The 57,671-nt window shown below is 39.7% G+C and carries 56 protein-coding genes and 2 CRISPR repeat arrays (1 of these 58 running past the window's edge); of the genes, 19 read left to right on the top strand and 37 right to left on the bottom strand.

What is annotated here, in order from left to right; genetic code table 11:
- The 9 genes from A374_RS15890 to A374_RS15850 all read right to left on the bottom strand — a co-directional run.
- On the bottom strand, nucleotides 1-387 hold the 5' portion of the coding sequence (locus A374_RS15890) for a YdhK family protein (RefSeq protein ID WP_007203256.1). 207 nt of this gene lie to the left of the window's left edge; 387 of the gene's 594 nt are visible here — the first part of the coding sequence; its start codon is at nucleotides 385-387; its stop codon lies beyond the left edge, outside the window.
- Between the two features lie 53 nt (nucleotides 388-440).
- Nucleotides 441-1,640, bottom strand: coding sequence for an aminopeptidase (locus A374_RS15885; RefSeq protein ID WP_007203255.1), 1,200 nt, complete (start codon nucleotides 1,638-1,640; stop codon nucleotides 441-443).
- 200 nt (nucleotides 1,641-1,840) lie between these two features.
- Entirely contained in the window at nucleotides 1,841-2,662 is an 822-nt protein-coding gene (locus tag A374_RS19640; protein WP_007203254.1) for a DUF1672 family protein, read from the bottom strand.
- A gap of 264 nt (nucleotides 2,663-2,926) precedes the next feature.
- Nucleotides 2,927-3,793 (bottom strand): DUF1672 family protein, encoded by an 867-nt coding sequence (locus tag A374_RS15875; protein WP_007203253.1) that lies wholly within the window; start codon nucleotides 3,791-3,793, stop codon nucleotides 2,927-2,929.
- A 139-nt stretch (nucleotides 3,794-3,932) separates the two neighbouring features.
- Nucleotides 3,933-4,799 (bottom strand): DUF1672 family protein, encoded by an 867-nt coding sequence (locus A374_RS15870; RefSeq protein ID WP_007203252.1) that lies wholly within the window; start codon nucleotides 4,797-4,799, stop codon nucleotides 3,933-3,935.
- Between the two features lie 211 nt (nucleotides 4,800-5,010).
- Nucleotides 5,011-5,448: a VanZ family protein gene (locus A374_RS15865; protein WP_007203251.1), complete on the bottom strand. Its 438-nt coding sequence runs from the start codon at nucleotides 5,446-5,448 to the stop codon at nucleotides 5,011-5,013.
- A gap of 126 nt (nucleotides 5,449-5,574) precedes the next feature.
- Complete coding sequence (locus A374_RS15860; RefSeq protein ID WP_007203250.1) at nucleotides 5,575-6,081, bottom strand: hypothetical protein; 507 nt, start codon at nucleotides 6,079-6,081, stop codon at nucleotides 5,575-5,577.
- 94 nt (nucleotides 6,082-6,175) lie between these two features.
- Nucleotides 6,176-6,889 (bottom strand): DUF4261 domain-containing protein, encoded by a 714-nt coding sequence (locus A374_RS15855; RefSeq protein WP_007203249.1) that lies wholly within the window; start codon nucleotides 6,887-6,889, stop codon nucleotides 6,176-6,178.
- A gap of 120 nt (nucleotides 6,890-7,009) precedes the next feature.
- Nucleotides 7,010-7,678, bottom strand: a complete 669-nt coding sequence (locus A374_RS15850; RefSeq protein WP_007203248.1) for a CPBP family intramembrane glutamic endopeptidase — start codon at nucleotides 7,676-7,678, stop codon at nucleotides 7,010-7,012.
- An 86-nt stretch (nucleotides 7,679-7,764) separates the two neighbouring features.
- Between A374_RS15850 and A374_RS15845 the strand changes: the two genes are divergently transcribed.
- The 8 genes from A374_RS15845 (at nucleotide 7,765) to A374_RS15810 (ending at nucleotide 16,216) form a co-directional block, all read left to right on the top strand.
- Nucleotides 7,765-8,496: a MerR family transcriptional regulator gene (locus tag A374_RS15845; protein WP_007203247.1), complete on the top strand. Its 732-nt coding sequence runs from the start codon at nucleotides 7,765-7,767 to the stop codon at nucleotides 8,494-8,496.
- Between the two features lie 78 nt (nucleotides 8,497-8,574).
- The gene (locus A374_RS15840; protein ID WP_007203246.1) at nucleotides 8,575-8,841 is read left to right on the top strand and encodes a hypothetical protein; all 267 of its coding nucleotides are present in this window, start codon (nucleotides 8,575-8,577) and stop codon (nucleotides 8,839-8,841) included.
- A gap of 218 nt (nucleotides 8,842-9,059) precedes the next feature.
- Nucleotides 9,060-9,938 (top strand): hypothetical protein, encoded by an 879-nt coding sequence (locus A374_RS15835; RefSeq protein WP_007203245.1) that lies wholly within the window; start codon nucleotides 9,060-9,062, stop codon nucleotides 9,936-9,938.
- A gap of 73 nt (nucleotides 9,939-10,011) precedes the next feature.
- Nucleotides 10,012-10,881 carry a hypothetical protein gene (locus tag A374_RS15830; protein ID WP_007203244.1) on the top strand — a complete coding sequence of 290 codons (870 nt, stop codon included), beginning with the start codon at nucleotides 10,012-10,014 and terminating at the stop codon, nucleotides 10,879-10,881.
- Nucleotides 10,882-11,203: 322 nt separating this feature from the next.
- Nucleotides 11,204-11,689 (top strand): zinc ribbon domain-containing protein, encoded by a 486-nt coding sequence (locus tag A374_RS15825; protein ID WP_007203243.1) that lies wholly within the window; start codon nucleotides 11,204-11,206, stop codon nucleotides 11,687-11,689.
- A 13-nt stretch (nucleotides 11,690-11,702) separates the two neighbouring features.
- Nucleotides 11,703-13,280, top strand: a complete 1,578-nt coding sequence (locus A374_RS15820; protein WP_007203242.1) for a zinc ribbon domain-containing protein — start codon at nucleotides 11,703-11,705, stop codon at nucleotides 13,278-13,280.
- Nucleotides 13,281-13,304: 24 nt separating this feature from the next.
- Nucleotides 13,305-14,702 (top strand): zinc ribbon domain-containing protein, encoded by a 1,398-nt coding sequence (locus tag A374_RS15815; RefSeq protein WP_007203241.1) that lies wholly within the window; start codon nucleotides 13,305-13,307, stop codon nucleotides 14,700-14,702.
- A gap of 182 nt (nucleotides 14,703-14,884) precedes the next feature.
- On the top strand, nucleotides 14,885-16,216 hold the full coding sequence (locus A374_RS15810; protein WP_007203240.1) for a zinc ribbon domain-containing protein: 1,332 nt from the start codon (nucleotides 14,885-14,887) through the stop codon (nucleotides 16,214-16,216).
- A gap of 44 nt (nucleotides 16,217-16,260) precedes the next feature.
- Here A374_RS15810 and A374_RS15805 read toward each other — a convergent pair whose 3' ends face one another.
- From A374_RS15805 to A374_RS15780, 6 genes are all read right to left on the bottom strand, one after another.
- Nucleotides 16,261-16,659, bottom strand: coding sequence for a DUF2178 domain-containing protein (locus A374_RS15805; protein WP_007203239.1), 399 nt, complete (start codon nucleotides 16,657-16,659; stop codon nucleotides 16,261-16,263).
- Between the two features lie 284 nt (nucleotides 16,660-16,943).
- The gene (locus A374_RS15800; RefSeq protein ID WP_156793247.1) at nucleotides 16,944-18,662 is read right to left on the bottom strand and encodes an ABC transporter ATP-binding protein; all 1,719 of its coding nucleotides are present in this window, start codon (nucleotides 18,660-18,662) and stop codon (nucleotides 16,944-16,946) included.
- 109 nt (nucleotides 18,663-18,771) lie between these two features.
- The gene (locus A374_RS15795) at nucleotides 18,772-19,614 is read right to left on the bottom strand and encodes a phospholipase C (protein ID WP_007203237.1); all 843 of its coding nucleotides are present in this window, start codon (nucleotides 19,612-19,614) and stop codon (nucleotides 18,772-18,774) included.
- Nucleotides 19,615-19,832: 218 nt separating this feature from the next.
- Nucleotides 19,833-20,474 carry a hypothetical protein gene (locus tag A374_RS15790; RefSeq protein WP_007203236.1) on the bottom strand — a complete coding sequence of 214 codons (642 nt, stop codon included), beginning with the start codon at nucleotides 20,472-20,474 and terminating at the stop codon, nucleotides 19,833-19,835.
- 14 nt (nucleotides 20,475-20,488) lie between these two features.
- The gene (locus tag A374_RS15785) at nucleotides 20,489-20,893 is read right to left on the bottom strand and encodes a hypothetical protein (RefSeq protein WP_007203235.1); all 405 of its coding nucleotides are present in this window, start codon (nucleotides 20,891-20,893) and stop codon (nucleotides 20,489-20,491) included.
- Between the two features lie 186 nt (nucleotides 20,894-21,079).
- Nucleotides 21,080-21,823, bottom strand: a complete 744-nt coding sequence (locus A374_RS15780) for a hypothetical protein (protein ID WP_007203234.1) — start codon at nucleotides 21,821-21,823, stop codon at nucleotides 21,080-21,082.
- A 289-nt stretch (nucleotides 21,824-22,112) separates the two neighbouring features.
- On the opposite strand from A374_RS15780, the gene A374_RS15775 reads away from it, so the two are divergent.
- The 3 genes from A374_RS15775 (at nucleotide 22,113) to A374_RS15765 (ending at nucleotide 24,479) form a co-directional block, all read left to right on the top strand.
- Nucleotides 22,113-22,688, top strand: coding sequence for a hypothetical protein (locus A374_RS15775; protein ID WP_007203233.1), 576 nt, complete (start codon nucleotides 22,113-22,115; stop codon nucleotides 22,686-22,688).
- Between the two features lie 75 nt (nucleotides 22,689-22,763).
- A complete protein-coding gene (locus tag A374_RS15770; RefSeq protein ID WP_007203232.1) occupies nucleotides 22,764-23,474 on the top strand; it encodes an MBL fold metallo-hydrolase in 711 nt (236 codons plus the stop codon).
- A gap of 102 nt (nucleotides 23,475-23,576) precedes the next feature.
- Entirely contained in the window at nucleotides 23,577-24,479 is a 903-nt protein-coding gene (locus A374_RS15765; RefSeq protein ID WP_007203231.1) for a hypothetical protein, read from the top strand.
- 60 nt (nucleotides 24,480-24,539) lie between these two features.
- On the opposite strand, the gene A374_RS15760 is transcribed toward A374_RS15765, so the two are convergent.
- The 3 genes from A374_RS15760 to A374_RS15750 are packed head-to-tail and all read right to left on the bottom strand — an operon-like array spanning nucleotide 24,540 to nucleotide 28,368.
- Nucleotides 24,540-26,168 carry an ABC transporter ATP-binding protein gene (locus A374_RS15760; RefSeq protein WP_007203230.1) on the bottom strand — a complete coding sequence of 543 codons (1,629 nt, stop codon included), beginning with the start codon at nucleotides 26,166-26,168 and terminating at the stop codon, nucleotides 24,540-24,542.
- 1 nt (nucleotide 26,169) lies between these two features.
- Nucleotides 26,170-27,888, bottom strand: coding sequence for an ABC transporter ATP-binding protein (locus A374_RS15755; protein ID WP_007203229.1), 1,719 nt, complete (start codon nucleotides 27,886-27,888; stop codon nucleotides 26,170-26,172).
- On the bottom strand, nucleotides 27,889-28,368 hold the full coding sequence (locus tag A374_RS15750; RefSeq protein WP_007203228.1) for a DinB family protein: 480 nt from the start codon (nucleotides 28,366-28,368) through the stop codon (nucleotides 27,889-27,891).
- A gap of 144 nt (nucleotides 28,369-28,512) precedes the next feature.
- Here A374_RS15750 and A374_RS15745 point away from each other — a divergent pair, with 144 nt between their 5' ends.
- The 3 genes from A374_RS15745 to A374_RS15735 are packed head-to-tail and all read left to right on the top strand — an operon-like array spanning nucleotide 28,513 to nucleotide 30,360.
- Nucleotides 28,513-29,472 carry a D-2-hydroxyacid dehydrogenase family protein gene (locus A374_RS15745; protein WP_007203227.1) on the top strand — a complete coding sequence of 320 codons (960 nt, stop codon included), beginning with the start codon at nucleotides 28,513-28,515 and terminating at the stop codon, nucleotides 29,470-29,472.
- Nucleotides 29,473-29,491: 19 nt separating this feature from the next.
- Nucleotides 29,492-29,854, top strand: coding sequence for a hypothetical protein (locus A374_RS15740; RefSeq protein ID WP_007203226.1), 363 nt, complete (start codon nucleotides 29,492-29,494; stop codon nucleotides 29,852-29,854).
- Complete coding sequence (locus A374_RS15735) at nucleotides 29,851-30,360, top strand: hypothetical protein (RefSeq protein ID WP_007203225.1); 510 nt, start codon at nucleotides 29,851-29,853, stop codon at nucleotides 30,358-30,360. Before A374_RS15740 ends, A374_RS15735 begins: the two co-directional genes overlap by 4 nt.
- Before the next feature lie 846 nt (nucleotides 30,361-31,206).
- A CRISPR array of direct repeats spans nucleotides 31,207-31,896; the repeat unit is 32 nt; unit sequence ATTTCAATCCACGCACCTATGTAAGGTGCGAC.
- Nucleotides 31,897-32,064: 168 nt separating this feature from the next.
- Here the strand turns inward: A374_RS15735 and cas2 are convergent.
- From cas2 to A374_RS15670, 13 genes are all read right to left on the bottom strand, one after another.
- Entirely contained in the window at nucleotides 32,065-32,355 is a 291-nt protein-coding gene (gene cas2, locus A374_RS15730; protein WP_007203224.1) for a CRISPR-associated endonuclease Cas2, read from the bottom strand.
- A gap of 9 nt (nucleotides 32,356-32,364) precedes the next feature.
- Nucleotides 32,365-33,396 carry a type I-C CRISPR-associated endonuclease Cas1c gene (gene cas1c, locus A374_RS15725; RefSeq protein WP_007203223.1) on the bottom strand — a complete coding sequence of 344 codons (1,032 nt, stop codon included), beginning with the start codon at nucleotides 33,394-33,396 and terminating at the stop codon, nucleotides 32,365-32,367.
- Nucleotides 33,393-34,052, bottom strand: a complete 660-nt coding sequence (gene cas4, locus A374_RS15720; RefSeq protein WP_007203222.1) for a CRISPR-associated protein Cas4 — start codon at nucleotides 34,050-34,052, stop codon at nucleotides 33,393-33,395. Before cas4 ends, cas1c begins: the two co-directional genes overlap by 4 nt.
- A complete protein-coding gene (gene cas7c, locus A374_RS15715) occupies nucleotides 34,042-34,905 on the bottom strand; it encodes a type I-C CRISPR-associated protein Cas7/Csd2 (protein ID WP_007203221.1) in 864 nt (287 codons plus the stop codon). The genes cas4 and cas7c overlap by 11 nt, the downstream gene beginning before the upstream one ends.
- 15 nt (nucleotides 34,906-34,920) lie before the next feature.
- Nucleotides 34,921-36,813 carry a type I-C CRISPR-associated protein Cas8c/Csd1 gene (cas8c, locus tag A374_RS15710; RefSeq protein WP_040340674.1) on the bottom strand — a complete coding sequence of 631 codons (1,893 nt, stop codon included), beginning with the start codon at nucleotides 36,811-36,813 and terminating at the stop codon, nucleotides 34,921-34,923.
- A complete protein-coding gene (cas5c, locus tag A374_RS15705) occupies nucleotides 36,810-37,529 on the bottom strand; it encodes a type I-C CRISPR-associated protein Cas5c (RefSeq protein WP_007203219.1) in 720 nt (239 codons plus the stop codon). Before cas5c ends, cas8c begins: the two co-directional genes overlap by 4 nt.
- Before the next feature lie 200 nt (nucleotides 37,530-37,729).
- Nucleotides 37,730-40,138: a CRISPR-associated helicase/endonuclease Cas3 gene (locus A374_RS15700; RefSeq protein ID WP_007203218.1), complete on the bottom strand. Its 2,409-nt coding sequence runs from the start codon at nucleotides 40,136-40,138 to the stop codon at nucleotides 37,730-37,732.
- A gap of 151 nt (nucleotides 40,139-40,289) precedes the next feature.
- Nucleotides 40,290-42,036: direct repeats of the CRISPR family, unit length 32 nt; unit sequence ATTTCAATCCACGCACCTAAGTAAGGTGCGAC.
- A gap of 317 nt (nucleotides 42,037-42,353) precedes the next feature.
- Nucleotides 42,354-43,175 (bottom strand): methyl-accepting chemotaxis protein, encoded by an 822-nt coding sequence (locus A374_RS15695; RefSeq protein ID WP_007203217.1) that lies wholly within the window; start codon nucleotides 43,173-43,175, stop codon nucleotides 42,354-42,356.
- 136 nt (nucleotides 43,176-43,311) lie between these two features.
- Entirely contained in the window at nucleotides 43,312-44,385 is a 1,074-nt protein-coding gene (locus tag A374_RS15690; RefSeq protein ID WP_007203216.1) for a beta-propeller fold lactonase family protein, read from the bottom strand.
- 297 nt (nucleotides 44,386-44,682) lie between these two features.
- A complete protein-coding gene (locus A374_RS15685; RefSeq protein WP_007203215.1) occupies nucleotides 44,683-44,916 on the bottom strand; it encodes a hypothetical protein in 234 nt (77 codons plus the stop codon).
- 112 nt (nucleotides 44,917-45,028) lie between these two features.
- Nucleotides 45,029-46,432, bottom strand: a complete 1,404-nt coding sequence (locus A374_RS15680; protein WP_007203214.1) for a hypothetical protein — start codon at nucleotides 46,430-46,432, stop codon at nucleotides 45,029-45,031.
- On the bottom strand, nucleotides 46,401-47,000 hold the full coding sequence (locus A374_RS15675; RefSeq protein WP_420794952.1) for an RNA polymerase sigma factor: 600 nt from the start codon (nucleotides 46,998-47,000) through the stop codon (nucleotides 46,401-46,403). The genes A374_RS15680 and A374_RS15675 overlap by 32 nt, the downstream gene beginning before the upstream one ends.
- A gap of 240 nt (nucleotides 47,001-47,240) precedes the next feature.
- Nucleotides 47,241-47,822, bottom strand: coding sequence for an HAD family hydrolase (locus tag A374_RS15670; RefSeq protein WP_007203212.1), 582 nt, complete (start codon nucleotides 47,820-47,822; stop codon nucleotides 47,241-47,243).
- Between the two features lie 250 nt (nucleotides 47,823-48,072).
- Here A374_RS15670 and A374_RS15665 point away from each other — a divergent pair, with 250 nt between their 5' ends.
- Nucleotides 48,073-48,648 (top strand): hypothetical protein, encoded by a 576-nt coding sequence (locus A374_RS15665; protein ID WP_007203211.1) that lies wholly within the window; start codon nucleotides 48,073-48,075, stop codon nucleotides 48,646-48,648.
- Nucleotides 48,649-48,997: 349 nt separating this feature from the next.
- Here A374_RS15665 and A374_RS15660 read toward each other — a convergent pair whose 3' ends face one another.
- On the bottom strand, nucleotides 48,998-49,528 hold the full coding sequence (locus tag A374_RS15660) for an SMI1/KNR4 family protein (RefSeq protein ID WP_007203210.1): 531 nt from the start codon (nucleotides 49,526-49,528) through the stop codon (nucleotides 48,998-49,000).
- A gap of 261 nt (nucleotides 49,529-49,789) precedes the next feature.
- On the opposite strand from A374_RS15660, the gene A374_RS15655 reads away from it, so the two are divergent.
- Together A374_RS15655 and A374_RS15650 are read left to right on the top strand one after the other, a co-directional pair.
- The gene (locus tag A374_RS15655) at nucleotides 49,790-50,968 is read left to right on the top strand and encodes a hypothetical protein (protein WP_007203209.1); all 1,179 of its coding nucleotides are present in this window, start codon (nucleotides 49,790-49,792) and stop codon (nucleotides 50,966-50,968) included.
- A gap of 98 nt (nucleotides 50,969-51,066) precedes the next feature.
- A complete protein-coding gene (locus tag A374_RS15650; RefSeq protein WP_007203208.1) occupies nucleotides 51,067-51,480 on the top strand; it encodes a hypothetical protein in 414 nt (137 codons plus the stop codon).
- A gap of 188 nt (nucleotides 51,481-51,668) precedes the next feature.
- On the opposite strand, the gene A374_RS15645 is transcribed toward A374_RS15650, so the two are convergent.
- The 4 genes from A374_RS15645 to A374_RS15630 all read right to left on the bottom strand — a co-directional run bounded on the left by A374_RS15645 (nucleotide 51,669) and on the right by A374_RS15630 (nucleotide 54,033).
- Nucleotides 51,669-52,418 (bottom strand): ABC transporter permease, encoded by a 750-nt coding sequence (locus tag A374_RS15645; protein ID WP_007203207.1) that lies wholly within the window; start codon nucleotides 52,416-52,418, stop codon nucleotides 51,669-51,671.
- Nucleotides 52,419-53,177: an ABC transporter ATP-binding protein gene (locus tag A374_RS15640; RefSeq protein WP_007203206.1), complete on the bottom strand. Its 759-nt coding sequence runs from the start codon at nucleotides 53,175-53,177 to the stop codon at nucleotides 52,419-52,421.
- 154 nt (nucleotides 53,178-53,331) lie between these two features.
- Nucleotides 53,332-53,673 carry a DUF1048 domain-containing protein gene (locus A374_RS15635; protein ID WP_007203205.1) on the bottom strand — a complete coding sequence of 114 codons (342 nt, stop codon included), beginning with the start codon at nucleotides 53,671-53,673 and terminating at the stop codon, nucleotides 53,332-53,334.
- A 39-nt stretch (nucleotides 53,674-53,712) separates the two neighbouring features.
- Entirely contained in the window at nucleotides 53,713-54,033 is a 321-nt protein-coding gene (locus A374_RS15630) for a PadR family transcriptional regulator (protein WP_040340665.1), read from the bottom strand.
- A 356-nt stretch (nucleotides 54,034-54,389) separates the two neighbouring features.
- On the opposite strand from A374_RS15630, the gene A374_RS15625 reads away from it, so the two are divergent.
- A complete protein-coding gene (locus tag A374_RS15625; protein WP_007203203.1) occupies nucleotides 54,390-55,838 on the top strand; it encodes a DEAD/DEAH box helicase in 1,449 nt (482 codons plus the stop codon).
- 639 nt (nucleotides 55,839-56,477) lie between these two features.
- Complete coding sequence (locus A374_RS15620; RefSeq protein ID WP_007203202.1) at nucleotides 56,478-56,687, top strand: hypothetical protein; 210 nt, start codon at nucleotides 56,478-56,480, stop codon at nucleotides 56,685-56,687.
- 96 nt (nucleotides 56,688-56,783) lie between these two features.
- Here A374_RS15620 and A374_RS15615 read toward each other — a convergent pair whose 3' ends face one another.
- On the bottom strand, nucleotides 56,784-57,284 hold the full coding sequence (locus tag A374_RS15615) for an SMI1/KNR4 family protein (protein ID WP_007203201.1): 501 nt from the start codon (nucleotides 57,282-57,284) through the stop codon (nucleotides 56,784-56,786).
- Between the last annotated feature and the right edge of the window lie 387 nt (nucleotides 57,285-57,671).

Genomic DNA, 57,671 nt, shown 5'->3' with positions numbered 1-57,671 from the left:
CTCTTCTTGAACGACCCATTTATGATTTTTCACCGGTTTCCCGCCATTTGTTGGCTCATATGAAACTTCATATGTGTACGTATCATACGCACCTTTGACCGTTCCTTTTGCATTTTTCATGCCTGCCATATGATCATTCATTAAGGTGATTTTGCTGCCCTCTTTAAATTGTGGATGCTGCGCTTTTACTAATCCTTTTGGTAGTTCGCTTGATTCTTTATGATTCATACCTTCCATGCCGTCCATGTTCTCATGATTCATGGCTGGCTTTTTCGCCTCTTGCTTTGGCTCTTCTTTCTTCGAGCTACTAGAATCATTAGAGCATGCGCTTAACGTTAAAGCAGACGCTAGAGCAGCTGTTACTAACAAAGATGCTTTTACCTTCATATAATCCCTCTCCTTTTACGTTTTTTCTAGTATAAAGAAGAGTTGTGTAGAAGTTATGAAGAAACCCAACGCCCTTGTTTAAGAATCGTTTCCACTTCTCCTGTTAGTCTCGTTCCCGTAACCGACAGCTCATCTGAACCGATCATAAAATCAACGTGAGCACTGCTCGTATTAAGTGCCTCTTTTCCCTGTGTTACGCACGTTGGATACGCCCCACCAAGTGCCAGATGACACGACGCATTTTCATCAAAAAGCGTTTGATAGAATAGTAGATTGCGCTGCGCAAGCGGTGAAGCTTGATCCACAAGCGCTACTTCGCCAAAATAAGCAGCACCTTCATCAATGCGTAATAGCTCTTCTAAGATCGTGCGACCTTCCGCTGCTTCTACAGTGATGACGCGACCTTCTTGAATGTGTAATGTAAAAGAGGGTATGACTACTCCGCCATAAACAAGCGGCTTCGTACTCGTAACCACACCGTTAACGCCGAACTTTTCAGGCGCCGTATACAGCTCTTCTACCGGTAGATTCGACACGAATGTATGGCCATCTTGGCGCGTATTCTCAGCACCAATCCAGCGGTGTGTCGCTGGTAGCTTTACCGTGAGATCGGTTCCTGGTCCTTTAAAATGCAACGATCGAAAATTGCGCTGATTCAAGTGTTCACATCGCGCTGTTAGCGTGGCAATATGCTCTCCCCATGCACGAACTGGATCACTACAGTTCAAGCGCACCGCCGCAAAAATTGCCTCCCACAGAGCTTGTACCTGCTGCTCACTCGGTAATTGCGGGAAAACCGCTGCCGCCCAAGCCGGTGTTGCCGCCGCCGCGACACACCAGCTTACCTGATCTTGTTGAATATACTGACTATACCGAAACAAAGCTTGGGCCTTCGCCTGATGAAAAAGCATCAGACGCTCATGGCTCACCTGCTCAAGCGGCAGCGGCCCATCCGATACAAGCGACAAAAAAGCACATCCCATACCAGCGAGCGCCTCGCGTTCTTGCACATCATATGGTGAAAACGTAGCGAGCCGTTCCCGGTCAGCATAGCTTACATACAGCTGATGAATCGTTTCATCATTCCAACGAACAATCACATCACGTGCTCCACGTTCATACGCCTTCGCTACAAGTAAGCGGACAAACGGCACCGTCTCAACCGATGCTTTAATGAACAACAGCTGCCCCTTTTGTAGCGAAATACCGACGTGTAAAATGACATTTGCATAGCTTTCTAGAGATTGATTCATGAAGATCACCTCGTAAGAATGTAGTATTGAAAGTGGACAGAAGCAAACCATAATACCTTTTTTCACAACACTTCATTATTGAACAATTATTGCATCTTCTAGAGGATGGTTGTGCCTTCATAACTTTTCTCAAAGGCTGATGCTGTTTGTATCTCATTACTTTTTATAACGATGGCATAATTCCCTGCTGGAAATCTGTATTATTTAATAATAAGATCGTCTTCACCTATATTGTTACTTTTATTGCTTTTTCCTATAGCCGTTGCCTTCTGAATATCATTGCTATTAATAACAATGCCATAACTTCCTGGAGGAAATCCTTTTGTTTGTTTAAATTCTTTAATAACCATTTTTAATAATTTTTCATCCGGACGACTATGTTGTTTTTTCATATAAAAAGTTAAAGCAATGCTTGGAAGTTCATCATGTTTTTTATTACGTACAAATTTGACTACTTCATCGTTCGTCAATTTACCATTCTTTTTATAGAGTTGATACACTTCTGGAAAAGTACTAATTGTATCGCTAACAAAATAGTATGGTTTGTGTAACCCGATCGACGTTGTCTTATTGATTGCCGTTTGAGACATTCCAACGACTGGATACTTAGCAACGATCTTACTACAAAAATCATCAAGTACGGTAAACTTCTGTTTGTAGGCTACACCATAATAACTCGAAACAATAGAGCTGCTGACTAAATCAACATCTTCAACGACTTTTCCCGTTACATGATTTGACTGCGAATCAATTGGCACTATAACAGATGTATGGTATTTGGGCTCTTCCACCGCTTCCACTTTCGCCACCACCGCATCTTGCGCACCAACCACATTATGTACGATCACATCGCTTCTATATTTATTGCGAAAATGCGCCTTTACCAACTTTTCAACTTCCGCCCAGTGCTCCTTCGCAAACTCAACATATTCTTCTCCATTATGGAGCTCGTAGCCTTGACCGGTATAATCCTGAACCGAAATGTATCGTGACTCTCCATTCTCTTTTGCTTGATTATTCATACCTCTACACCCTCCTAGTAATAAACTAAATAGTAGAAAAGGTACTAAAATTATCCTTTTTGTTATATTCACACCGATCCTCCATATTTTCCCTTAAAATAGTTTGCAAAAAAATTAAGGTGGTATTAGACAAAAGAGCGATCTCCTAGTCTGTATATTTTTCGCACTGTAAATGCGTAGTAAAATTTATCTACTAATCCTATTCTTACTGCTAATGTATTACCATTCATATAGTAACGTTCTGCTTAGATGCTTGCTCATAGATTATTGAATAACCATCACATCTTCAGACAGTGGATTGCTTGATTCGTAGCTTTTTTCTATTGCCGTTGCCTTTTGGATCTCGTTACTATTTAAAAAGATGGTGTAATTGCCGGGCGGAAACCCTTTCTTTTGCTTAAATTCTTTATAAATTTTCTTTAACATGTTGGCATCTGGAGCCGCATGACGTTGTTTCATATAAAAGCCAAGAGTGATACTCACATACTTTTTATCTACTTTTTTATGCCGTATGTATCGGTCCAATTCTTTGCTTGTAACTTTGGAATGTGTTCTGTATAGTTTAAAAATTTCAGGATAGTACATATCCAAAAGACTAACACGATAAAATGGCTTGTATATCCCAAACGATTTGGTGTTATCGATTGCCGCTTGAGAAATTCCAATAACCGGATACTTATTAGAAACTTCTTTACAAAAGGTATCAAGCACCTGAAATTCCTTTTGATATGCCTGACCATACAGACTCGTCACAATGGCTCCTTCTAATTCTCCCTCCTCTCCCACTACCTTTCCAGTAAGTTGATCAGAAACAATTGGCAAAATAACGTACGTATGATAGTTTACAGAACCAATCGCTTCTACTTGAGCTACAACAGCATCTTGCGCACCAACCACATTATGTACGGTCACATCGCTTTTATATTTATTACGAAAATGCGCCTTTACCAACTTTTCAACTTCCGCACGGTGTTCCTTCGCAAACTCAACATACTTCTCACCGTTATGAAGCTCATATCCTTGGCCGGTGTAATCTTGGACAGGGATGTACGGTGACTCTGTTTGTTCGCTCTTACCTCCACAGCCGGCAAGCACAAGAACGATACTCATTATTAGGAACGCATACTTCATCTCACACCTCCATATTTTCCCTTACCGCTAGTTTACAGAAAAAAACAGGAAGTTGTTATACGAAAAAAGGGCTATCTCTTTTCAGAAGAATGCCCTCGTTAGGTTCAAAACTCGTTAACTTCCCCACTCGCATGATACATCAAGAAATAACAATCTCATTTCCCAGAGTATCATTTGTGCTTTTTGTACTTTTTTCAGATGTAGTAGCTTTCTGTATCTCATTACTATTAATAAAAATGTTGTAATTACCCGGTGGAAATCCCTTTGTTTGCTTGAATTCCTTAATAACCTCTTTTAGTATTGTAGCATCAGGATTTCCAAAACGTTTCTTCATATAAAAGGTGAGAGCAATACTAATACTCTCTTTCTCTTTCTTTTTATGACGAATATAAGTATCTAATTCCTTATTTGTTACCTTGCCGTTTTTTCTGTATAACTTATACGCCTCTGGAAAAAAGACATCTAACGTACTTACGTAATAAAAGGGTGTATTTATGCCAAGTGAGGTTGTGTTATTAATGGCTTTCTGTGACATACCAATGACTGGATACTTTTTACCGATTTTCTCACAAAAATCATCAAGCACCTTAAATTCTTTGTGATACGCTTGCCCATACAAGCTCGTTGTAATGGCCCCATCTACAACCCCTTGATCTTCCATAACTTTACCTGTAAGTGCATTAGAATCAATGGGTAAAATGACAAACGTATGATACTTTGGTTCTTCCACAGCCTCTACTTTCGCTACCACCGCATCCTGTGCACCAACTACATTATGAACAATGACATCGGTTTTGTACTTTGTACGAAAATGCGCCTTTACCAGCTTTTCCACTTCCGCACGATGTTCCTTCGCAAACTCAACATACTCCTCACCGTTATGAAGCTCATATCCTTGGCCGGTGTAATCTTGCACAGGGATGTACGGTGACACGGTTTGTTCGCTCTTACCCCCACATCCTGCAAGCACAAGAACGATGCTCATCATTAGGAATGCATACTTCATCTCACACCTCCATATTTTCCCTTACCGCTAGTTTACAGAAAAAAACAGGAAGTTGTTATCCGAAAAAAGTAGCATGTTGTTTTCTCTTGTGATCGCTCTCTACGACATTAACTGCCTACTCATAACATGAACGTCGCAACAAAAATGACTCCCTACAGGTTTTTAAAACCAAACATAAAAAAAAGAGCGATCTCCTTCTAGAAGATTGCCCTTACGTTGTTCGATGCTGTTCTTTAGCTGTATTGCGGAGAAAGCTTATTCCTTTTACAAAAATGATCATTGCAACAATGCCAAACGTATCAATCGCCACATCATACAGGCGACCATCTCTGCCCATAAAGAGCTGCAGGATTTCTGAAGTAACAGCAAAGCTAAAGGAAAAAATAAAAGCGGTACGATGATTACGGAACGAAAGCAATAAGCATAAATCTAAAATCGCAAAGCCTAAAAAGTGACCGAGTTTAACGACGACAAAGTACGGGTGAATGTCGGTCAGATCATTCATGTTAAAAAACGATAGCCAAACAGGCGTGCCTTGCCAAGAAAAATGAACGCCTTGACCATTTGCTAATGCTTCTAAATTGGTTGTAAATAACGGCACCGATAATGCTGTAATCCATAAAATTACGATTAATTTTTTTGTGTTCATACGCTCGGTATGCCCCATTTCATAAAAGAATATAACACTTCTTTTATCATCGGCCGCTTTAAACAATTGTTTAAAAAAACGTAAAAAATCCCGACTGATTGCTGCATCAGTCGGGATTTTACTGGTTTAACTATGTTTTATGACTTGAGTAAAGATTTTCTCTGCCTTCGTTCCTGTGTCATTCACTTCGTAGGAGCCATACACAAAGAGCGCGGCAAAATATAAAATGATCACGCCCGAAAACAAGCGAATGCTAGAAATTTTCCGAAGTAATACTTTATGATAAAGAAGAACCATGACGCCGACTAGTAAACCAAGGGCACCCGCGATATTAATAAATTTATCAAATGATTCTGTATCCTTAACGATACGCTTGAACGCTTTAATATGGGCTGTGTTCGCAGCATTTTCTTTCGTTGAAAAATACTCTTTATTCACCGAAATCTCCCACTCATTAGGAAGTGACTTTCGTTTCACTTGAGTATAACCGACCTTATTCCAATCTTCTCGCAATTGATAAATTTTTGCGCCATGTTTACGATGCTTCACCGTTGCATCACTACTCGACACCGTAACAATAGCAAAGGCAATAAAAAGGATGATGGCACATCCTGCTATGAGCGCTCTTTTCAAAACGAAACCCCTCTCCAAACTCTCTCTATGTAACAACACAATGATTTCTACAATAATTTCCTTTTTCCTTCTTGAAAAATGTGAACATTCCGTGTCAGTTAGCAGTGGGATAAAAGGTCCACCACCCATACGGATGATCTACTTCATCGATCACAGCCGCCTGTTCCCTCAGCTTATAGATTGGCGCATCTCGCTGAATGCTAAAAGAATGACCATCGTGTAGATCAGGTTGTTCTTCCAAAACATAAGAAGCAAACGAGCGAAAAAGAGTGGACGCTTCTTGAGGGGAGAGTTTCTCTTCAACCGCCAAATCTCGCAAACCAAATACATGCATGCCTGTCGTATAGTAATAGCCTTTACTGCGATGCATTTGGACGAAACATAGAAAGAGTGCCTCTGCCTTACTACTGCGAGCAGCTTGACTCCACCCTTCTTTTGTCATGGCCCGTCCCGTTGACTCCACATACACCGCCAGCCCACCTGAGCGTAGCACTGCATTCACCGCTTTCAGTAAATGCGCGACCTCCGTATAAGACGCACACTCACTCATCACATAAATAATGCTCTGATGAAGCTTCATCGCTTGCAACGTTTGTTCTGAAAAAAGACGGCCTCCTCCAGCTCGCAGCGCCTCAATCAGAGAGGGTGTTGCTCCTCTCATATCTATTGAAAAACTTTCATTCGAATCATTGAGATTGCTCATAACCCGTTCTGTCGCTATGTATCCACTATTGCTTTTAGCTAAACTTTTCATAAATTCCCGTCGACTGCCCCACATTCCCGGAATTGCGATCACTACTTTTTTCATGATGGTCACCCTACTCTCACTTTGTATATCCACATTTTACCTTATTTTAAGAAGAATTTAACTGCGACAATCTTCCTAAAATTAGAAATTTTTAAGGGTGACCTTTTCTTAAACAACTGTTTAAGAAAGAAGCGTCAGGAGTAAACAAAGCGCATTAAAGATAGCGTGGATCAGAATACTCGGCCAAACCGAACCACTCTTTTCATACACATAAGCAAACACGACTCCACATATAAAATTAGCTGGCATCGCATTCCAAACCGGTGTATGAGCGAGCGTAAAAATACTCGCACTAATGAACACACTTGCCCCTATGCCTTGCTTTTGCCGTAAATAACGATACATGAAGCCACGATAAAAAATTTCCTCATACAGTGGGGAAAGGATGACCGCACTAACAAAAGCAAGCGACATATCGAGAGGAGAAACATGTGCTTGTAAACTATCTCCCTTCCAATTATGAACAGAACTCCCGATCCACTGCGTGATGCTCATCGCCAGAATGCTTCCAACAATCGTTACGAGTGTCCATAAGAAAATACGCCCAATGAAGTCACGTCGAAACGGTGCAAGACCAACAGCACGCCATGATTTTCCATAGGGTCGCAGCGCAACGACGTACACAGCTGTCATTAAGACAATCGCAATGATTGCTCCTACTAACAGACCACTATACAAATCATGATGAAGCCACTTCCGAATGAGCGGCAAAAGCAATAACTTTAACCCAACGACAATCCCTATAAATTCTACAGCTAACAATGAAAGAAACGTGCGTACTGACCACATATCTCTGCCTCCTCGTTTTTGTTATACTCACTATATAGAGTGACGTAACGTAACCTGCAAGCTAAAAATAGAAAGGAGCTGTAGACATGCATTGGACGACAGGCGAAGTCGCAAAAACCCGAGGCATTTCTGTACGCACCCTCCGTTATTACGATCAAATTGGTTTACTCACCCCAAGCTTAAAAAATGACTATGGAAAGCGCTATTACTCACAGGAAGATTTATTTACCTTAGAAAAAATTTTATTGCTAAAGTCACTTGCTCTGCCTCTTAAAGACATCAGGCGATTATTAAACACGCTTTCCTACCCTGAACTTTTAGCTGCTCATCATAAAGCGCTTCAAGAAGACTTACAAGCAACGCAAAAGCGCATTAGAGAAACGTCCTCACTACTAGCGATGTTTAAAATGGAAGGTGAGGTACCGTGGGAGACCGTTATTTCCTTAAGCCAGCAACCTCCTGAACAAACAAAAAAATGGCAGCATTTCTTCCAACAAGACGAACTTCAACAGCTAACTACCTCGATCCCTAACACCGGTAACCTCACAGACACAACGAATCAGTACATTGTGCTTCTTCAAAGAATCAACATTTGTTTAAAAGAGAACCAGTCTCCTCGCTCAAAGGAAGGCTACACCATCGGACAAGCGCTCACTGAACTAGCTCAAGCAACATTTGGCGATAATCAAGCACTCGCAGAAAAATTTTGGGAAGTGCGGCAAAAGCCGTCAGAGGAAACAGGCCTTTATCCACTGTCTCAAGAAGTACTCGCCTTTGTTGAGAGCTGTACAGCGTATTATGCTGAAACGTGTGATTAGTCCTATGAGGTGTGCACTATAGCCACCTCTTTTGTTTTTTACTATACTAGTAGCAATAAATCGTAAGGAGTGTGACCGATGCAAGTCATTGAAAATTTACTCATGGACTCTTTTACAAATGTGGATGTTAGTCAGCTTAACATTCCGATGATTGTCATCTACAATAGCCCGAAAGATATTCCGGGAAAATATGTTGCACGACTTTATGATGTGGATCAACCGACGAATATTACGATGATTAAAGAAACATTGGCTGAACTACATGAAGCACTGCCACCGAATGTCCATCACGTTCCTCGCAATGCCAATGACCATCCTACTATCGTGGAAACGTGGCTATACTAAGTTCCATGCAATCCGAGCACATGCTCGGATTTTTTTATTTAAATAGGATAAGTACTTTTCTACCCTATCTTATGACTTAATAATATGGTGCAAATATGAAAAAATTTGTCATTTTTTGTAGAATAAACGTAGTCTTTTAGACCCTTTTTACTAGTTGTCACTTGTATTACCCGTACTTCCTACTATAATGAAGAGATACATATAGGAGGAAGACCACAATGAAAAAAACAATCGCATTATCTTTAGCATTAACAACAAGTTTAGCTATGTTTACTACAGCACAGGCGGCTACGCCAACTACGACAAAAGCAGCTGTAGCGGCACCATCTTCAGCAGCGACTAAGCTAGAAAATCAACTTAAAGCAGCGAATAGCTACTTAAAAAGCTACAGCAAAGAGGAAGTAGCTAACGTATTTGCAAAAGAAAGCACAAAGCGTTTTGTTGCGACAATTACAGCAGCAAAAACTGCATTAAAAAAAGACCCAGCCAACCATGAGGGTAAATTAGGTACGGTGCTTCGTGAACTTGAAAATCGCACACTACGTTTCACGCGCGATATGTCTGCTAGCCAACAATTAACCGCTACGCTAAAAGAAATAAATGCAGGTCTTAAGAAAAAAAGCTATTCTAAACGCACAACAACGGAACTTAAAGCCCTTGTAAAAAAAGCAGAGCAATTGCTTAAAAGTGACGCAACATTTTACACAGACTTAAATGATGTGAGAAATCAGCTTACGGAAGTAGCTCATCCTCATAAAAACGTTGCGCAAATCGTCTCAAGCAAAAAACCCGCTCTAAAAAAACAAGAGATCACGGCAATTTCCACACATTACACGTTTAAATCTGTAGATTACGGAACCTCTTTTACAAAGCTTGCTCTTCCAAAAACCGTCTGGATTGTTTTAAAAAACAAAAAAGAAGTACCTGCAACGGTCGTATGGAACAAAAAAGAGTATGATCCAAAGGTAGTGGGTTTTCAAACAATTGAAGGTGAAGTAACGTTACCAGCTTCCCTAAAAGATAAAGTAACCGTTCCTAAAGCAATGAAAGCAAAAAACGGCAAGCTACGTGCTGTCTTTTTAGTACAAGTCGGCTAAACGACTGCTTACACCGTTCATACAAATCACCCCCCTGGCCTATCTAGGGGGGTTTTACAGGAGGATTCATATTATGAAAAAAGCGATCGCACTCTCTGTCGCTCTAACGACAAGCCTTACCCTGCTTCCTACAGCTCATGCAGCTTCACCACACGTACAAGCAGTCGTAACTTCTCAAGGAAAAGAATTGACCAACCAAATTAAAGCCTCAGAAAACTACTTAAAACAATACAAAAAAGACGAAACAGCGAATGCCTACACAAAATTCCGCACAAAACGTTTTGTATCTGTGATCGAATCAGCAAAAGCTATTTTAGTGAAAGACCCATCCAATAAAAAAAGCACATTCGGCAATGTCCTAGCAGAACTACAAACACGCACGCTTCATTTTATGAGCGAAATGGATGCTAGTCATACGCTCACTGCCAAAATAAAAGAAATGAAAGCAGCGATTGCTAAAAAGAAATTCTCTAGCAAGCAAACGAAACAAATCAATGCGCTTATTAAAAAAGGCGAAAGTATGCTAGCAAGTGCAGATACGATTTATTTTGACTTAAATGATCTTACAGCGAAGCTAAATGAATTCACGACTCCACGCAAGGAATTGATTACGGCAGCTACCAAAAAAGCATCCTTAAAAAAACAGACATTAACCTCGATCACCACTCACTATACGTACATGTCTGTTGATTATGGTACATCCTTTAAAGGATTAGCACTTCCTACTACCGTCGATCTTGTCTTAGATAACAAAAAGGAAGTACCTGCAACTGTCGTCTGGAACAAAAAAGACTACAATGCAAAAGAATTAGGCTTTCAAATCATTACAGGCGAAGTAACATTGCCCGCTTCCCTAAAAGATAAGGTAACCATTCCGAAAGTATTCAAATTGAAAAACGGTAAATTAAGAGCTGTCTTTCAAGTACAAGTACGCGTAGGTTAATGACGCTCCAAAAAAAGAGCAACCTCACAAACAGCGTTGCTCTTTTTATTTTTCACTACTAGAAACCCTCTAATGAAGGCGTTCATCTTCAGTATTTCAAATAATGAGTGGACTCTCCACATCCAACTTTTTCACGATAACGTTACGCCTACCTTCTCTTCTCACCTCTAAAACTTCCTGATCTACATGCCCCATCATCCCATGAGTATAACCCTACTTTTCTACTAAAAATCAGCTCATTTTATACAAAATATGTAATATCTGCTGTGCTTGTTGCTATAATGAGTGTGGAACATATTTACTGAAAAAGGGGCGATAAGATATGTCTGACTTACAATCAAAAGTTGGAGATGGGTTAACGAAGCTTCAAGATCGTGTTCAACAAGGAAAACAAATGCTTGTAACGGCACAAGAAATGGGACAGCTTCGGAAACAAAGTACCGATGCCGCTTCTAAACGTATGGAGCTCATCGTTTCACTTGGTGAAGAAGCCTATACGCTTTATCGAAAAGGTGTGCTTGCTCTGCCGCATATGCAAGCAACGATTGAGCAACTTACGCAAAGCGACACACTCATTTTTGAGGTGAATCAAGCGCTAGCGCTTCATGCGCAAAATCAAAACACTGAAAACAAATGTGAGTGTGGCGCCTCCCTTCAAGCCTCCGATAAATTTTGTGGCTCCTGTGGAAAAGCTGTTATTAAACCTGAAGCACCGACCCAACATAATACATTACAATGTCCAACATGCGAAATGATGATCCGAAGTGACGCTACTTATTGTGGTTGCTGTGGAAATAAAGTAGGGTAAGGGGAGATAAAGCATGTATTGTAGCCACTGTGGTCAAAGCCAAGATCCACTTTTCAACTATTGTCAATACGACGGCACCGCACTTCAGCCAAAAAAAGAGGGGCTGACGTTCAAGCAACGCGAATCTCAGTACTGCTCAGCTTGTGGTGAAAAGAATAACACGAGCGCCAATTACTGCGCACACTGTGCCCAAAGCTTACTTACTCCGACAAAAACGGCAGCGCTCCTAGAAACAGCAAATTCACGAATGAAGCAGCATGTTCAAAGTGACAGCGTTCGCAATCTACAAAAAAGCATGCTACAACCGCATCGATTACTCACTGCTGCTATTACAACCGTTGCATCATTTATCGTCGTCATTTTGCTCGCTCTCGTCTTACATACGACGATCGATTCTTCAAAAGAATTATCACCAACAGACGCACTATTTAGTCCGCAAGTCGCTATTGGAAATGTAAAATCTTCTACTTCAACAGAACAAGAATCCTATAAAGGGATTACCGACTGGGTCATGGGATTACACAGTGTGAGTAGCACCTTAGATGCCTCCAAAACGAGAATACGCGATAGCGGATCAGAAGATGTACAATACGCGTATAACACCTCTTTCTCAGGTGGGTTCTTCGTGCTCCTCTTACTTCCAATCCTTCTTTTTACGGTAGCAGGCTATGTATATGCCCGTTTTCGTTCGAGTGACTCACTCCTTGAACGATTTACAATGTCTCTTGCCATCGGCTTTCTTTATAGTGTGATAATTGGCATAACAAGTTTCATTGCCGGCTTCTCTTTTGATAAAGAAATAAAATTAGACTCGAGCTCCACGCTTCAAGAAATCACTTTAGACTATTCGTTTTGGAGTGCCTTTTACCACGCTTTTTTACTGGCTACACTCTTCTCCTTTCTTGGAATGCTTCTACAATACGGATCATTCCGTACCACAAAGCATTTAGTCAGTCGAATGAAATACGGTATGGCCTTTCACCAGGCTTTTGCGACGCTATGGCGCGGTACTCTTATTAGTATGTTATTCGTTTTTATCATGATTACAATTCAATGGATTGATTCTAGCAGTAGCAAGGACTCCTATTTTACATTGCTTCTGACGGTCGGTAGTCAGGTTGGAATTTTTTTATGGAGCATTTTAAATGGAAGTAATCTTCATTTTGATTTCATCGAAAAAGGTGGAGAAACGACGACCTTTTCTATTTTCGGTGGTTTTTCAGAGGATAAGCCACCGTTATTTATGAGTGGTGTAAAAAAGATGCTTGAACAAGAAGTTCACATCTATTGGTTGGCTTATGGCGGTATTCTTCTGTCACTCGCACTTTTTATTTACGCAGGCTATAAAATGTACCAGCATAATCGACAAGTACTACTTCAACAAATCGGAGTCTTTGCTTGTACGTATGCGGTATTAGCAAGTCTGTTCATTTCATGGATGAGCTTTTCTGCTGAAATGTCGTCTAAAGAGACGTCTTCCGTAGCATTTTTTGGCTTTTCATTCTGGTCTACGCTATTCATCACGCTCATTGTCTCAGCCCTTCTAACCTATGCTGGTAGCTTCATAGCAAAACTTCGCCTTAAATCCTAATGAAGTCGAGAAGGAAGTGATTGTATGCATTTCTGTAAAACGTGTGGTCAGCCATTAGCTGATCACACGAAATTTTGCAAACATTGTGGAGCTACCCAAACGATAGAGACTACTACCCCTACCACACGACAGCAGCAAAACAAACGTTCAAAAAAGCCTCTTCTTATAACACTTGGTGCGCTCGTTGGCTTGCTTGTTGCTTCTGTAACATTTTATATCGTCATGCAGAAAAAATTCGGACCTGAAGCTACGATTGCAACGTTTCAACAAGCGATTAAGAGCGATGATATTGCTACAGTTAAAGAGATGCTTATCCAAGGTCAACCTGATCTTACGGTAAGTGATGAGATGATTCGTAATTTTATAAACTATGCTAAAAAAGAAAACGGCGTAAAGGCATCTCTTGCTTCCCTAGAAAAACAAGCGCAGCAAAAAAATGATGCAGACGTCATTATTCCTGTGCTCGGCTCCAATGAACCGAAATGGTTTGAACTGAAGCGTGATGGCACACGGTGGCTTTTTTTTAGCAACTATCAACTTGTTGTTAAACCACTAACCGTTGACGTTTCCTCTAATTATGATCATACCAATGTTTATTGTGATGGTACGAAAAAAGCCACGATTACAAAGAAAGATCAACCCGTCACCTTACGCTCCCTTTTACCTGGTGACCATAAACTTAAAGTCGTCTATCACGGCGAGTACACAACACTACAAGCAGAGAAAACATTGCCAATGAATGAAGCGAACGACGCAAAGCTGAAAATAGACGTACCAGTCGAAGGAGAATTTGTGACCCTCACCTCTAACTATGACGATGCACGCCTATTTATTAACGGCAAAGACTCTGGAAAAACCGTGGCCGAACTGCATGAACTCGGTCCCATTGCGACCGACGGATCACTCTCACTCTATGCTGAAAAGAAATTTGACGTTGGCACGGTAAAAAGTGAAACCGTCACCGTCCGCTCTAGCGGACCAGTCGCTTTACCAATCGATTACAAAAAGCCAACATCCGGTGACTCTCCACCTTCTGATGCTGTTAAACCAACGAGCGATGAAGCAATCGAGCAATTTATGCTCTCGTATACAACTGCTTCAGTCGCATCTTTAAATGAAACCAACTTTTCACTCGCCGAGCCGTATATCGATCCTAAAGGTCCTCATTACAATGAAGCTATGCGCTACGTTCAACATGTGGAAAAAGAAGGATTTAAAGAACAACTCGATGATTTCAAAGTGACAAAAATTGATCGCTCCAAACCAAACCAACTGCTCGTATCTACAAAAGAAGCGTATACCATTACACGAAAAAATGGCTCCAAAGTTCAATTAAAGTTTCTATCAGACTACGTTCTCTCACTCTCATCAACCGGAAACGTCCTCGTCTATAAAATGTATGAACCAAAACCTATTAAATAATGGACGAAAGGTTCTCTTCGGGGAACCTTTTTTGTATGATTTTCCTAAAAAAGTAGTCATTTTTTACCTGAATATTTGTTATAATGAAACGCGAATCTAGGAATAAGGTCTTGCGTAAGAAAGGCAGGGATGCGTTCAATCTAATCTAGCAATCTCAAGAGAAAAGAAAAAGGGGTACACGTATGAACACTAATGAACACGCTTCCACAAGCAGTCGTTTTACACAAAAGAATAAACAACCGAAGAAAACCGCTCTCATTTCTATTATAACCATTGCTCTCCTACTTATTGGAGGCGTTACATTCTATTTCATTATGAATGCAAAAACAGGGCCAGAGGCAACGATTCAAGCATTCAAGCAAGCGATTCTTAACGAAGATACGGAAAAAGTGAAAACATTTCTTGAGCAAGGTCAATCTAACGTAACGATTGATGCGCAAACGGTTCAGAGTTTCATTTCTTATGCTAAAAAAGACCGAAATCTATTGGCCACAATGGATTCTTTAGAAAAACAGGCACAAGCTCATGGCGACATGGAAGTGATCGCCCCGGTAACGAGCACCAATGATCAAAAATGGCTTCAACTAAAACGTAACGGCACAGAGTGGCTCTTTTTTGATCGTTATATCGTAGCCATTCAACCGATTGCCGTTAAGGTAGCCTCTTCATTTAAAAATACAGAAATCTATGTGGATCGCCAAAAAAAGGGGAACCTCGAGGAAAATGACGGCACAATCAATGCGGGCTATGTCTTACCAGGTGAGCATAAAGTAAAGGCCATTTATAAGGGCACATATACGACGTTAAAAGATGAAGCAACCCTTGAAATGAATGATGTAAAAGACAACAAAGCATCCATTGATTTGCCACTAAAAGGTGAATATATTAACCTTACGTCCAACTATAGTGACGCCCACCTATTCATTAATGGAAAAGATACAGGAAAAACGATCGCCCAAGTGCAACAAATCGGGCCAATTGCAACCGATGGTTCCATTACGCTGCATGCTGAAAAGAAGTTTGACGTTGGTCACTTAAAAAGTGAAACCGTCGTCGTCCGCAACAGCGGTTCAATCTCATTGCCGATTGATTACAACAAGCCAAAAGTTCAAGCTGCCAAACCAAATGAGACACTCCCACGCATGACAGCGGACGAAGTGAAGAACTTTATGCTAGACTATACGACTGCTTCTGTTGAATCATTAAACGTTGGTAACTTCGGACTCGCCGAGGCATATATCGATCCAAAAGGACCCGCTTACAATGAAGCACGTAAATACGTTGACTATATTCAAAAGAAAGGCATTCAAGAATATCTTGATGATTTTGAAGTAACCAATGTGGATTTTTCTAAACCAACCATGATTACGGTATCCACTAATGAAGCCTATACCATTACATATGCTGATGGCTCTAGTAAGCATAAGAAATTCCGCTCCAAATATTATTTATCACGCTCTGATGCCGGTAGTTTACAAGTCTATAAGCTAGCAGAACCCGTTTTAGTCAACTAGCTAAAAAAGCATGAGCCATCCTGTCGAATGGTTCATGCTTTTTTTTAGCGATATTTTTTCGATACAAGCCACTCTGTGAACGGCATCGTTACCCAGGCTAAACAGATAGCAATGACAAGTGGGATATTTTTTAGATCCTGCATGGCGGTCGCTTTTTCTGAAATGACTAGTATAAGAATCATTACTACTAACAAGATATAATAGCTGTACTTTGAACTCTTTAGAGAAATGTGCTGTTCTAATTCATCTTTTTCATGCTCGTGTTTGCCCTTCATATTCCCCCATGTAAGAGTATGAAACAAAAAGCCAAGCCCTAATGAAAAATAAACAAGTGTCATCGCATTGACGACGCCAGCGGTGAACCAAGTATACAAGCCATGACCACCAATGGCAATGATGATGATCCACGAGCCAATCATACTAACCTTTTTAATCGCTGTCATCACGGATTTATCCTTTCAAGTGTGCTGTTTTATGTTAGACAAGATAAGATAAACTAAAATTTGTAGAACCCCAATCGCACGTAAAGAGATGATAGTAGAGCCGATTTGATTTGTCAGAATGAGATCTTAAGACATTTAACATGCTTCTTTCTCTTATTGCTCTCGTTCTTTAACGATTCCATGTAAAACACCCTTTACATTTTTTAGTATAAGTGACATCTAAGCGGTATGTCAAAGACATTTTACATTCTAAAAAAAGACGCAAGCTTTCGCTCGCGCCTTTACTATACGGTTTGTGTTTGTAGAAGCTGATAATAGTGACCTTCTTCGTTCATTAACCGTTCATGACTACCTTCTTCTTCAATGTGACCATCACGGACGACAATAATTTTATCCGCATTGCGAATTGTAGAAAGGCGATGCGCAATAATGAAGGTGGTGCGATCTTTCGTCAGTTGATCTAGGGCCACTTGGATGGCACGTTCGGTTTTCGTATCCAGTGCTGACGTCGCCTCATCTAGAATGAGGATGGCGGGGTCTTTTAGGAACATCCGCGCAATGGAAATGCGTTGTTTCTGACCTCCGGATAGCTTCACGCCTCGCTCACCAATCATCGTTTGCAAGCCTTCTGGTAAAGAGGCAACTAGCTCTTCAAGCTGCGCATTGCGCACCGCATCCCACACTTGTTCTTCAGTCGCTTCAAAATTACCATAGCGAATATTATCAGCGATGCTGCCATCAAATAAATACAAATCTTGTTGCACCACGCCAATTTGACTGCGTAACGATGCTAGTGTCATATCACGAAGATCAATATCATCAATTGTAATACTGCCAGACGTGACGTCATAAAAACGTGGAATTAAACTACAGATCGTTGTTTTCCCTCCACCAGATGGTCCAACAAGCGCTAACGTCTCCCCTGGTTTTACTGAAAACGACAGCTGCTGTAACACTTCTTGAGACGCTTCGTACTGAAAATGAACGTCAGAAAAAGTGACTGCTCCACGCATGCGTGGCATCTCAATGGCATCTTTTGCATCTTGAATGTCTGGCTCTAAGTCCATCATCTCTAAGTAGCGCTTAAAGCCCGCATAGCCTTTTGGCAACAATTCTAAAATTTGATTAATATGTTTTACGGGCGCAATGAACACCGTTGATAGCATAACAAAGGCAACAAACTCTCCGTAGCTCATTTCTTTTTGAATAACAAACCATGAACCACAGCCAAGAACGAGCAACAAAATAACCTTCATCAGCGCAAAGTTAATAGAGCTGCTGCGTGCCATAATTTTATAAGCGCCTAGTTTTGCGGACCGAAATTTTGCATTCGTATCTTGAAACAAGGCAATCTCATGATCTTCTTTCGTAAACGATTGCACGATGCGAATGCCGCCAATGTTATTTTCAATGCGTGCATTATACCCGGCAATTTTTCCATACATATTATGAAATGCATTAGACATTTTCTTACTATAATACAAGGAAACAACGATAATAATCGGTACCGCCACCGCTAAAATAAGCGCGAGTTTCCAATTGATACTAAACATAATGGAAAAGGAACCTATGATCGTCATAAAGGCAATAAATAAATCTTCAGGACCATGATGCGCGACTTCACCAATGTCCATTAAGTCATTTGTTAAACGCGAAACAAGGTGTCCTGTCTTATGATTATCAAAAAATGAAAACGAATGGCGCTGCAACCGTGCAAATAAATCACGACGCATATCGGTTTCTATATTTACCCCAAGACAATGACCAAAGTAGGCTACCACATAATTCATCACGGTTCCGATTAAAAAGACAGCTAACAATGCAATACAAGCAAACGTAATCCAACGCCAATTGTTCGTTGGCAGCAAATCATCAATCACGTGATTCATCGCCACTGGAAACGCTAGCTCTAATATGGCTACAAAAACAGCACAGCCAAAATCAAGTAAAAATAAGCCCCGATACGGCTTATAGTAAGCCGCAAATCTTCTGATTGTATCGATGGTGTTCCCCTCACTTCCCTTTCTTTGTTCTTATTTAGTGTACAATAAGCACCCTGTTATTTCCATGCGCAAAAAAAGCATCTACAGGCGCAGATGCTTTTTAGATTTTTTACTTATTCACGTACGTATCAAACCATAGCTGCATGTAACCAGCTAAAATTCGTTGCGCTTCTGTTAAGCGTTTACCCGTCGCCGGCACGACGGCAGCCCGCCACTTAGCAGCATAGCTATTCGACACAGCCGCTTTTACAAACCAAGCTTTCGTAGTGTCATTCACAATATCAGGATAATCCTTTTTCGCTGCAACCGCTGTTCCATGCAACCAATCTTCCGGATTTGTTCCCTTCCAGTGCCAATAGCCTTCTCCATCTTTCACAGCATAGTCTTCTTTAAAGCTATCCACATAATTTTCATATTTAGAGTGAAAGCCTTGTGGATAAGATAGATTCGTAAAGTTCGCTGCATGCATCGGTTGGTTCAGATCGCCAATATAATGTAATGCCAACCCTAAGTTATAAAAAGCTTGCTTATGATCTCCCTTTTGATACGCTTCTCCCGCTCGTTTAAAATATTTCACGCTCGTCGTCTTCGCATGAGCGGCAAGTGGAATGTAGGACTTGCCCGTGTCAGGATCATAGAAATGCGAAGCAAACGTGGCGTTGTCGTAGTAAGGATTAGCATGGTCCGCATCATAAATACCTTGCTCTAAATCGGATTGCCACTGTTTTAATTGCTCTACCTCACCCGGCTTTACAACGTCTTTATTGTTCGCCATAATTTCCATCGCATGACGAACAATCCATAAATGCGTATTCGTATCCTCGTGGTGCGGATCTTCAGCTGACCATTTAGCTGTAATCGGTGGTTGTGCATCATCTTCGGCACTCGCATTTCCTTGAAATCCAGTTACGAGTAAGGCAGCTGTTGCTACCGCTACAAACGTTTTTTTCATGATTCTCTCCCCTTTACCTTTACGTTCCTCATTTTATTTTACAATAGCAATCCAAAAAAATAGTCCGCCTATTTTACTGAATTTTCTAGTAATAGAGAATGAGTTTACCTTATAGGTAAAGTATACGAGAGAAGTATGTGGGTCGTTTTAAGCTATTGTAAAAAAGAGATAAAGAACGAGCTACGCTGCTTTACAAAGCCACTTGTTGAGTCGATATACTAAAGAGACCCATTGCGCGCCTCATTATAATAAGAGGTAAGCTGCTTCATAATATCCGCTTGATTTTTACCACGAATGGCACCTACATGATTGTATAGCGCATACTTTCCTTTTGAGGCAATTTTTTTACCAAAACATAAAATCCCGCTTTCTTTTAGCGCGTGCAACCAGTTATTTTTCACCGCGGCTGTTCGTCGCCAACTCGATCGATGGACCGTACCCCATGATACGATAAGCCACGGATGACGTCGAAGTTCTTCAGCTGTTGGTAATGGACTAGACATTGACGTTTCAGACGCTATAAATTCAAAGTATTCCGCAGGCACACCAGGACGCACACATTGTAAAGGAAGTACACTATAAATATGTAATCGACCATTCAATTTTTGATTATGATGCAAATGAGTGAGAAACGCGGCTAATTGACGCATGGTAGCATCCAGTGGAATTTGTTTTGTTTCGTAGGTTTGACGAGGTGAAAGGGCACGGCGATCTACTGCTTCTTTTTCACTAATCGTTGGAGCATGGAGAATTAAACAACTGCCAAGTGATACTTCACTTTTCCCCCATTGAAGATAGGCGTGATCGCGAAAGCATTCATTGTTGCGAACAGAAAAGATGCCATAAGCTTTAGGTGCCATCTACAAGTCTCCTCTCACGACATTTGAAGACTGCGTCGTTTTCGGAAAGATTTGCGGTTCATCACGCCCCAATAGCTGCTTTTTAAGCGCTCGGCGTCTTCTTCTTCAATCATTTGAAATGCTGTAATGCGCTGACGAATAGGAGATAATCGATGGAGTTGAACAATTAAATACTCTGGAAGGATATGACGAAGATGTGGAAGCTGACGAAACATATCAAGCATTTCTTCATACGTAGTCGCCTGAAAGGATTTTGCTTCTTTATGGGAGTTAAATGACCCTTGCACCCACTTTTCCCACTCTTTTCCGAATAAGACTTCGGATTGTTCTTGCACGAACTTACGAAGTAAATTTTCAATAGAATACATCCACTCATAATTCTTAGCAACGAACTTTACATCTTTCTTCGTAACCACCATCTTCACCTCACTTAGAAATACAGTCTTCTATGCTGAAAGTTCTTGGTGGGTAACTGCTTAGGAATAATTTACTATTAAATTCGCAACATTTCAACATTTTTTTCAGAATTTTTTAAATCTTTTATATCTTTTTACCTACTTTTAAATAAAAAAGAGTGCTACAGTGTTTCATAGCACCCTTACACGCTAGCGTTTATAGTGACGATACAGCACAATGATCCACACATTAAAATACGTAGTTAACACGAGATACAAGACAAAGCCAACGCTTGCTAGAACGAAGGAATATAAAAAGAGAAATTCTACGAGCGCATTGAAGACGCCCATGACAACAAACATTCCTAGTCCAAGCACATATCCTTGCCATTTCACGCGAAAGCCCCTCTTGCATACTTCGATGAGTGATACATCTTCAGAAACGACGCCAATGACCGCCATGATTAACAGCAGCAACAGCACACTAACAACAAGCACCATGAGCACAAGCATCACAGGAATGTAGGCTATTAATCCGTAGAACAATCCATAAAGAGCTGCGCCTGATAAGAGGAAAAAGGTTATTACTAAGAAACTTATTCTACTAAAGTAATACACTCCCCCAGAAAAGTAGCGCCAAAGCACACCACGGTTATGATCGATTGCCTGTTGAGCCATCGCTAGCATCCCGCTAATTGAAAACACTGTAATGCCAATCCACAAGAGAAGAAACACGATCAGCAGCATATTTTCAATTCCGGATTGTTCAAGAAAAGTTTCCCAATCCATCGTTACTGAGAAATCAATGAGGTTATTCTCTAATCCTTGTAAATCTAGAAAAACCGTTAGGCCTAGTAATAAACAAACCCCTGTAATCATTAACACAAAGATTGGTCCCCATACTAATCGTTTATTATGTTTTAATACGTTCCAAGCTTCTACAAACGTCCTCATAGGTACCCCCTATTTCATACGTGCCACTCCCTATTGTAGCGCACTTCCTCACAACCGTCTTATTGCATTTTGATCCTACTTTATGTAACGTACCCTCGGTCCCCACTAACAGTAGTCGATGACTGCATTTTTTACCATTAAATAAATATTAATTTCAGATCATACAGGGTATTACTTACCAGTTCGTTCGTTTCCTTCTAGGTGTTTCGCTGCATTTTATTCTAATATAAGGAAATCACATTATACTTATGTCATAATGGGAATTAAATGGATATAAGGAGTGATCATCATGAAAAAGGGAATTTTCGTAAGCTTTGTATTAGTTGGGACACTTGCGCTTTCTGCTTGTAATATGAGCTCAACAACATCATCTTCTTCAAAAGGGAATGGGCAAGAGCAGAAGAAAGTTAGCGAGAAAGAAGAGCTTACTACGTATGTTAATAAAACAGTGCCAGGTTATCGTGATGAAGAAGTAAGCATTATGCAAAAATACACAAAAGCAGTAAGTGAGGATTATAAAGATGATCAGCAATTAAAAGACACGTTGAAAAATGATATTATTCCTCCTTACGAAAAATTTTATAAGAAAGTATCTTCTATACAGTTACAATCTCCTGAGTTAAAAAAAGCGCATCAAAAATATTTGGATGGAATCAACAATCAGCTAACCGGTTATAAATCAATGGTTAAACTAAAGAATCTAACAGGTCCTAATGCAGAAAAAACAAAAGAAGGTCAAGAAATTGCGCAACATTTTAAACAAACGATAGAGGATTTCTCTGAGTATAAAAAAGCTGTTAAAGACTTAGCCGACAAACATAACATTAAACTAACAACGCCGGAAATGCCTTCAACCACTAACTAAATCCCTTTTTAAGCAGCGACTTTCGCTGCTTTTCTCTTTATACTTAAACTACTTTAATAAAGAAAGGGTGATCCTATGATTAACTTTATTGGCTGCGGCAGTGCCTTTCATACCGAACTAGGCAACAACGGCGCATACATGAAACATAACAACCATCTTTTTCTTATCGATTGTGGTAGCGCGACATTTGAGCGCTTACAACGTTTTCGCCTGTTAGACGATGTAGACCACATTACGGTGCTGCTGACACATACCCACCCCGATCATGTCGGCTCACTTGGCGATTTAATCTTTTACAGCTATTATGTGATCGGTTCGCTATCTCCACGGGTAACGGTCCTCTCACCACCTGACTTACACGTGCAAGACTTGCTTACGCATATGGGCGTAACACCGACCTTTTACACCGCTCAAGAACTAACTGAAACAGCTGTACTCAAAGCCTTTTCTCTAACAATCGAAGCCATTCCAACGATTCACGCCCCAGAGCTTGCGTGCTACGGCTACTTACTTTCACAAGAGGGCACGACCATCTATTATAGCGGCGATAGCCAAATCATTCCTGCTCGCATTCAAACCATGCTAGCACAAAACGAGCTACACGCCCTCTATCAAGACACATGCAGCTTCGATACTCCAGGAAACGTTCACTTATCGCTCGCAAAGCTACAAGCGCTCATCCCACCCGAACGGCGCTCCCGTGTATGGTGCATGCACCTCGACGCACAATTTTCTAGTAATGATGCAAAGGCGCTCGGTTTTGGGGTGGTTGAAGTCAAGATATGATATCTTGACTTTTTTTTCATGTCCATGCTACTTTTTCGTAACTTTTCTCTATTTACAAAGTGAGGATGTTTCTTCACTTTATGATAGAGAGGACGATTGGTTATGAACCCTGGGCACATTTCTACATTTCAAAACTACAGTGAATTTCAAAGTGTACAAGAATTTAATAGTTCAAATGCCCGCTTTTTGAAAGATTATGGCCACCGCTTTACGAAAGGCGAGCGCCTGGCGTTTCAACAGTTAACACGCTACAGTGTCAAAGTAATTGGTGTTTGTAACGCACGCATCTGTAAACTTGTGGCAGCTTGCTATAAAAACGGCGGAATCTCGCGTTCAACGGTCGAACGCATGTTACGTAAAGCACGCAAACTTGGGATTCTTTCAACTCTTCACACGATCCGCAAGAGTGGTGGCTATGCACATAATATTTTTATTTTTCACTACTATGACGGAACGACCCCACCGTATTTGACAGAACGCAAGGAGCGTGACATCCCTACAGAACAAAGGGAAGAAGCGCCTTTAGCGCCCCCTGAAACGTTAAGACCTGAAACAAAAGAATTAAACACCAAAACCATACGTAAGGAGACCATCGTCCCGTCAACGGTTCTTGACTATTCGTATCTTCCCACTTACATTCCACGTGATTTTATTAATGCCGTACGCTCTTTTTTCACAAGCGCATCTGAAATTTGTAGTCTATGGCAAACGGCACGTATGGCGTATAAAAAGCTAGACTTCCGCTCCACACCAATTGAACACCTCGTACCAAGCATTATTCAAAGTTTCAAAGTGACTGTCTATCAATACAAACGAGGTAAAATCCGCCAAAGCTTTACGCAATATTTGTACGGTGCGCTCTATGGCGTCTTGATCGTAGACAAGCGTCATGAAGTGGCAAATGAGAACCAAAGCTATAACTGGTTAGAAGCGACTTCCTCTTCAGCATCCCTAGTAGAGTGGGTCATGCAACAAAGCGACTATGACTGGTTAGAAGACGAATAAAAAAAAGAAGCTGTTCTGTTTATAGAAGCAGCTTCGCAATTCATCGAGAACAAACTTTACCTATTGCGTTGTCTCTTTACACAATGATAAAACACCGTCTACCTCAATGAGATGATTGACTCTATGGGTGATGATAATGATTGTCGTATTCGGCAGCTTTTCTCTAAGATTTCTTAAGACTTGATGCTCGGTTCTATAATCTAATGCGCTCGTTGCTTCATCTAAAATAAGGACAGCAGGTCGACGCAAGACCGCCCTTGCGATCTCAATTCGTTGTAGCTCGCCACCAGAGATTTTGGAACCCAATTCCCCAATGTCTGTATCCAGTCCATTGGGCAATGATTGCATCCAATCATGTAAAGCTACCACAGCCAAACTTTCCTCAATCTCTTGTAGTGAACTCTGGTCATTGGCATAGCGCAAATTATCATAAATACTTCCGCTCTGCAACTGAATATTTTGACTTACACCATACAAAAGTTTTTTGACATAGTCTTGTTGTAAATGCTCGTACGGTTCACCATTGTACAGCACTGTCCCTTGTGAGGGGATCAGTAATCCTAGTAAACAATGAGCAAATGTAGATTTCCCCGTCCCACTTTCGCCAATAATGGCATAGCTTTTATGAGCTTCAAATTCATAGTTAATGTCTCTTAATAGGGTCTTGCCGTCATCGTCAATGACTGCTAGATTTTGTACACGTATAGGGGTAATACGTGCCTTCGTGTGCCGTGCTAGTGTAGCAGCTAGTGGTGGATTATATAGTGCTTGAATTCGTTTGAGTAACAGCTTTATTTCCTTCATGTCAATGAGTAGCTGTTGATATGCTGTTAATGCGGGGGTAATCCAAAGAAAGATGGCAACAACAGCTACTAATTGGCCTACCGTTAGCGCTTGTACCATAACAAGAGATCCACCATAGTAATAGAGAAAGGCCACGGATAGACTGCTAAAAAAGACACGTAGGAGCATCGCCCGATATTTAATCTGTAGCGTCTGTTTGTACGTTTGCATATACGCTGTCACCTTTGCTTGATCACGCTGCTGAAGTACGGAAAAATGATGCATGCTTTTAACAACTTCAATTCCTGTGATCATTTCGCGAATCGAATCACCAAGAATTGCTTGCGATTCAACAACCTTTTGATAATGTCGTTGATAACGGGCTGTTATTTTCGTCAAAATAAACAACTGACAAATCATAAGTAGCAGTAAGCCGAAAGCCATTCCATAACTTTGATAAAATATATACGCCATTCCTAAAATAATCGTTACGCTCAACCAAATTACATTGCCAATGCCTTGATAAAAAAAGAGCGTTACCTTTTCCGTTTCATCTAAATACCGCTGAAGAATATCATTCATTTTCATGCTGTGAAACCAAGAAAGTGCACGCTGTTGGATCGCACTATATATGTGCGTCCGTGCACTCACTGCTACAGCTAACACAAAAGAACATACCCGCAAATCCCACATGTATAGACTTCCTGAAACAACAGGTATTAAAAAAATACATAGCGCAACACCTATTAATAAAGATTGATTCTGATGAGGTAAAACGACATCAATAAGATAACTCGTTAAAAGAGGTGGAAGAAGTAGTAGGAGCGCACGACTCGTAATGAGTACGATGGCTAGGACAATTGAGTAACCATGAGTTACGAGTACTTGACGAATAGCTGATTTCATCTTAATGATTCACTCCTTGCTCAACGCTAGCATGCTCCCATAACATGCGGTAATGACCGTCCCTCTCCACTAATTGCTCATGGGTGCCCTCCTCCACTAGCTCTCCCTCGTGAAAGACTAAAATGCGCTGAGCATACACAACGGTCTCTAGCTTATGTGCAATAAAAAGCATCGTTTTATGTTGAAAAGCACGCGTCAACGCATTCATAACGTTGACTTCATTGGTCCGATCTAGAGAAGACGTCACTTCATCTAAAAGCACGAAATCTGGCTGACTTAAAATCGTACGAGCCACCGCAATTCGCTGTTTTTGTCCACCAGATAATAAGGAGCCATTCTCACCTACCTCATTCTGTAGCATTATATCTTTGCTAACATTCAGGTCGCGCAAAAGAGTCTCTCTTTCATCTATAGAAGTACGGTACATCCACTTCAAGTTGTCATCTATCGTGCCGTTAAAAAGAAATGGTGATTGTGTAACAAATCCAATGTTCGTTGAACGGTATGTATACTGTTTCAGATCGAAGCTGTCGATTGTAATTTCTCCGCTATAACGTTCAAAAAGCTTTGCTAGTAAGCGCAGCACTGTACTTTTCCCCGAGCCTGATAAGCCAACAATAGCTACATGCTCTCCTGCATGAATCGTAAATGAAACGTTTTTTAAAATTGGCTTTTGCTCAACTTCATACCACACGTTTCGAAATTCGATGTTACCACGCAGGGGCGGAAAGAGCCTGTCATCTTCTTTATTTTTACCAGCTAGCCAACGAGCAATGTTCACTAATCGTTTTTCAATATCTTTCATACCGAGAAATGTCGCTGAGTAGGAACGCAGTGGTGCATTTAACGTTGTTACGTACCCTGTCACAATAACAAGATCCCCAATCGTTAACTCACCCGCAAAAACTTGCCAACCCCCTACTGCAAAGAGAAGAGCGGGTGCTAAAGCATCCAGTACCCGCGGGAAATTTTTAAAACGATTCATTGTTTGATAACGTGCTTGTAGTAATTTAGCCCATTGCGTATGTAATTGTTCCACTCCTTCTCTTTCTTTCTCTTCTGTTCCAAGCAATTTAATTTGCTTCATTGCCTCAAAGTTCTGCAACGACTTTTGACGCAGCATCGCCTTATGATGGCTTAACTTTGCAGACGTTTTTCGCTGAATCGAACCAAAATAATGTAACGGCCCTATGTACATTACATAAATGGCAACTACAATAAACAAAAATGGCCAGTAAATGTATGCAATGATACACAGCCCACCAATGGCAAGAACCGTTTCATACAAAAATTGCGGTACCGTTTCCAAGCTAAATCGTTGTACTTCTTGTAGATCATCAGTAAACCATTGTAAAATTTCGCCTCGGGGAGTCGTACTATAAAAGGCTAAATCCTTCCTTGGTAGCACTTCCAACATATCTGTTCGCAGCTTGCTTACGATGTCCAACGATAACACCGCAGCAAAGTATTGACGGCTTACGCTAACTAGCTCGCATAAAATAATGATAAAAAAAAGCGAGACACATAATTGGCTTAATGAAAAGGAATGCGTCTCACCTGAAAGTTCGTCAACAATCGTACCAATTAGTAGGGGCGGAACGGTCGCTAGGCCTGCTCCTATGGTTGTTAAAAGACATAAAAGGAGCATTTTTCCTCTAAACGCTTTGAAACGCGGAATTAGTTCCACCCTCCACAGCACTGGTTTATCTTTGCTTTTCATTTACGATGAAACGCCCTCTCTCGTCGGCCCATAAACCCCAAATGGCACTACTCCTGCCTGGCGCATCAGAACTGTAACTTGCCCTCTATGATGAACAATATGCTTAATAAGTCCGAAGAAAATCGTCGCGTTTGTTTCTTGGCGTCCGAACGCATTTTGGACTTCCTGCAAGGACACATCATTCCACTGCTCAGCAATGGCCTCACTCGCTCCTTGGCTAATTTCTGTAAACACATGCGCGATTTCTTTTGCTGAAGCAGGTACCTTTTTGCCCAAATAATCGGCACTCATCCTTACCCCAAAATGCTGAAGATACTCAGGAATATTAGTTGTAAAATGCCAAGCAATCTCCCCTAACGTGCGGCCCTCATGGTCGACGCGTTGTGTGAGAGACTCATCCGTTAAACGATCAAGTACAGCTTGTGTTAATGATGCTTCGCGGTTCCACTCTTGTATAAAATCTGAAATCGTACAATACATGTGTAACACTTCCTTTCTTATTTTCTAGATAAAGAATTCTTGTTCTTTTGGATATTCCCTGCAAACGTTAAAAGAGCTAGACATGCAAAAAGGTAAAGGTTTACAATTAAAGTGAAATTCTTACATAACGGAGGGTTTTTACAAATGAGATTAAAATGTGCGATTTTAGATGATTACCAACGCGTTGCGCTCGAGATGGCAGATTGGTCTGTACTACACGACACTGTAGAGATCACAACATTTCATGAGCATATGAACGAAGAAATAGAGCTTGTTAAGGCACTGCAAGATTTTGATATGATTGTCATCATGCGCGAGCGCACGCCGTTTCCGAAGTCATTATTGGAAAAACTTCCTCGTTTAAAGCTACTCATTACTTCAGGCATGCGCAATGCGTCCATTGACATTGAGGCAGCCGCTGCCCAAGGTGTGGTCGTATGTGGAACAGCTAGTCACTCAGAGCCCCCGGTAGAATTAACTTGGGCACTCCTACTGAGCTTAGCTCGTAATATCCATGTAGAAACTACTGCTTTTCAAGAAGGCGGTCCTTGGCAATCAACAGTTGGTAGCGACTTATCCGGTCGTACCCTTGGCTTGCTAGGCCTGGGGAAAACAGGCCAAAAAATGGCGCACATTGCTCAAGCATTTGGCATGAAGGTCATTGCTTGGAGTCAGAACCTGACACAAGCACGCGCCGATGAAGTTGGCGTACAGCTAGCTCAGTCTAAGGAAGAATTGCTTACTACGAGCGATTTTGTCTCCATTCACCTCGTCCTAAGTGAACGAACGCGCCACCTAATTAGCAAGCACGAATTAGCGTTAATGCGACCTACCGCTTATCTCATTAACACCTCTCGATCACGCATTATTGATACGTCAGCACTCATTGCTGCACTACAAACGAATGAAATAGCAGGCGCAGCCATTGATGTATTTGACACAGAACCACTTCCCGCTACAGATTTATTACGCACATTGCCTACGTTACTAGCTACTCCACACCTTGGTTACGTAACAAGACGCAACTATGAAACGTATTTCACACAAGCCATTGAAGATATACAAGCCTTTGTTAAAAACGAGCCCATCCGAACGTTATATTAAATGGATAAGGAGCGATTATATGCTAAAAAGAGTCTTGCTCATCTTACTAACGCTAGTTCTTGCTATAGCCTCGTTATTGCTTGCAGCCAAGCACCCTACAGGCCCCAATACGATAGCGTTTGATGAACCGCTGGTATTCATGATTGCAATAGGCATCGTTGTATTTCTTTTTATTCCACCGTTTGTCATGTCCTTTTTTAGCAACTCGGTAGTACGCATCAACATTGTCTATCAATTTTTTATCGTACTATCCTTTCTTGGCTTAGTGCCATTAGGCTTTATGGTTGCCAATGGGGCACTAATTGCTGTTGTTTCGATCATTGGACTTCTCGTCAGTGTAGCAAGCATCGTAGTTTTGATAAGAGAGGCAAGCGTGGCATGAGTTTACTTCATACGGCTATAGTCATGTATGTATGTTTTCTTATCATATTTTTTGTATTCATATTTCGCGGCGAAAAGAAAGAGAATCCAAATGAAAAAGCAGTATTCTCCTCATTGATCGCAGCAATCGCCCTCGCTCTCATTCCGACGATCGTCATCATGGGGGTCATTTTTGTTACAACCGGTTCAACTTCGCTGCTTGTAGATTTTTTCTCTTTAAAGATTGATTACCAACAGATTATCGTTGTGAGCATCAGTATGGTCGTGTACGCCTTTACCATTGACTATCTTTTTGTAGCCATCGGCAAGCGCTTGCTAGGCGATCGCGGATTAATCGTTGCCTTTGCTTCTGTATTTCGGTTCTTATGCGGTTATATCGCCTGTATGATTTGTGACATTGGAACGTATGATACGATTAAACTTTCTCTCGGGTTAGTATTGTTTTGGTTCGTACTAGAAAGTGTGTTTGCTAAAAAAGAGCGGCGTGATCAGGGAATGAAATTATAAATAAACGCAGCAGATGCGTAATCTGCTGCGTTATTTATTATGTAGATATCGATGGAAGTTTCGAGGAACTAGTGAATCTGCCAACCAAAAGGCAAACGCTGTAAGAGTAATAACATACAAAAAGCCCTGAAAATTATTGATATATTCTCACGACCGCGTTCCTTACACTCATGCCTTTCATCTAAATGCTTAGTATTTTTGATAAAACAATCCACGAACTATAAAGAGTAATAATGTTAGAGACACTAAGATACTCATAGTCTCAAATGCTGATAAAGATACAATTTTAAAGTAGGCACCATATAACACGATTACAACGCTACAATAGAATATTGCATACCTTTTTGTTTAATAAAATTTGCTCGTTCGTCTTTTGCTTGGGATTATGGAAAAATATACCTTACTACAAAACAGATAAAAGTAAATGTGCAATAGGACAATACTTCGATTAACAAATAGTGATCTAGTTGAAATACCTATATACGTACGTATGCCTAAAATGATTAAAAACAAAACTCTAAGTGCCAGAAAATTTCTTCGAGAAGTCATAATTCCCCTATAGGAATAACAGCACTTTTTTAAATATGATTCAGATATGTCTTAGCGCTATTTACTTTTTTAGTAATAAATTATAAATTTAGACAATTCGGTAAAAGCTTATAAAATAGCCTGTAAGCTTTTACCATAGTATTTAAGCTGTCAAAATTTATTCGAAAACACGATTACACTATTTTCTTTTTTCTTCCTAGAACATAATCCTTCAGTACGATAACCAAAAGTAAAGAACCAAAGATTGTTCCTGCCACAAGCGATAGTGCGAATGCAGTATGCCACGTCGAACTTTGCATTTCAATTCACACACCTATGTAAGGTGCGACGAAGACGGAGCAAAAAGCTCTCGCCTTTATCGAATTTCAATCCACGCACCTATGTAAGGTGCGACGTGGAGAAAATTCCATTGAAAGTGATTGATGATAAATTTCAATCCACGCATCTATGTAAGGTGCGACACACCAACACAGCGCTACTGACGCGCACCCTTCCATTTCAATCCACGCACCTATGTAAGGTGCGACGCATAAATTGACGGAACCACTCATGAATAACAAGATTTCAATCCACGCACCTATGTAAGGTGCGACATAAACTATGCCCGTGATCTTACACAAGTAAAAAATTTCAATCCACGCACCTATGTAAGGTGCGACCATAGTGAGAGGTGATAGGTGATTGCAGAGTGTCATTTCAATCCACGCACCTATGTAAGGTGCGACATTATACTCTCCACAATGATAAAAAAGAGACGATTTCAATCCACGCACCTATGTAAGGTGCGACTGCGGATCATTGCGGGAAAGGCGTTTCAATGCAATTTCAATCCACGCACCTATGTAAGGTGCGACAAAGGGGGCTTAAGCCCCCCGTTATTAAAAATTTATTTCAATCCACGCACCTATGTAAGGTGCGACGTGGATACCTTTCAAGCTATTCAGAACTCATTTTTATTTCAATCCACGCACCTATGTAAGGTGCGACAGCGATTTTGAGCAATAAAACTCCTATTAGTTTACATAACACTCAAAATCAGCTTTATTCTTTTCTTTTTGCAATGAAAAATACAATTTTTAAATCTTATTTCGACAAAAACAAACAAAAAATGAGGTGCGAATCCCCCAGTAAAATCATGGGAGCTTCCTATTCGCACTAAAAAATTAATGGTTGATCTAAGTCAATGGACTCTTTAATTCCTAAGTGCTCTACTTTCGTCTTGTAATTATTACCAAGTCGATAAAATCGCAGACTATCTTGTTCTTTGTCAATAAGATCGCCCAGTTCTATTTTTAAAGAAGCAAATTGCGTAGAATCTACTAAACACTCAAACACGGAATTTTGAACGCGTTGTCCGTAGTTTTGACAAACCTTAGCCACTTTACGTAGTCTTTTTTGGCCACCTAAACTACTTGTACTAACATCATACGTAATCAGGATAAGCATAGCTACTACCTACTTCCACAAAAATGGTGGGTACTCATCTAAATCTCCTCGGAGAAAGCGAGCCAGTAGAAGAGCTTGTGCATGAGGAACAAGGCCCCATGCTATTTTTTCTCCCAAGTAAGGGTGAGTAATCTTCTCTTGTTTCTTATTTTGCCAAGCTGTTAGAAATTTTTTTCTTGCTTCTTCACTCATGAGTACTGCACCGTTTTCTTTTTTAAAAAAATCACTTTTGTTCATGACTTTTTTATTAATTAAAGAAAGAACAAATTTGTCTGCAAAAATGCCTCGCAATTCTTCCATTACATCAAGTGCTAGAGATATTCTACCTGGTCGATCTCTATGTAGAAACCCTACATAAGCATCAAGTCCCACTCCTTCTAATGCAGAAGCCATGTCATTCGCCAGAAGTGTATAGGCAAATGACAACATGGCATTAACATTATCAAGTGGTGGTCTCCTTGTACGGTTATAAAAAGAAAAATCATCTTTTTGCTGAAGAATCATCTTATTAAATAACTTATTGTACGTAATAGCAGCCTGACCTTCTAAGCCACGTAGTACTTCCAAATCACTACATGCTCTAATTTCATGCATAATGATCGTAAGGTGTTGCGATGCTTGTTTGAACTTCTCTACATCAATCCGTAAAGGATAATCTCTCGTCATTCGTTCAAGAATCCATTTCGCGTTAAAAACTTTACCTGTAATAAAATTTCTAGCAATCAATGCTGATTCTGTTTCATTCTCCGAAAGATTATATTGCTTTTTACGAAGATGAACGTTCCCTCTGCTACGACCAATTACACGATTAAGGAAACGACCACTTTTTGTATAAAAGACTAGGGAAATATTTCTTTCAGAGCAATAGCCCATAAGTGCCGGACTAGCTCCGGTATAACCGAAAGAAGCAATAGATTCTAAGTTATGCAGCGGAACTCTACCTAACTTTTCCTGATTCTTTAATAGAACGACGTTATCACCATCTAACGATAGATAAACGTCAGGTTGGGTAACAAACAATGTATTTAATAGTTTCCTCACATTGTTAACTTCCCTTCAATATAGCTTTTAACAGACCGCTTCTTCATTAAATCAGGTAAACAAAGATGCTGTAGGGAACAACTCTCACAAAAGGATCCTGTTTTTACTTTAGGTGTATGTTTTTTATCATAATATTGATGCATCTGTGACGAAATCTCCCTTACCTTACCTTTAAGCTCAGGCGTGATTGGAACTTCTATTCGATGCTTAATCTCATTATAGAAAAGAAAGCCTGAGTGAATTTCGCAGAGAAACATTTCTTCTAAACAAATAGCTTGGGCGACTAATTGTAAAATATCAGCTTCATTCTGTTTCGGCTTGCCCCGCTTATACTCTACTGGATAAACAGCAAATCTTCCCTCTGCTCCAACTATATTCACGCCATCAGGATTTTCAATAAACTCTACAACATCGCAAATGCCAGTAATCTGCAACTCATGAGAGTTAACATGCAGCCCTCGAACTACAAGTTTGTCGCCACGTTTTTCTCTAATCATAGGTTGATCTGCCTTACGGTGAAGGTATTGGCCTTCTATCGTTTTCACATTTTCTTCCCACTGTTGTTCAATATGAATTAATGCCCATTGCCGCTTACAAAACTGAAAATGCTGAATGCCTGACAGCATGAGATAACTGTCTTCATCCTTATAGTCCACTTACAACCTCAGCTTGCAACCCTTCTAATTCGTTAACAACAATTGTATAATCTTCTATACTTTTCGGCTCATCTACTTCTGCTTTTACTTCTAGTAACCGATGTACTTTAGCAGAAGAATATTGCCCAAGCTTGGAGTTATGCGTCCACCAACAAACTTTTTGTACTTCCATACTGCCATCAGGACGTGCAGAGGATACGTCATTTTCAAACAATGTAATCAGTGCACTTTTTATTTTTTGTGCATCTTCATGTGTGAAGCCTGTTTTTTCCGCCAGTTGGGTGTTAATGCTTCCCTTAAAAACATAGAGCCCGAAATCAACGCGATGTTTCATACCCATTGTGTCCGAACCACGTTCGCTACCTGATTCCGAATTTACACTCTTCGTAATCTGCATGCTTGTAATATCAATAGGACTTACACTAGTAGCCGTATGAATGGATACAGGTCCCCGGATCCCTACTGAAACACCTTTCGATTTTCCAGCTCCTTTAAATGCTAATACTTGTCCAAAGCTACGTACATCAATCCATTCTTGACAAGCAACTTCTGCAAGTTTTTCCGCTTGATTATTTTTTTCTTTCAGTGCTTGTGCGTATAGATCACTACCTTCTGCTCGCTCTCGCAAACTATTAAAAGGATCCGTTGTACGATCCGCTGATTGAACAAACACAGACTCTTCCATATCTTGAAGGCGGTTTCTTATTTTTCGTTTAATGGCAACATCTGATACTTCACCGTGACCATCATAATTCTGACGTGGACGATTTCCATTAAGTGGATCACCGTTTGGATTTGCTTTTGTTACAGAAAATACTACGGCAAAATCAATTTTATGATCTAACACTGTCATTTTCATTTCCTCCTTTTATTGTGCTACTGTTACTTCTGGTTCTGTTGTAGTCTCTTTTTTCTGATACAATGCATGTCTTTGACTATAAAATCCTAACAAATACTTACCAGATAACGGTTTATTGTTAAACTCTTCTATACTGATAGAAGAGGCTACTTCATCAAGTAAACTATTTAAATAGATTGCTTTTGCGCCCAATTTAGCTTGATAAGGTTGTAATGCTGCTTGAATGGTAGACCAAGTTCTCTCGGGATGTCTTGAAAATGCATTCATATAACGAATGGCATTCGTTGCTCGTGATTCCCCTGGGTTTAATGCTCTGCGCTCTAACACATCAGCAATTGCCAACAATCTTCCGAATAAATAACTTCGATCTTGTATTTCGGTATCTAACGCCACACCCAATCCCTCCTCATTACTATTAATAAGTGCACAAGTTACGCTTAATGTTTTCTCCCATTCCCATGTTTCCATACCTACAGGACTAGAAGCTCGTTGAATCGCACTTCTTACAATATCCACAGGAATTTTCCTGCCGTCGATAATACACGGAAGCATACGCTCCATCAATCCTTTGACTACTTTTTCATTAGCGCGTGAACCATAAGCCGCAAATGCAATATCCTTCGTCGCTGGTGCTCCATAAAACCATTTATGTTCCGCATCTTTTCGATACGCATGGCGCCATACACACGTTTCATGCCATTTTTTCAATTTGTCTAAATATAGCTCTTTGTTTAAATTCCGGTAATAATTAACTGCTAATCTACCAGTAGTTGCTGAATCTAGTACAAGAATAGAGACGTTTGAACAGGAGTCTAAATTACCTCTATAGCCATCAACCGTTTTAGAAAATTCTTGCGCAAAATGCTCATCTGTATAAGACTTAATTTCTACTTTAGGTGCCGCACTTAATTGCATTAAGGAAAACGTGTCTTCCATGGGATCAAGCATCTCTGTTGTATCGTTTGCCCAAATAAGAAAAACACGTTGATCAATGATCTTCCCTTGCTTATTGATAAGCCATTTCAGTGCATTATGTGCTTTTTGTGAAACCTCATAACTAATACTTGCTGCCTCGTCACTCGAATGAAATCTCCCTCTAAAAGTAAAACCACTTTTATCATTTGCAGATATTAGCTTTGCCTTATCTGCCGCATTACGTATTTTGTTTGCATGCTTGTCCGTACTCGGTTTTTCTTCCCCGGTGACAAAACAGTAATCTTCCCCACCTAAACGCTCATTATAAAAATTTTGAAATGACCGATGCATGTCAGGATCTTTCCAGACATCTGTTAAAATAGCCTCTTGCGAATAGACATTAAAGCGAACAAAAGCGCTTTCTTGTCCGGTGACACTAGTTGAAAACAACTCAGGTTTTTTATCTATATGTTCTTCTAACTTTTTATCCCACGCATCAAAAAGCTGTTGATGTTCATCAAGAAAAAGCACGCGCTCTGCTACTAAATCTTTAATTAATTCCCCTTTGCTTACATAGCGATATATACTTTTCAGCTTGGGTACGCTATGTGGTGATTCCGCCCACTCCTGAAGCTGTTTTATATACGCATGGTACGGATTTTCATTTTTAATTGTCCCACCGTACGCAACAAAATCCCCAGCTACATACGGTAATTTATCATGAAGAGGATACGGAGCTACCTTTGCACCCGCTCTGCTTGATGAGCCTTCTGTGCAAGGTATGAGTGTTGTGGCCTCTGTCTTATCAATGACAGTTGCGGAGTGAAATTCGCCTTCTTCTGTTACTGATACTTCAATATGTGCATTTTGGGTAGTATGAGAAATAGGTAGGAGCGTATATTCCTGACCGTTACTTTTAAGCTGAATTTCTCCAACGCGATCTAAATTCGACTGATACGTTTCATAGAGATTCAGTAACCAACTCACCATTCACTCCCCCTCTCTAAAAGTTCAAGTAATTCATCTGCTGATTGCGTGTTAGATGTATCAAATGTCTTTGCTTCCATACTGGATATGCTGCGAACTTTATCACACTCTTCAGGAGTAATAAACGATACGACACCATTTTTCATCACAGGATTCCACAGTCGAATTTCTAATGTGTCTCTGCCGGTTTCATCAGGATAATTAAAACCATGAACCATCGTTCCAAGCGGAATCTCAGGATAATGATCATAAAATCCTTGTCCACTTCCAAACTCACAAGGTTCCACATATCCTTGGCACTCACGAGTTCCTAAAAAGATGTCTCTTCTGCCCCCAGCTTTTAAAGACCTTTTCATAATATTATGATGTTTATGTTCGTTGCGATCAAAGGCCATCTCTGGACGATTCATATTAAAAATAAAATGTGCTTTCACTTGATAGTGCACGTCTCTTAAATAGGTGTAGTTAGCAAGTGTATTACCACCACCGTACTCGATTGGACGTACGCCCTTTGACTCCATCATGATGGGTTTCATAATTCGCACTTCATCTACTATCATAATGAGCGTCGGCTTCCAATAAATAGATTCGACTATCCCCTTTAAGGCTTGATAAGTAGGCACACTATACGATAACTTTTCTCCACCTAATTTCGTTAAAGGATCTGTAAACAAGGCATAATCACCAAACACTTCAAATTCAATAGCATTTCTCACTTACCATTCACCTCCTTTTTATTCATATAGTACCAATATTTTCAATTTATCATATGCTAATCTTCCTGTCTATAATTAATTACATATTATATGAAAAACAATTCCAAACTTTTATCATGTTATAATAAAATGTCGCTCTCATAGCGTGGATTGAAAAATATACTATGTGATTAAAAAACCTATCCTAGTCGATAGGTTTTTTAAAACATTTGAAACTCGAGTTTACTTTCATTTTTCACATCAACTCCATATGTCTCGTTGTACGCACTCTCTTTTAAAACAAGAACTTTTCCATCTAAGTAGGATACAAGACCACCTTGCTTTGAAAGCTCTTCTTTTTCATGGGCAAATACATTCACCGTATATTGCTGCGCCTTACGAAGTAATTTGGAGAGTTGTTGAATGGAAAATTGTCCATTAAGTTCAGCAATTATGTCTCTTCCCTCTCCATATGGAACAATAACAGGTGTAGCAACATCATCAATTACTTTAAAATATTTTGCTGCTGTGCCATAGCTATTTCGGATGCATAATCCTAATTGTTTTTTATGACGTTGTACATATGCTTGATGATAAGAGCTATTGGAAGCAGAAAGTAAGTCAGTCATGTTTTGTTTTGCTTTGGGAACAAAATAGTCTAATTGACTTTCAAAATGGTCATAGAATTCCTTAAAGTATTTATTCATGGCCTGGGTGGATAAAAGGTGACCCCCATATGCCGTACAGTCACGTTTTAAATCAAGTAGTATGCGCTTTGATAATTGCTTACCGTATGATATTTCCTTTAATTTTGATAACTCCTCTGACCCGTGATCAATTACATACACTTGTCGCAGTTCAGCTTCTCCATGACGATTACACCGCCCAGCGGCTTGCGCAATAGAATCTAAACCTGCTAAAGAACGAATGACACAGTCAAAACTTACGTCTACGCCAGCCTCAATGAGTTGCGTACTCACACAAATAACGCGCTTCTTTTCTTGTAACAACCTTGTTATTTCCTTCAGCATTTCTTTTCGGTGACTCGCACACATGGAAGTGCTCAAATGAAATATGGAAGCATTTAGCTCCTTTTCTTCAAGCTTACTAAATAAATCTTTTACAACAGCTTTCGTATTTAAGATCACTAACAGACTTGAAACACTTTCCATCTGCTGCTTTATTCTTTGAACAAGCTGGTCATTCTTTATCGTCTGATTCGTCGCTTCATCTATTACTTCCACTCGTTTAAACGCATCTATTACCTCATCTAAATTCTCAATAATTTCTGGATGCTCATTAATCGCTAATCGCTTTTCTACATAATCGAGTGCAGGCTGTGTTGCTGTACATAGAAGCATACTAGAATTCCCATAGAATTTTAAAAAATTTAACGCATCATTAAACAGAGAAACACAATTTACAGGCACCTTTTGAACCTCATCAAAAATAATGACAGCTTCACTTAAATTGTGCAGTCTTCTAATATTGCGACTTCCTTTGGCATAAAATACATTTAAAAATTGAACCATCGTTGTCATTATGATGGGTTGATCCCAATTATCTTTAGCTAACCTTAATTTTTGTTCGATTGTCCCAGTATCTATAGCCGAATCATACCTCTCTTCTTCAAGAGTGACGTTAGAATGGTGCTCCAGTAAATTTTCATCATCCTTAATAATTCCCCTAATAATTTCAGCGTTTTGTTCAATGATTGTCGTGTAAGGTACTACATAAATAATATGTTTCTTATTATGTAAATTTGCATGCTTTAAAGCATAGCGTAAGCTGGCTAACGTCTTACCACCGCCCGTAGGGATACTTAAGGTATAAATACCAGAAGGCTTCTCAGCAAACTTATCGCACTGTTCTGACATTTTAACTCTCAATTGATTAATAGGATGATGCGCTAAAGGAGATTGATCATACAATTGTAGCTGCTTTAGCAACTTCGCATAGTAATCTTCAAAAGGTGTGTTTTCCGTACTGACGTCAACGTTATTGCCTTCTTCAAATAAACGCGTATTTGTTCGATCTGCATCAATTAAGGCACTAAATATATATTTGGTAAGCAACATTAACTTAACTTCCATCTTGCAAGGAGAATCTCTATTCAAAAACGTTTCTAACTCATCTAACGCCAAACCTACATAAGCTTTAAACGACTCTTGATTCATAACATCCTTATAGAATCGCTCTTTTACCATTGAAAACTCATCTAACTCTTTATCTCTGACTCTTTTTAAATAATTAGATTCCAAATCAGGATTAATAAAGTCTTGAAGATATGAATGATGCGACAAAATGGCATTTCCCACCACTTCTGCAAGAATGGCTGGATATAGTCCACTATGATGAAACTCTTCATATAAGAATTTCCCACCTGCAGTAGAATGATCCACACTTCCTTTTTTCGGGGGATTATCAGGATTATTTACCGCTTCTACTAAATAATTCTTAAAGGCATCTGTGTATTTCCCCATGTCATGTAACAAGCCCGCAAGCCCTGCTAAATGCTTCACACCAAGCTTCTCTCCAAAAGACTCTGCCAACTGTTTCACTTCTAGTAAATGCTCTCGAACTGTTTGGATGTCATGATTACCACTTCGTAAATGTGCTATATAGACCATAGTCATATCCTTCCTTTTAGTTTAGTTGTTAGGAACAGTTTATGAAGTGCTACGCTGCTAGACGGTTATAAAATGAATTATCCATTAGACTTGTGTTGCACCTCATTAAGGTGCGACTTAATAAAAATAACTTTAACGATAATAGGTTAGAATTTCAATCCACGCACCTATGTAAGGTGCGACAAGTGCCAACGTAGAGGATGCGTTGCAAGAGGTTGATTTCAATCCACGCACCTAAGTAAGGTGCGACGCACTTCAGGATCAGCCACAACCTTAATTACAGTATTTCAATCCACGCACCTAAGTAAGGTGCGACTGCCATCAATAGATCTGCTTCGTCATGACTGCATGATTTCAATCCACGCACCTAAGTAAGGTGCGACTACATTTTTGCGTGAATACTTATTAATTGATCCAATTTCAATCCACGCACCTAAGTAAGGTGCGACGCAAACTTGTAAAGCTCCTGCGCCTTTTTCTCTATTTCAATCCACGCACCTAAGTAAGGTGCGACGGTTTTTTAGATGGCTTGTCAGCCCTTAATTGCATTTCAATCCACGCACCTAAGTAAGGTGCGACTATTACACGAGTTAGGGCACGTCATAGAGTGGAATTTCAATCCACGCACCTAAGTAAGGTGCGACATTAGAAATTTATAATGATAACAGCGTAATCGCTATTTCAATCCACGCACCTAAGTAAGGTGCGACTATCAACGGTACCGTTATCCGCGCGGGCGTTTTAATTTCAATCCACGCACCTAAGTAAGGTGCGACATGTTTTCTAAAAGATCAAGATAGGTTCTATATATTTCAATCCACGCACCTAAGTAAGGTGCGACATGATTTTTCTAAAAAACGTAAAAAGCGGTTAACCATTTCAATCCACGCACCTAAGTAAGGTGCGACCGACTACTTGCAATTAATCGTTGGGGCAAAAAGTATTTCAATCCACGCACCTAAGTAAGGTGCGACTAGTACAAGTAATCTTGTCATACAAGCACAACGAATTTCAATCCACGCACCTAAGTAAGGTGCGACTGGGGGCGTGGGATTTCGATCCTAACGGACCGAAATTTCAATCCACGCACCTAAGTAAGGTGCGACTCAAGTGCCATGATAGTTCCTCCTATTAACTAAAATTTCAATCCACGCACCTAAGTAAGGTGCGACCGATGTACGGTGTAACGCCACCTAGGCGCACTGTATTTCAATCCACGCACCTAAGTAAGGTGCGACCAAACGGGCCAAAACGTTTTGTATGCCCTGGAGGATTTCAATCCACGCACCTAAGTAAGGTGCGACCAAGAAACACAAATTTACTCCACAAATTCAGATATTTCAATCCACGCACCTAAGTAAGGTGCGACGGCATTTGCTTTAAATGTCGCAAACGGGGCAGCAATTTCAATCCACGCACCTAAGTAAGGTGCGACCCGTCATTTCATTTCGGATCCGTGCCGCTTCTCGATTTCAATCCACGCACCTAAGTAAGGTGCGACTTAACCATAATGGGTATGGGACAGATACAAAGGATTTCAATCCACGCACCTAAGTAAGGTGCGACAGTTCATCTTTACTAAGCGAACCCTCCATATATCATTTCAATCCACGCACCTAAGTAAGGTGCGACATTACTCCCCGTTAATTTAACATTCATTTCGTTCGTATTTCAATCCACGCACCTAAGTAAGGTGCGACGAGTGCATACAACTTAGATCAAATTTGGAGTATTATTTCAATCCACGCACCTAAGTAAGGTGCGACCGTCGTAGATAAGGGCTTCGGTGACCATGCGTGATTTCAATCCACGCACCTAAGTAAGGTGCGACGGTAAAGCAAAACTCCAATCCAGATGTTTCTAAGCATTTCAATCCACGCACCTAAGTAAGGTGCGACAGCGATTTTTAGGTAAAAAACGATTATTAGTTTACATAAGGTGAAAATCCAACCACTTTTTTGATGTTTTTGGTTTTTATAGCACGTATTCTTATGCAATGTTTAATAAAAATGACTAAAAATAAGGTGCGAATCTCCCTGTAATTTTATGTGAGCTTTATGTTCGCACTTAACGACGTTACTTGTTTGATTAATTAAAACTCATATTACAGTAGGTAAATATAACTATATTGGTTTATTATACCATATACTACTCATAAACAAGTTTCAAATCCCGCAAAAAAAACCAAGCAGTTAAACCGCTTGGACACTTCTTTTTACGTTGCTATTACCTTCTCAAACTCTTTAATGGTTCGATCTATTTTTTCTTTTGCATCTTTAACTATTCTTTGTAAGTCCTTTGTAATTTCATTTACATTCTCAAGCTCGCGTGAGATGTTCTTAACATTTTCATTCACATTTTTAATCGCATCATTTGCATTGGTTGAGAGTTTCTTAACCTCTTGTGCAACGACGTTAAAGCCTCGTCCATGTTCACCTGCTCGTGCAGCTTCAATGGCAGCATTTAAGGATAATAGATTTGTTTGGGCAGCAATTTCGCGAATGATCGTGGCCGTTTGGTCAATCAGTTGGATTTGATTTTTTAAGGATTCTACTGCCGTAACTTTTTCTTTAGAATTAGCCATGACTACGTTTACGAGATTTTCTGGCATTTGCTTTAATTGAGCGATAAGAGCTGTTGTTGTATGTTCGCGCTGTGTAATGTCTGTGGCAATTTTCAAAACGGATGTTACCGTTCCACCTACATCCATGACAGGTATGTAGGTTGCTTCTAGCCATCTTGACGTTCCAGTACGATCAATTCGCTCAATTTTTTCTTGATACTTCTTTCCGTTTGCAAGATTAGCCCATAATTCCTGATATTCCTTACTATTACGATAGTCTGCTAGGCAAAATGCTTCATGGTTCATTCCTTGCATTTCACTCACTGTATAACTCAATGTTTGGGCAAAGAGCTCATTCACCCATATTACTTTTCTGTCCATATTAAACTCGACCATTGCTAAGTTCTTTTCAAGAGATGCCATTATAGCATTTGTTTCGACTCGTTTGCCGGCACTACTTACATAATTGGTCATATAGGCTCCTCATCACTCTTTTATAGGTAAAAATGACTAAAAATAGGTAGTATTTCTTAGTGTTATTCATATCATATATTCTAAAAGCACACAACTTTTACCTACTATAGAACTATAGAAACCGACATTAAAGGTACTAAACTGGAATACAAACTCTGCCAATCGCGATACCCGTCGGATTATTTCCTACTGGAATGGTACTAACGATTGTATTAGTTGCCGTATCAACCACGGAGACAGTGTTTGCTGATTTATTTACTACATAAGACCTTGAACCATCTGGGGTAAAGGCAAGCCGGAAAGGTTCCGAAAAACCAGGAATCGTCGCAATTTGTGTATTAGTCGCCGTATCAATAACTGAAACTGTATTGTTTCCCAAATCAGTCACGTAAAGCGTCCGACCATCTGGCGAAATAGCAATACCCACAGGAATAGCTGGCCCACTAATTTCTGCGGCTATGGTATTGGTTGCCGTATCTATCCGAACAACAGTGCTAGTTCCTGGAGCCGTTACATAGGCAGCGCTACCATCGGGGGAGATGACCACTTGGTTGGGCGCACTACCCACAAGAAAAGTAATCGTTTGGGTAATCGTGTTCGTCGCCGTATCGATGACTCCGACCGTACCGGCTACTTGGTTAACCACATAAGCGGTCGTACCATTTGGAGTAATGGCGATGCCAAGTGGGTTAGATCCTGGTGCTTCTTGGATAACGGTAGTGACCGTAAACGTTGTAAGGTCAATTACCGTAATGTTATTGTTGGTGGCGCTCGTTGAATAGGCAAAGCGTCCATCTGGCGTAATGGCCAGACCTAACTCTGGGGAGCCGACCGGCACTTCTGCAAGAATGGCGTTCGTAGCTGTATCAATAACGGATACCGTATTGGTAGCTTGATTATTGACTACAAGGCGAGTACCATCTGGTGTCAAGGCGATATCAAGAGGTGCATTTCCTCCACTAGGAATTGTCTGAATCACTGTGTTCGTTGCCGTATCAATTACTGAAATCGTGTTATCATTCGTGTTTGAAACGTAGGCTAGTATGCGGCAAAAAGCGGGAGCTGCTCCCCCTCTTTGGACAGCAAGCACATCACAACAGTTAAACGCAACAACACTTCCGCTACTCAGTGAACCGATCACTTGACCTGTAACAGGATTAAACGAGACAAATGTTATTGAAATAAAGCTCTCAGCTCCAGCGAGAAACACTGCCAACTGCGCTCCTTTTCTTACTATGCAAAAAAAACAACAAAGGCAGGCTGTCCTATTGTCCATCATACTTCTCCTTTTCATTCACCTTCTTATTAGTATATTAAATAAGATGAGAATGGTTACTGTATGAAGACGTTACAGAATTTAATCAGTCCATCCTCGTCATGCATCACAGCATGCAAAACTCAACGAAACTACCAACCGATCTTCTACCATGACAACTGTGGACGTATGTGATCAACGTAAAAGAGATGATGCCAGTAAGGTTCTGTCATCATCTCTTAACAATTATCTTCACTTTGCTTTTTTGCTCATGCGATAAGTCACCGCTTTATACGCAATATAAATAAAATACATAGCAAAACCTAGCAAAAAAGTAATCCCTACATTCTTAAAAGCTACTTTTGGTCCGTTCCCCGCTATTAAATCCATAATAAATGGTACGAGATCAACCGTAATGGTAAGTCCCAGTCCCAGCAAAGATGGTAGTACAACAAATGTAATAATAAATGACTTTAACGATTTCAACTCCAAAACTCCTCACCCTATAAATGTTAATCCTTACTAAAATACCTTTTTTATCCTACTTATAGCAATAAAAAAAAACAGAAGCATGCTCGCTCCTGTTTTTTTATTGTTTTTATTTTTGACGAAGATCCACCCAATGGCGATCTTTCGCATTCATATCTTTATTTTCAAATCCTGATGTTTGAACTTTTAGAAACATACTATTTAGCTTATCTCGGTCTACGAAAAATCCGATGTTTACTTTTTTGGATTCACTAGGCGCTAATTCACCAATGTTATAGTAGTTATTACCCTTGCCATGTGGTTCTAAATAATCTACTTCTCCTGTCATCGCTGTTGTCTCATCCATCATTTCTGGTTTAGTAAAATTCCACGAATCTCCTGTAGATTTCAACGATACTAGAGATGGATTCATATAAATTTCATCCGCTTTCTGCGCGCTCACATTCTTAATGGTTGCTGTGAATGTAACAAATTTCATATCTATTTTATCAGATTTTATTAATTTATTTAGGGAGTTCGTACCGTCACCTAATTTGTATAAATTGCGTTTGTACGGAACGAATTTGTTATCTTTAGACAATGCACCCTTATCACGCAAATTCCCCATGCCTACATCATTAAAATTATCTTTGTTAAATGGCTGAATAGAATCGTTTACTTTTACGTTGTCTATTGTATATGACAACTGCGAATCCATAAATTCTTCATCCAAGAAAGTTTGCCCGACGGATACAATTTGCTTACTATCTTTTTGAAGCGGTGTAACTTTTGTATCCGGTTTTCCGTATTTTTCATCATCTTCAAGCATTTGATCGTAATCTGTTATATCTGATGCTGTTGCCTTTGTAGCTGGTTTCAAGGCCGCATTTTTTAATACTTTTAGAAGTTGTTTTTCACTCACATCTTCTCCTACATAAGCATGTAGCATAATGCCTTCTTTTTCAAAAAACAGTAACGTTTCTCGATTATCTACCTCTCGATCGTCACCACTATCTGTTTTAACAATGACAGCTTTATGACCATTAATTTCTTTTTCTTGATAATTTTTCGCAAACTTTGTGTTAAAATCCGAGTGCTTTCCAATTCTATAAAGAGTGAATGTAAAACCACCAAGATCACTTTTATTAAACGAATATTCCATAGAACCTTTCTCATCTTCTTTCATACCCTTTGGCAAATAACCGAGCTGTAGCTTGTACAAACGATTATTTTTTTCATGTGACTGATTGTCTAATGACACCTTCACTTCATAATTTTGTTTTTGAACGACAATATCATAAATTTCATTTGCTCCATAGACGGTGGTTGGAATACCAATTAATAGGCTCGCTGCCGTAATGAGTAATCGTTTTTTCTTTTTCGCTTTTTCTTTCATAACAATCTCCTCCATAAACTTTTTCTTTTTTTGTGTATAGGTTTCTGAAAACTGGTGTGGTGTGTGTAATTCATCAAAATCTTCTAGCGCAATTTTTTCTGCGAGTTCATCCATTTGGTTTGAGTTCTTTGCATCCATTGATCTGGCCCCCTCTCATAAATTGCACGACCTTTTTGCGGGCTCGCTCGAATTGCTTGCGCACATTCGTTTCAGCAATTCCCATCAGATCAGCGATTTCTGTATAGCTTAAGTTATAGAAAATTTTATACTTAAAAACACGGCGGTTTGAATCAGTTAAGTTGGTTAATAACTCATCAATTTGCACTTCCGATAGAAAGCTGCGTTCCCATTCTTCTACATTTTCATCAACCGCGTCTTTTGTTTCTCGTTGATATTCGTTTAAAAATTCTCCGTGGCGTCTGTTTTTCCGATAGCTATCAATCGCTTTGTTTTTCGCGATGCGTAAAATGTAACGCTTCAGCTCTTCTTCATCCAACTTACGAAGCTCCTTTAAGCGTTGATACAGCGTAAGAAACGTTTCTTGCACAGCATCTTCCGCCTGTTGGACATTGTGTAAAACAGCGTACGCAACGTGATAAACGCGTTGTTCATACAACGTATATAACTCTTCCATTTTTGCATAATCCCTTTTTGAACCTCTCACCGTATCCCTCCTTACACACTGTATAACGAACGAATGCCACATTTTGTGACAACTGGAAGTAATTATTTTATAAGCGCTGAAAAAGAGCTGCGAAATGGCTCGTTCGCAGCTCTCATTTTTTATGTATTAAAAGCGAATCTGATTCAATGTCACCGTAAAGGTTGTTTTCTGAAAAGGGATACTTTTTAATGAGATGCTACCGCCCATTTGCTCGACCAATCTTTTCGTAAGGTTTGGATGGGGTAATCATTGGTTGATAACAGTACGCATTCGCTAGTTTCCTCATGTATGAAGTTTTGTAATGTATGACAGATTTTGTACCACCATCGGAATTTCTCCCAACTCATCCACCATTGCATCTGCATCGACGTCGTTCCATTGCGCATCTCTTTTCCATATTCCTGTCATCCCAACGGCCCGTGCAGCTTTTAGATCATTGATGGGATGATCGCCTACATAGACACTTTCGTGAGGGTGGCAATGTAGCTTGTTCAATGCACGATAAAAGATACGCGCATCCGGCTTTTTAATTCCTTCCCATTCAGAGATTACGATTACATCTACATACGACGCAATACCAAGAGCCCGAATATGATTCATCTGCAGTTGTCCGTAGCCATTTGTAATGATTCCAAGAGCAAAACCGCTCTTTTTTAGTTCGGTTAACATCTCTATTAGATGAGGAAAAGGAACGCAATGGTTTTTACATTCCTTCACATAATCTTGAAGTAGCTGTTCCCACGAAATCTTAGTAATGCTGTATTCACTCACTAAGCGCTGGTAGACTTGATCTTTCCAAACATATCCCCGGTGATCTAGTTCTATAAATCTAGCACTATACTCCGCTTTCGGAATATGTCGCAACGCCTCATGCTACCGGTCGTATTGATGAGCAATGAAACGTTTAATAGATTTATCTCTGTTTAATAATGTTCCGTCTAAATCGAACAAAATGGCCTTAATCAAAAGGATCGCCTCCATTTTTTCATCAAAATTACCAATATCTAGTTTTCACAATTTGAGCACAGGGTAAAAAAATAAAACAAGCTGCATTTACTCTAGTATCATGCTCATCATCAAAACAATATAAATAACACTTATGGAGGAAACATCTATGACCACCAAAAAGAAAATAGGAATTCTTGTCATCCTTGCTCTTATTGTTGCTGAACTGTTCTTAACATGGTACTACCCTTTTTCAATGAATAGCTTCAACAAATCCGTCACGTATCAACCTGATTCCATCACCCGAAACGAGCTTTCAAAACATATTAAAACAAATAAAAGGATTCTCCTGAAACAACAGTATCAATATTCACAAGAGGCGAAAAAGTTCTATTCATTTCTAGAAGAGCGGTCACAAAAGAAAGAAGAAACGCTTACGATGGACTACCTGAGTAAAATAAAAAGTGAATTAAAGGAACTGGATCAGCAATACGAAAAAATCTATGAAAAAGAAAGCAGCAAACCACACCCAGATGAACAAACACTATCAAGCTTAAAAAATCTTCATGAAGGACTTCAACAAAGACAAGAAGATATAATGCTTATGATGAGCCCCTCCATTAAAAGAAAAAGCTTGAAGACGCTTTACGGAAATTTCTATACTAGCCTAAACAATTTGGAGCGATTTACGTTTCGGTGGTACAAGTATGTACACGAACAAAGCAATAAACAGACGAAAAATTAGTATGTGATGCGTTAAAAGAGCTTCTTTGATCTAGAAGCTCTTTTACCATTTTTGATAGTATGTACGGATTGTTTGCCTATCCTTATGCCTTATGAAATAAATACTCTATCCTACTATTCTAAAGGACCTCACTCATTTCGTTGTCGCCAGCGAGATGCACCTTACTGTAAGCTTCTCTTATCTCGTCACTCTTTAGTTTCCTAGTATGCAGCACCATGCCCATTTTTCCGCCTGCTTCATGATGGTTGGCAAGGCTTTCGACATTATTTCAAACTCTCTATACATGTCACTCGTGCAAACATGACGTCTTCATTTTCAGTATCATTCGTAAAAACGTTACCTAGCTGCGTCACTCTTCCCAGTATGTAGCAGCACTCCGCTGTCCTGTCCAATCCCAGTAGGCATTGCCCTGTGCCATAATAATACGATCTAACCATTCAACAAAATTACAATTCAGATCATAGTTCTCTATGCCACTAAGCCACATATAATGGACATCTCCCTTTTTATATCGGTCCGCATCGATCATAATTGCCCCTACATCAGGGAAATACCCAATCGGAAAGGAATCGCGCGGCACAACACTCTCATCATGCCAGTTTACAATCTCCTCCATTCTGAATAATTCAATGTCTCCTATCCACTCTCCACCAAACATTTTCATACCATTATGCACAGCTAAAAATGCCTGATAGTCCTTCGGAAGAACCCAGCCCGTTTCTTGTGTGAATGTATCCATTTGCTCTGAACTTACAACCTCTTGATTAAATGTAATCGTAGAGGTATAAAGGTATCCTTGTGTCGACTGAACGAGGATTTGATTCGTTTGATCGAGACGTTGTTTAAAGCCATTGAGTATGTCTTGAATCATGTTCTTCATATGTCACCCGCTTTTTTAGTGTTACAGCACTATAAAGATAGCATCCTACTCTTTGTAATATCCTTATTATACCAATTATAATGTATAAAGCACTTCATTCTTAATGTTTGTTGCTTCGAAGGTAATAGGTTGGATTGAGCCAGGTATTCTGTGCCGAATAGCTAGCCGAAGTGCGAAAGACCCATATCCATAAATGTTATTTTTTGTTATTATTACAAAAAAACAAGTCAGAGATGCTTGTTAAAAAAGGGAGCGTAACTAGTGCGCACAACAATAAAGGCCACTGTATTAATCATTGCATTTGTCATAATTGGAATCATCGTTTATTATTCCATTTCATATTTTAGAGAGAAAGACTATGTCTCGATCAATACGCAATCTCCTACTTTTTTAAAAGATAAAGTAGCTGCTGTTTATTTTTCGGGAACCGCTGATTCAACAGGAGTAGGTAGCTATACGGTCTATATCGACCAAAAAGGAAAAACTTCAGCTACGAAAGGCGAAGCTATTGAAGCCGGCGGGATTGCCCAAGGAGACGGGATGTTACTAAGAGAAGACCCTGATAAAGTTGAATTTGTAGGAAAAAAAAATATCTCGTTTTCCATGAAAGAAAAAGTATATACCGGATACAGACAGGCTGCTTACTTGCCGAAAGAAAAAATGTTTTATAGTTTAACCAATAAAGGGCAGGAAAAGGCTGGCTATTTTAGCGTTGTACGTTGGGGAAATGAAAAAAAAATAAGAGAGCAAAAAGTTCCTGGTTTTTATTTAACATATGGCAATGACGGAAAAGACATTTATGTATTAGGAGAAGATGATCATTCTATGAATCGTCTAATATTCGGTAAAATTAAACTAGGGGATCGAGCAATATACAGTAAAATAAAAACAATTGGGACGATAAGAGACTATGAAAATGTTAACTCTAATATGCTAATTAAACATCATTTAGCCTATTTTATTTTCTATAAAGAAGACGAAGCTACCATGACAGTTGTCCCTCACGTAATGATTTATGATTTACAAAATAAAAAGTTATATGGTAAGTATCAGCTTGGTACATTTAAAGTTAAAACAGATCGTATAGAAGACTCATTTATAGGTTATCACAATAATTTTACGATTCATGGGAACAAGCTTTATCACCTTACTGGTACTTCTACAGTATTTGTCTTTGATTTAAAATCCAAAAAGCCGCTACAGTCTTTTTCATTAAAAAGAAAGAAATCAACCACATATGAAGTAGCAGGAATTGACTTCCGAAAAGATGCAATTTATATACTAAATAAAATGAAAAACAAAAAAGAGTATGAGTTGGCATCCTATTCTTATAAGGACGGCGCGGAAAAGAGTGCCCTTCCTGTAAAAGGACTGAATAATATTGTTGACAGCCATGCCTCAAGCTATGATTTTGTAATGCTTGACCATTCAAACAAATAAAGTGATGAGAGAAAGCTTTTAGCACCTTCACACTGTATCTATTTAGCCCATCACAGTAATGACTTTCTGAATCAAAATTTAAGAAAAAGGAGATTTCCATGAAAAAGAAAACTATTTATCTACTAGTCGCTTTTTTACTCCTGGCAAGTATCGGTACATATTTCTACTATGATCTTCATCATATGAGTGGAGAATCTAACAATGGGATCTGGGAAGTCAGTCTACGAAAAACTACAAACGAAAGTGAACCTAAGGGCTGGTATGGAACGGTTAAGCAGACGAATAAAGATCGATATCAAGTTAAAAAAGTAATCTTCAAAAAGAAAAATCATGTTCTCACTTATTTGGATACATTTAAAAATGACACTGATCTTGATGATTTAAAAACGGTCCTTTATCCTTTTGAAGCAGAGTTCTGGGTGGGAGACATACAAAAAGGCGAGGAATATAGAGTGGAAATTTTCTATAAAGAGGGCCATGAAAAGAAATCTACTTCCTTCTCATTTAAATAATCCTATTTACACTTTAGACCGAACTACCGTGCGCTGGAATTACTTTTCACTATGTGAACTGTCAATGAACTGTATACAACATTGTCCGTGAACCTTCGGAAATAAAATTCGGCAAAATTAAAAGCATGAGTTCGGTTCAATACCGTCCTCATGCTCTGACTGTTTCGTAATAACCTCAAATTACTTTTTCACCCTACTTTGCGTTGAAATTCTTTCGTAGCGAAGAAATACGCGATCACCATGATTCCGACACACCACGTAAGGGCGATCCAAAGATCATGACTAATGTTTCCTCCGTACAAAAAGGCACGAATCGAATTGACAATTGAAGTTACAGGCTGATTCTCAGCAAATACTCGCACTACTTTAGGCATCGTATCGGTGGGAACAAAGGCAGAACTAATAAAAGGTAGGAAAATGAGTGGGTATGAGTAGCCTGTAGCTCCTTCCATCGATTTTGCTGTTAATCCTGGAATAACGGCTAACCAAGTGAGAGCCAGCGTGAATAGTCCAAGTAATCCGGCTATCGAAAACCAGTCTATTATCGTAGCGCTAGAGCGAAAACCCATTAAGAGGGCGACGAGAATGACGATTACAATTGTAAGAGCATTGGAAACAAAAGAGGCTAATACATGAGCCCATAATATAGAAGAATGCTTAATGGGCATGGAAATAAAACGTGCCATCAGTCCACTTTTCACATCATTAAATAGTCGTACAGACGTATACGCAACACCAGATGCAATCGCCATTATTAAAATTCCTGGTACTAAATAATTGAGATAGCTATCTGTTCCTGTCTTTATAGCTCCACCAAATACATAGACAAACAATAACATCATCATGATTGGTGTGATGGCCACCGTAATAATCGTATCCGGACTTCGCATAATGTTACGCATTAAACGGCCAAGTAATACACCTGTTTTGTTTTTCATTTACATTTCCTCCTTTTTACTAACGATTGCAAGGAAAATTTCCTCTAACGTTGGCTGTTTTTCGATATATTCCACTTTTGCTGGTGGGAACATTTCTTTAAATTCTGTTAGTGTACCGGTCTTAATAATGGTTCCACCATGCAAGATTGCCATGCGATCTGCCAATTGTTCCGCTTCCTCTAGGTACTGCGTCGTCAGTAAAATCGTCGTTCCACCGGCAGCTAACGCTTTGATCGTATTCCAGACTTCCAATCGAGCTTCTGGATCAATGCCCGTTGTCGGCTCATCGAGAAAAATAACAGCCGGCTCTCCAATTAAACTCATCGCGATATCCAGACGGCGCTTCATCCCACCCGAATAGTGTTCCACCCTGCGATGAGCCGCATCGCTCAAGCTAAATCTAGAAAGAAGCTGGTCAGCTACTTGAGAAGGATTAGAGACTCCACGCAACTTAGCAATCATTACCAAATTTTCTCTCCCTGTAAGGATGCCGTCTAGCGCTGCAAACTGCCCTGTAAGGCTAATGCTTTTTCGTACATCAGCAGACTGCCGTTTAACGTCAAATCCACACACACGAACTTCGCCGCGATCAGCCTTCATCAGTGTAGAAAGGATGTTCACCATCGTCGTCTTTCCTGCCCCATTTGAACCAAGCAGCGCAACTATTTCACCACGTTTCACCTCCAGATGTACCCCTTTTAATACTTCCTTATCTTTAAACGCTTTTACTAACCCTCTTACATCAATCACATGATCCATGCCATTTCCTCCCTCATAAAAAGTGTCTTGAAGCTCGCTTTCTACTTAGTCATACAGATATTCTGTATTACTTAGTACCGTTGTTTAAAATTGACTGAATAACAAAAGAATCAAGTACACGAATCACTCGTTATTCAGTCAGTATAGGTTGAATTTACTTTTTTCCAAATCGATCAGTAATGCTTTTATTCAAATCTTCCCGAAACTTAGCAATATAGGTTCTAGCATTGGCTATTAATTCATCAGCGAATGCCGCCACATCATCACCTGTAATTTCAAGCACTTGTCTTCCTTGGGCAGCGCCAGCTTCAAATAAATCAATCAATTCATACTGCATGTGTAACATATCCATTCCATTTCCTGCTGAAAAATTCCACATGTAGCTCTGTATTTTTTTAAATACAAACTGATAGTCCTCAGGTAAAGCATCTACCCGGGCCATCATCATTTTATACTCTTTTTTATCACCAATCATTTTTTTAAAAAGTTCAATCATCGCATATTGCCTCCTTTTTAGCTGTGCTATTTTATGAAGCTACTTCGACTTTAAGACGTTGATTTTTGACGTGACAAACTCCCATCTTTTCCAAAACCATTCAAGCTCTTTTCGTCCCTCCTCATTAAGGGAATAAAATTTGCGAGGCGGACCCATATCAGAAGGTTTTTTTTCAATGTTCACTAGCTTTTTCTTTTCTAAGCGTACTAATATTGTGTATACCGTTCCTTCCACAACCTCAGTGAACCCAAGATCGTTCAGGCGGCGTGTAATTTCATAGCCATAGGTTTCGTGACGGCTAATAATTTCTAACACACAGCCTTCAAGCGAACCTTTTAGCATTTCAGTTAAATTTTCGATGTTCCAAACCTCCTCTATAATGTGTGACTTATATTCAGTATTACTTAGTACCTAAGCGATTTATTCACTTAATAACGGTTTGACGCGAGCTATTAAGTAATACTTAGTATATGTATATTGTATGACTAAGTACCGGATTTTGCAACTATTTTTCAATTTTTTTCAAAATAGCTTCAAGCAGCCCATCTCATCCTTCGCCCAAAGAGCTCGACAGTCTTGGAAAAGAACGTAATCCATCACCTGGGGTCCACATAATTAAACAAACGTTTAAAACTTCCCCCTGATGCCCATCATTTCAAGTATAATGAACACTATTCAGGCTAATTTCTGAAGAATAATGAAAATGAGGTATTTACATGAAAGAAAGAAGCTTTGACGATTACCGCATTAGCGATGAAATAAAACGAGCACTAGCTGTACTCAAATATGAAACACCTACTGACGTACAACATGAAGTGCTACCATTAGCTTTCGCACAAAAAGATCTCGTCGTTCAATCACAAACAGGCTCTGGTAAGACAGCTGCTTTCGCCATTCCGGTATGTGAGCAAGTACTATGGGAAGAGAAAAGACCACAAGCACTCATTTTAACGCCAACTCGCGAGCTCGCAGCTCAAGTGCGAGAAGACGTGACGAACATCGGAAGGTTTAAACGAATTAAAGCCGTCGCTTTATATGGAAAAGAACCGTTTGCAACACAAAAAGAGGAATTAAAGCAAAAAACCCACGTTGTTGTTGGAACGCCAGGGCGTGTCATGGATCATATTGAACGAGAAACACTTGTGCTCGATCAAGTGAAATATCTTATTATTGATGAAGCAGATGAAATGCTAAATATGGGCTTTATCGCTGATGTGACACGTATTTTGAAACAGCTCCCGACAGATCGAGTGTCAATGGTATTCTCCGCCACTTTACCAGAGGCCATCGAAAACCTTTGCCGAACGTACATGGACGAGCCAATGAAAATTACAATCGCTTCATCGGGAATGACAACAGACACCATTGAACATACCGTTACTCATGTAGCTGATCAAGAAAACAAAATGAGCCTTCTAAAAGATGTAACAGTCGTTGAAAACCCAGACAGCTGCATTATTTTCTGCAATACGAAAGAGCATGTCGATACTGTCTATACAGAGCTGAACAATGCTCACTACGCATGTGAAAAACTTCACGGCGGCTTAGAGCAAGAAGACCGCTTTGCCGTAATGGACGGTTTTAAAATGGGGAATTTCCGTTACTTAATCGCAACCGATGTCGCTGCACGTGGCATCGATATTGATAACGTCTCCCTCGTCATCAACTTCGACGTCCCGATGGAAAAAGAAAGCTACGTTCATCGGACTGGAAGAACAGGACGGGCAGGAAAAGAAGGAAAAGCAATAACATTTGCCGCTCCAAATGAGGGGAAATACCTCAAAGCCGCTCAGCGCTATATTGGATTTGACATCCCTGAAGCCAAAGCACCGGAACAACAGGAAGTAACCGCTAGCATGCACGCTTTTGAACAAAAGAAAAACGGTCGCCGCGTCGTTCGAAACAATAAGACCGCGCGCATTAACCAAAACATTTCCAAGCTCCATTTTAACGGAGGAAAGAAAAAGAAGTTACGCGCCGTTGATTTTGTTGGTACATTAACGAACATCCCCGGCGTTTCGGCCGACGATATCGGAATTATTAACATTCAAGAGAGCTGGACGTACATTGACATCTTGAACGGAAAAGGCTCCCTCGTCCTCGAAGCGATGGAACATACGACCGTTAAAGGCAAGAAACTAAAAGTGAGCAAAGCAAAAAAATAAGCAACACTTAAAGCACGAGTGGCGACTTGGTCCACTCGTGCTTTTTTTAATTTTTTTAGTTTCTAAAAATTTAAGAAAGAGGGATCCACTTGAGTGTTGTTTTCAGCACACTGGTCTTCTGTTAACCCACAAATTCTATGCTATACTTCTTGCATCACTAAATCTAATAAAAAATCATTAGCAATTACTTCATAGCTTTAATTTTTGAAACCAGGCACAAATGATACTACTTTTGGTTCCCCTTTTTCATCAAGTTGATTAAAATCTAAACAAAAAAGTTCATCGCCTCCAGTATCATAAATAACAAGAAGGTTATTAGGTGAATTATGTAATTCACGTTAAATTCCATCGGCTCCTTTAACTCTTCGATGATTCCTCTCTCATGATGACTTTTTCACTGTCGGTAAACATTTCATTTTGCGCACATCATATACTTTATACAAAGCCCCTCACTTCTATGTTCTTGTTAATTATTTTTCCCTCTTTGAGCATCATTCCCTGCTATTGCTCTACGCTCAGCTATACTGAGTTCGTGAATCTTGATATAATCTCTGCCTATTTGATTATTTCAAGAGATCAATTAGAGTACTTACGAGGTCATTCAATGAATAACAAATTTGGAGAAAAGGAGATTCATATGTGAGATATATTAAGTATTTTTTTTTAACAGGTGGAATAATAACAATCATTTTATCATGTATTGCCTTATACTTTAGTTTAACTCCTCAAGTAGGAGCTATTGGAAACGGTCCTAATTATACAAAAATTTGGACTGACTTTACTATTCAATTCTTAATTGGTTTATTTCTTGTTGCCTATTCCATTTATTTCATCAAGAAGAATGATTAAAAAACTCCAAAAAGCAAAAAAGGAAATAATCCGTTTTTTGCTTTTTGGAAATAACTTAACAATGAGTAGAAAAGTCTACTACGACATATCATTCTATCAACCTTCAGAGTCACGTAAACTCTCTAACAGTTCTGTAAAGCTTGCGGCAACATAGGTTAGTTGTTCACGCATATACTCGGCTTCCTCGGATGTCATTCCTTCGTCTTCCATTAAATCTTCCTTCTCCCATGCACTTTCATGATCCCAAAATACGACGAACGGATTCGTCTCGCTACTGCTGTAGTCAAAACAGATTAAATTCGCTGCAGGATCATCAGCAAATGGGAAGATCTTTTCAGGAAGGCTCGGTTGATAGTCTTCATAGACTTTAACAATATAATCTGCATTTTCCTCATCATCATATCTAAATAACCCTCCAAAACTACGCTCAACCGTCCCTGCCATAAATGTTCTCGGTTCAACGCTCGCGCCACCATTGACTTTGACACAGTCAATATAATCTTGTGGCAATTGAAATCCTAACTGTTGACCAAGTTCTACTACTTTTGCCTCCGATACTTCCGCTTTCTTAATTTCCCATGTAATATGATTGTTCATCGTAAAACCTCTCACCACAATTGGTTTCCGCCAAGGTGGTTAACTTCCCCATGAATTTCCTCTACTACTTCCTGCATCTTACCAAGAACCTAATGATGATGCTACAGACTTGGTCCAGTTCGCCATCTTGAGCTGTTGTTATGTAAAAACATTTCCTACTTACCATTGCTTGAATCATAAGCAAAAAACGCATGAATTTCGTGCTATAAAGCGACATTTTGTTATCTATGTCTAAGACATCCAAAATGCCATGCTCCCTCATTTTGTCTAGAACATACTCATGTCCTTTTTATAATGCGAGCATTCCTTGATTATTTTAATTTGATAGGAAAAATTTTGCTATCCTACTTCCCACACATTATAGTTTCTTGATCATTTCTATAATTT

This window comes from Fictibacillus macauensis ZFHKF-1 (genome assembly GCF_000269865.1).
Lineage (GTDB): Bacteria > Bacillota > Bacilli > Bacillales > Fictibacillaceae > Fictibacillus_C > Fictibacillus_C macauensis.
This window is presented reverse-complemented; position numbering and strand designations above follow the sequence as displayed.

Excerpts from the sequence above, each read along its gene's own strand:
- A374_RS15885 (WP_007203255.1), bottom strand. The coding sequence starts at position 1,640 with ATGAATCAATCTCTAGAAAGCTATGCAAATGTCATTTTACACGTCGGT.
- A374_RS19640 (WP_007203254.1), bottom strand. The coding sequence starts at position 2,662 with ATGAATAATCAAGCAAAAGAGAATGGAGAGTCACGATACATTTCGGTT.
- A374_RS15875 (WP_007203253.1), bottom strand. The coding sequence starts at position 3,793 with ATGAAGTATGCGTTCCTAATAATGAGTATCGTTCTTGTGCTTGCCGGC.
- A374_RS15870 (WP_007203252.1), bottom strand. The coding sequence starts at position 4,799 with ATGAAGTATGCATTCCTAATGATGAGCATCGTTCTTGTGCTTGCAGGA.
- A374_RS15865 (WP_007203251.1), bottom strand. The coding sequence starts at position 5,448 with ATGAACACAAAAAAATTAATCGTAATTTTATGGATTACAGCATTATCG.
- A374_RS15855 (WP_007203249.1), bottom strand. The coding sequence starts at position 6,889 with ATGAAAAAAGTAGTGATCGCAATTCCGGGAATGTGGGGCAGTCGACGG.
- A374_RS15850 (WP_007203248.1), bottom strand. The coding sequence starts at position 7,678 with ATGTGGTCAGTACGCACGTTTCTTTCATTGTTAGCTGTAGAATTTATA.
- A374_RS15845 (WP_007203247.1), top strand. The coding sequence starts at position 7,765 with ATGCATTGGACGACAGGCGAAGTCGCAAAAACCCGAGGCATTTCTGTA.
- A374_RS15840 (WP_007203246.1), top strand. The coding sequence starts at position 8,575 with ATGCAAGTCATTGAAAATTTACTCATGGACTCTTTTACAAATGTGGAT.
- A374_RS15835 (WP_007203245.1), top strand. The coding sequence starts at position 9,060 with ATGAAAAAAACAATCGCATTATCTTTAGCATTAACAACAAGTTTAGCT.
- A374_RS15830 (WP_007203244.1), top strand. The coding sequence starts at position 10,012 with ATGAAAAAAGCGATCGCACTCTCTGTCGCTCTAACGACAAGCCTTACC.
- A374_RS15825 (WP_007203243.1), top strand. The coding sequence starts at position 11,204 with ATGTCTGACTTACAATCAAAAGTTGGAGATGGGTTAACGAAGCTTCAA.
- A374_RS15820 (WP_007203242.1), top strand. The coding sequence starts at position 11,703 with ATGTATTGTAGCCACTGTGGTCAAAGCCAAGATCCACTTTTCAACTAT.
- A374_RS15815 (WP_007203241.1), top strand. The coding sequence starts at position 13,305 with ATGCATTTCTGTAAAACGTGTGGTCAGCCATTAGCTGATCACACGAAA.
- A374_RS15810 (WP_007203240.1), top strand. The coding sequence starts at position 14,885 with ATGAACACTAATGAACACGCTTCCACAAGCAGTCGTTTTACACAAAAG.
- A374_RS15805 (WP_007203239.1), bottom strand. The coding sequence starts at position 16,659 with ATGACAGCGATTAAAAAGGTTAGTATGATTGGCTCGTGGATCATCATC.
- A374_RS15795 (WP_007203237.1), bottom strand. The coding sequence starts at position 19,614 with ATGAAAAAAACGTTTGTAGCGGTAGCAACAGCTGCCTTACTCGTAACT.
- A374_RS15790 (WP_007203236.1), bottom strand. The coding sequence starts at position 20,474 with ATGGCACCTAAAGCTTATGGCATCTTTTCTGTTCGCAACAATGAATGC.
- A374_RS15785 (WP_007203235.1), bottom strand. The coding sequence starts at position 20,893 with ATGGTGGTTACGAAGAAAGATGTAAAGTTCGTTGCTAAGAATTATGAG.
- A374_RS15780 (WP_007203234.1), bottom strand. The coding sequence starts at position 21,823 with ATGAGGACGTTTGTAGAAGCTTGGAACGTATTAAAACATAATAAACGA.
- A374_RS15775 (WP_007203233.1), top strand. The coding sequence starts at position 22,113 with ATGAAAAAGGGAATTTTCGTAAGCTTTGTATTAGTTGGGACACTTGCG.
- A374_RS15770 (WP_007203232.1), top strand. The coding sequence starts at position 22,764 with ATGATTAACTTTATTGGCTGCGGCAGTGCCTTTCATACCGAACTAGGC.
- A374_RS15765 (WP_007203231.1), top strand. The coding sequence starts at position 23,577 with ATGAACCCTGGGCACATTTCTACATTTCAAAACTACAGTGAATTTCAA.
- A374_RS15760 (WP_007203230.1), bottom strand. The coding sequence starts at position 26,168 with ATGAAATCAGCTATTCGTCAAGTACTCGTAACTCATGGTTACTCAATT.
- A374_RS15755 (WP_007203229.1), bottom strand. The coding sequence starts at position 27,888 with ATGAAAAGCAAAGATAAACCAGTGCTGTGGAGGGTGGAACTAATTCCG.
- A374_RS15750 (WP_007203228.1), bottom strand. The coding sequence starts at position 28,368 with ATGTATTGTACGATTTCAGATTTTATACAAGAGTGGAACCGCGAAGCA.
- A374_RS15745 (WP_007203227.1), top strand. The coding sequence starts at position 28,513 with ATGAGATTAAAATGTGCGATTTTAGATGATTACCAACGCGTTGCGCTC.
- A374_RS15740 (WP_007203226.1), top strand. The coding sequence starts at position 29,492 with ATGCTAAAAAGAGTCTTGCTCATCTTACTAACGCTAGTTCTTGCTATA.
- A374_RS15735 (WP_007203225.1), top strand. The coding sequence starts at position 29,851 with ATGAGTTTACTTCATACGGCTATAGTCATGTATGTATGTTTTCTTATC.
- cas2 (WP_007203224.1), bottom strand. The coding sequence starts at position 32,355 with ATGCTTATCCTGATTACGTATGATGTTAGTACAAGTAGTTTAGGTGGC.
- cas7c (WP_007203221.1), bottom strand. The coding sequence starts at position 34,905 with ATGACAGTGTTAGATCATAAAATTGATTTTGCCGTAGTATTTTCTGTA.
- A374_RS15700 (WP_007203218.1), bottom strand. The coding sequence starts at position 40,138 with ATGGTCTATATAGCACATTTACGAAGTGGTAATCATGACATCCAAACA.
- A374_RS15695 (WP_007203217.1), bottom strand. The coding sequence starts at position 43,175 with ATGACCAATTATGTAAGTAGTGCCGGCAAACGAGTCGAAACAAATGCT.
- A374_RS15680 (WP_007203214.1), bottom strand. The coding sequence starts at position 46,432 with ATGGATGCAAAGAACTCAAACCAAATGGATGAACTCGCAGAAAAAATT.
- A374_RS15675 (WP_420794952.1), bottom strand. The coding sequence starts at position 47,000 with ATGTGGCATTCGTTCGTTATACAGTGTGTAAGGAGGGATACGGTGAGA.
- A374_RS15665 (WP_007203211.1), top strand. The coding sequence starts at position 48,073 with ATGACCACCAAAAAGAAAATAGGAATTCTTGTCATCCTTGCTCTTATT.
- A374_RS15660 (WP_007203210.1), bottom strand. The coding sequence starts at position 49,528 with ATGAAGAACATGATTCAAGACATACTCAATGGCTTTAAACAACGTCTC.
- A374_RS15650 (WP_007203208.1), top strand. The coding sequence starts at position 51,067 with ATGAAAAAGAAAACTATTTATCTACTAGTCGCTTTTTTACTCCTGGCA.
- A374_RS15645 (WP_007203207.1), bottom strand. The coding sequence starts at position 52,418 with ATGAAAAACAAAACAGGTGTATTACTTGGCCGTTTAATGCGTAACATT.
- A374_RS15640 (WP_007203206.1), bottom strand. The coding sequence starts at position 53,177 with ATGGATCATGTGATTGATGTAAGAGGGTTAGTAAAAGCGTTTAAAGAT.
- A374_RS15635 (WP_007203205.1), bottom strand. The coding sequence starts at position 53,673 with ATGATTGAACTTTTTAAAAAAATGATTGGTGATAAAAAAGAGTATAAA.
- A374_RS15625 (WP_007203203.1), top strand. The coding sequence starts at position 54,390 with ATGAAAGAAAGAAGCTTTGACGATTACCGCATTAGCGATGAAATAAAA.
- A374_RS15615 (WP_007203201.1), bottom strand. The coding sequence starts at position 57,284 with ATGAACAATCATATTACATGGGAAATTAAGAAAGCGGAAGTATCGGAG.